Source organism: Ramlibacter sp. 2FC, from assembly GCF_005503345.1.
Lineage (GTDB): Bacteria > Pseudomonadota > Gammaproteobacteria > Burkholderiales > Burkholderiaceae_C > SCMQ01.
In genome coordinates this window covers 1-55,912 of record NZ_SCMM01000016.1, presented here as the reverse complement: position 1 = coordinate 55,912, position 55,912 = coordinate 1, and the positions used below count along the sequence as shown (strand labels likewise).

The 55,912-nt window shown below is 69.4% G+C and carries 52 protein-coding genes and 1 pseudogene; 23 read left to right on the top strand and 30 right to left on the bottom strand.

Annotation, left to right across the window (positions count from 1 at the left end):
• Positions 1 to 34: 34 nt before the first annotated feature.
• Both FFS10_RS09215 and FFS10_RS09210 read left to right on the top strand, forming a co-directional pair.
• On the top strand, positions 35 to 850 hold the full coding sequence (locus FFS10_RS09215; protein ID WP_137893801.1) for a ProQ/FINO family protein: 816 nt from the start codon (positions 35 to 37) through the stop codon (positions 848 to 850).
• 11 nt (positions 851 to 861) lie between these two features.
• On the top strand, positions 862 to 1,800 hold the full coding sequence (locus FFS10_RS09210) for a DMT family transporter (protein WP_137893865.1): 939 nt from the start codon (positions 862 to 864) through the stop codon (positions 1,798 to 1,800).
• A gap of 3 nt (positions 1,801 to 1,803) precedes the next feature.
• On the opposite strand, the gene FFS10_RS09205 is transcribed toward FFS10_RS09210, so the two are convergent.
• From FFS10_RS09205 to FFS10_RS09190, 4 genes are all read right to left on the bottom strand, one after another.
• Complete coding sequence (locus FFS10_RS09205; protein WP_137893799.1) at positions 1,804 to 2,295, bottom strand: glutathione peroxidase; 492 nt, start codon at positions 2,293 to 2,295, stop codon at positions 1,804 to 1,806.
• 11 nt (positions 2,296 to 2,306) lie between these two features.
• Positions 2,307 to 3,215 carry a DMT family transporter gene (locus FFS10_RS09200; protein WP_137893797.1) on the bottom strand — a complete coding sequence of 303 codons (909 nt, stop codon included), beginning with the start codon at positions 3,213 to 3,215 and terminating at the stop codon, positions 2,307 to 2,309.
• Positions 3,215 to 4,519: a lysophospholipid transporter LplT gene (lplT, locus tag FFS10_RS09195; protein WP_137893795.1), complete on the bottom strand. Its 1,305-nt coding sequence runs from the start codon at positions 4,517 to 4,519 to the stop codon at positions 3,215 to 3,217. Before lplT ends, FFS10_RS09200 begins: the two co-directional genes overlap by 1 nt.
• Positions 4,520 to 4,705: 186 nt before the next feature.
• Positions 4,706 to 6,154, bottom strand: a complete 1,449-nt coding sequence (locus FFS10_RS09190) for an aminotransferase-like domain-containing protein (RefSeq protein WP_171016118.1) — start codon at positions 6,152 to 6,154, stop codon at positions 4,706 to 4,708.
• 245 nt (positions 6,155 to 6,399) lie between these two features.
• On the opposite strand from FFS10_RS09190, the gene FFS10_RS09185 reads away from it, so the two are divergent.
• The 6 genes from FFS10_RS09185 (at position 6,400) to alr (ending at position 14,259) form a co-directional block, all read left to right on the top strand.
• The gene (locus FFS10_RS09185) at positions 6,400 to 8,031 is read left to right on the top strand and encodes an ABC transporter substrate-binding protein (protein WP_249931227.1); all 1,632 of its coding nucleotides are present in this window, start codon (positions 6,400 to 6,402) and stop codon (positions 8,029 to 8,031) included.
• 34 nt (positions 8,032 to 8,065) lie between these two features.
• The gene (locus FFS10_RS09180) at positions 8,066 to 9,007 is read left to right on the top strand and encodes an ABC transporter permease (RefSeq protein ID WP_137893790.1); all 942 of its coding nucleotides are present in this window, start codon (positions 8,066 to 8,068) and stop codon (positions 9,005 to 9,007) included.
• Between the two features lie 7 nt (positions 9,008 to 9,014).
• On the top strand, positions 9,015 to 9,887 hold the full coding sequence (locus FFS10_RS09175) for an ABC transporter permease (protein WP_137893788.1): 873 nt from the start codon (positions 9,015 to 9,017) through the stop codon (positions 9,885 to 9,887).
• Positions 9,888 to 9,895: 8 nt separating this feature from the next.
• Entirely contained in the window at positions 9,896 to 11,533 is a 1,638-nt protein-coding gene (locus FFS10_RS09170; protein ID WP_137893786.1) for an ABC transporter ATP-binding protein, read from the top strand.
• Positions 11,534 to 11,543: 10 nt separating this feature from the next.
• Positions 11,544 to 13,019 (top strand): amidase, encoded by a 1,476-nt coding sequence (locus tag FFS10_RS09165; protein ID WP_137893784.1) that lies wholly within the window; start codon positions 11,544 to 11,546, stop codon positions 13,017 to 13,019.
• 142 nt (positions 13,020 to 13,161) lie between these two features.
• Positions 13,162 to 14,259 carry an alanine racemase gene (gene alr, locus FFS10_RS09160; protein ID WP_137893782.1) on the top strand — a complete coding sequence of 366 codons (1,098 nt, stop codon included), beginning with the start codon at positions 13,162 to 13,164 and terminating at the stop codon, positions 14,257 to 14,259.
• 18 nt (positions 14,260 to 14,277) lie between these two features.
• Here the strand turns inward: alr and hutC are convergent, their stop codons facing one another.
• A complete protein-coding gene (hutC, locus tag FFS10_RS09155; protein WP_137893780.1) occupies positions 14,278 to 15,000 on the bottom strand; it encodes a histidine utilization transcriptional repressor HutC in 723 nt (240 codons plus the stop codon).
• Positions 15,001 to 15,119: 119 nt separating this feature from the next.
• Here hutC and hutH point away from each other — a divergent pair, with 119 nt between their 5' ends.
• The gene (gene hutH, locus FFS10_RS09150) at positions 15,120 to 16,664 is read left to right on the top strand and encodes a histidine ammonia-lyase (RefSeq protein WP_137893778.1); all 1,545 of its coding nucleotides are present in this window, start codon (positions 15,120 to 15,122) and stop codon (positions 16,662 to 16,664) included.
• A gap of 127 nt (positions 16,665 to 16,791) precedes the next feature.
• The gene (locus FFS10_RS09145) at positions 16,792 to 17,520 is read left to right on the top strand and encodes a transporter substrate-binding domain-containing protein (RefSeq protein ID WP_137893776.1); all 729 of its coding nucleotides are present in this window, start codon (positions 16,792 to 16,794) and stop codon (positions 17,518 to 17,520) included.
• Positions 17,521 to 17,548: 28 nt separating this feature from the next.
• On the opposite strand, the gene FFS10_RS09140 is transcribed toward FFS10_RS09145, so the two are convergent.
• From FFS10_RS09140 to FFS10_RS09130, 3 genes are read right to left on the bottom strand one after another with little or no spacing between them, the layout of a single operon-like run.
• Entirely contained in the window at positions 17,549 to 18,283 is a 735-nt protein-coding gene (locus FFS10_RS09140) for a zinc-binding dehydrogenase (RefSeq protein ID WP_137893775.1), read from the bottom strand.
• Positions 18,284 to 18,309: 26 nt separating this feature from the next.
• On the bottom strand, positions 18,310 to 19,086 hold the full coding sequence (locus FFS10_RS09135) for a 2-keto-4-pentenoate hydratase (protein ID WP_249931226.1): 777 nt from the start codon (positions 19,084 to 19,086) through the stop codon (positions 18,310 to 18,312).
• Positions 19,087 to 19,108: 22 nt separating this feature from the next.
• Positions 19,109 to 20,197, bottom strand: coding sequence for a TRAP transporter substrate-binding protein (locus tag FFS10_RS09130; RefSeq protein WP_137893770.1), 1,089 nt, complete (start codon positions 20,195 to 20,197; stop codon positions 19,109 to 19,111).
• 134 nt (positions 20,198 to 20,331) lie between these two features.
• Here FFS10_RS09130 and nanR point away from each other — a divergent pair, with 134 nt between their 5' ends.
• Genes nanR through ilvD form a run of 4 tightly spaced genes read left to right on the top strand, consistent with a single transcriptional unit; the run spans position 20,332 to position 24,585 of the window.
• Positions 20,332 to 21,075: a transcriptional regulator NanR gene (gene nanR / locus FFS10_RS09125; protein ID WP_249931225.1), complete on the top strand. Its 744-nt coding sequence runs from the start codon at positions 20,332 to 20,334 to the stop codon at positions 21,073 to 21,075.
• Entirely contained in the window at positions 21,072 to 21,968 is an 897-nt protein-coding gene (locus tag FFS10_RS09120) for a beta-keto acid cleavage family enzyme (RefSeq protein ID WP_137893765.1), read from the top strand. The genes nanR and FFS10_RS09120 overlap by 4 nt, the downstream gene beginning before the upstream one ends.
• A 2-nt stretch (positions 21,969 to 21,970) precedes the next feature.
• Entirely contained in the window at positions 21,971 to 22,873 is a 903-nt protein-coding gene (locus FFS10_RS09115) for an alpha/beta fold hydrolase (protein WP_171016119.1), read from the top strand.
• Positions 22,870 to 24,585 carry a dihydroxy-acid dehydratase gene (gene ilvD, locus FFS10_RS09110; RefSeq protein WP_137893763.1) on the top strand — a complete coding sequence of 572 codons (1,716 nt, stop codon included), beginning with the start codon at positions 22,870 to 22,872 and terminating at the stop codon, positions 24,583 to 24,585. The genes FFS10_RS09115 and ilvD overlap by 4 nt, the downstream gene beginning before the upstream one ends.
• Before the next feature lie 17 nt (positions 24,586 to 24,602).
• On the opposite strand, the gene FFS10_RS09105 is transcribed toward ilvD, so the two are convergent.
• Complete coding sequence (locus tag FFS10_RS09105) at positions 24,603 to 25,508, bottom strand: LysR substrate-binding domain-containing protein (protein WP_249931224.1); 906 nt, start codon at positions 25,506 to 25,508, stop codon at positions 24,603 to 24,605.
• Positions 25,509 to 25,640: 132 nt separating this feature from the next.
• Between FFS10_RS09105 and FFS10_RS09100 the strand changes: the two genes are divergently transcribed.
• From FFS10_RS09100 to FFS10_RS09070, 7 genes are read left to right on the top strand one after another with little or no spacing between them, the layout of a single operon-like run.
• Complete coding sequence (locus tag FFS10_RS09100) at positions 25,641 to 26,924, top strand: ribulose-bisphosphate carboxylase large subunit family protein (RefSeq protein WP_137893761.1); 1,284 nt, start codon at positions 25,641 to 25,643, stop codon at positions 26,922 to 26,924.
• Positions 26,921 to 28,300: a four-carbon acid sugar kinase family protein gene (locus FFS10_RS09095; RefSeq protein ID WP_137893760.1), complete on the top strand. Its 1,380-nt coding sequence runs from the start codon at positions 26,921 to 26,923 to the stop codon at positions 28,298 to 28,300. Before FFS10_RS09100 ends, FFS10_RS09095 begins: the two co-directional genes overlap by 4 nt.
• 37 nt (positions 28,301 to 28,337) lie before the next feature.
• On the top strand, positions 28,338 to 29,360 hold the full coding sequence (locus FFS10_RS09090; RefSeq protein WP_137893758.1) for a TRAP transporter substrate-binding protein: 1,023 nt from the start codon (positions 28,338 to 28,340) through the stop codon (positions 29,358 to 29,360).
• A 27-nt stretch (positions 29,361 to 29,387) separates the two neighbouring features.
• A complete protein-coding gene (locus FFS10_RS09085; protein WP_137893757.1) occupies positions 29,388 to 30,227 on the top strand; it encodes a phosphogluconate dehydrogenase C-terminal domain-containing protein in 840 nt (279 codons plus the stop codon).
• Between the two features lie 4 nt (positions 30,228 to 30,231).
• Positions 30,232 to 30,807, top strand: coding sequence for a TRAP transporter small permease (locus FFS10_RS09080; protein ID WP_137893755.1), 576 nt, complete (start codon positions 30,232 to 30,234; stop codon positions 30,805 to 30,807).
• Positions 30,808 to 30,818: 11 nt separating this feature from the next.
• Positions 30,819 to 32,099, top strand: a complete 1,281-nt coding sequence (locus FFS10_RS09075; RefSeq protein WP_137893753.1) for a TRAP transporter large permease subunit — start codon at positions 30,819 to 30,821, stop codon at positions 32,097 to 32,099.
• 43 nt (positions 32,100 to 32,142) lie between these two features.
• Positions 32,143 to 32,538 carry a hypothetical protein gene (locus FFS10_RS09070; protein ID WP_137893750.1) on the top strand — a complete coding sequence of 132 codons (396 nt, stop codon included), beginning with the start codon at positions 32,143 to 32,145 and terminating at the stop codon, positions 32,536 to 32,538.
• Positions 32,539 to 32,659: 121 nt separating this feature from the next.
• Here FFS10_RS09070 and FFS10_RS09065 read toward each other — a convergent pair whose 3' ends face one another.
• From FFS10_RS09065 to FFS10_RS22965, 3 genes are all read right to left on the bottom strand, one after another.
• On the bottom strand, positions 32,660 to 33,031 hold the full coding sequence (locus tag FFS10_RS09065) for an SPW repeat protein (protein WP_137893748.1): 372 nt from the start codon (positions 33,029 to 33,031) through the stop codon (positions 32,660 to 32,662).
• A 374-nt stretch (positions 33,032 to 33,405) separates the two neighbouring features.
• Positions 33,406 to 33,885, bottom strand: a complete 480-nt coding sequence (locus tag FFS10_RS09060; RefSeq protein ID WP_137893746.1) for a VOC family protein — start codon at positions 33,883 to 33,885, stop codon at positions 33,406 to 33,408.
• 379 nt (positions 33,886 to 34,264) lie between these two features.
• Positions 34,265 to 34,432 (bottom strand): hypothetical protein, encoded by a 168-nt coding sequence (locus tag FFS10_RS22965; protein WP_171016120.1) that lies wholly within the window; start codon positions 34,430 to 34,432, stop codon positions 34,265 to 34,267.
• Positions 34,433 to 34,660: 228 nt separating this feature from the next.
• On the opposite strand from FFS10_RS22965, the gene FFS10_RS09055 reads away from it, so the two are divergent.
• Complete coding sequence (locus FFS10_RS09055) at positions 34,661 to 36,361, top strand: flavin-containing monooxygenase (protein WP_137893744.1); 1,701 nt, start codon at positions 34,661 to 34,663, stop codon at positions 36,359 to 36,361.
• A gap of 75 nt (positions 36,362 to 36,436) precedes the next feature.
• On the opposite strand, the gene FFS10_RS09050 is transcribed toward FFS10_RS09055, so the two are convergent.
• The 10 genes from FFS10_RS09050 to FFS10_RS09005 form a co-directional block, all read right to left on the bottom strand.
• Positions 36,437 to 37,198, bottom strand: coding sequence for an SDR family NAD(P)-dependent oxidoreductase (locus FFS10_RS09050; RefSeq protein WP_137893742.1), 762 nt, complete (start codon positions 37,196 to 37,198; stop codon positions 36,437 to 36,439).
• Positions 37,199 to 37,220: 22 nt separating this feature from the next.
• Positions 37,221 to 38,219, bottom strand: coding sequence for a branched-chain amino acid ABC transporter permease (locus FFS10_RS09045; RefSeq protein WP_249931223.1), 999 nt, complete (start codon positions 38,217 to 38,219; stop codon positions 37,221 to 37,223).
• An 8-nt stretch (positions 38,220 to 38,227) separates the two neighbouring features.
• Positions 38,228 to 39,109, bottom strand: a complete 882-nt coding sequence (locus tag FFS10_RS09040) for a branched-chain amino acid ABC transporter permease (protein ID WP_137893740.1) — start codon at positions 39,107 to 39,109, stop codon at positions 38,228 to 38,230.
• A 40-nt stretch (positions 39,110 to 39,149) separates the two neighbouring features.
• On the bottom strand, positions 39,150 to 39,851 hold the full coding sequence (locus tag FFS10_RS09035; RefSeq protein ID WP_502702725.1) for an ABC transporter ATP-binding protein: 702 nt from the start codon (positions 39,849 to 39,851) through the stop codon (positions 39,150 to 39,152).
• A 70-nt stretch (positions 39,852 to 39,921) separates the two neighbouring features.
• Entirely contained in the window at positions 39,922 to 40,677 is a 756-nt protein-coding gene (locus FFS10_RS09030; protein ID WP_137893736.1) for an ABC transporter ATP-binding protein, read from the bottom strand.
• Between the two features lie 15 nt (positions 40,678 to 40,692).
• Positions 40,693 to 41,469 carry an SDR family NAD(P)-dependent oxidoreductase gene (locus FFS10_RS09025; RefSeq protein WP_249931222.1) on the bottom strand — a complete coding sequence of 259 codons (777 nt, stop codon included), beginning with the start codon at positions 41,467 to 41,469 and terminating at the stop codon, positions 40,693 to 40,695.
• 40 nt (positions 41,470 to 41,509) lie between these two features.
• Positions 41,510 to 42,409: an SMP-30/gluconolactonase/LRE family protein gene (locus FFS10_RS09020; RefSeq protein WP_171016121.1), complete on the bottom strand. Its 900-nt coding sequence runs from the start codon at positions 42,407 to 42,409 to the stop codon at positions 41,510 to 41,512.
• 40 nt (positions 42,410 to 42,449) lie between these two features.
• Positions 42,450 to 43,670, bottom strand: coding sequence for an ABC transporter substrate-binding protein (locus FFS10_RS09015; protein WP_137893734.1), 1,221 nt, complete (start codon positions 43,668 to 43,670; stop codon positions 42,450 to 42,452).
• A gap of 135 nt (positions 43,671 to 43,805) precedes the next feature.
• The gene (locus FFS10_RS09010; RefSeq protein WP_137893732.1) at positions 43,806 to 45,452 is read right to left on the bottom strand and encodes a long-chain fatty acid--CoA ligase; all 1,647 of its coding nucleotides are present in this window, start codon (positions 45,450 to 45,452) and stop codon (positions 43,806 to 43,808) included.
• Between the two features lie 98 nt (positions 45,453 to 45,550).
• Positions 45,551 to 46,333 (bottom strand): SDR family NAD(P)-dependent oxidoreductase, encoded by a 783-nt coding sequence (locus tag FFS10_RS09005; protein ID WP_137893730.1) that lies wholly within the window; start codon positions 46,331 to 46,333, stop codon positions 45,551 to 45,553.
• A gap of 213 nt (positions 46,334 to 46,546) precedes the next feature.
• Here FFS10_RS09005 and FFS10_RS09000 point away from each other — a divergent pair, with 213 nt between their 5' ends.
• Positions 46,547 to 47,287 (top strand): IclR family transcriptional regulator, encoded by a 741-nt coding sequence (locus FFS10_RS09000; protein ID WP_137893727.1) that lies wholly within the window; start codon positions 46,547 to 46,549, stop codon positions 47,285 to 47,287.
• Here the strand turns inward: FFS10_RS09000 and FFS10_RS08995 are convergent.
• The 8 genes and pseudogenes from FFS10_RS08995 to FFS10_RS23450 form a co-directional block, all read right to left on the bottom strand.
• Positions 47,277 to 47,828: a nuclear transport factor 2 family protein gene (locus FFS10_RS08995; protein ID WP_137893725.1), complete on the bottom strand. Its 552-nt coding sequence runs from the start codon at positions 47,826 to 47,828 to the stop codon at positions 47,277 to 47,279. The two genes, FFS10_RS09000 and FFS10_RS08995, sit on opposite strands and share 11 nt — an antisense overlap.
• Entirely contained in the window at positions 47,812 to 49,950 is a 2,139-nt protein-coding gene (locus tag FFS10_RS08990; protein ID WP_249931221.1) for an acetate--CoA ligase family protein, read from the bottom strand. Before FFS10_RS08990 ends, FFS10_RS08995 begins: the two co-directional genes overlap by 17 nt.
• A gap of 5 nt (positions 49,951 to 49,955) precedes the next feature.
• Positions 49,956 to 51,077 (bottom strand): acyl-CoA dehydrogenase family protein, encoded by a 1,122-nt coding sequence (locus FFS10_RS08985; protein WP_137893723.1) that lies wholly within the window; start codon positions 51,075 to 51,077, stop codon positions 49,956 to 49,958.
• Between the two features lie 2 nt (positions 51,078 to 51,079).
• Positions 51,080 to 52,309, bottom strand: coding sequence for an acyl-CoA dehydrogenase family protein (locus FFS10_RS08980; RefSeq protein WP_137893721.1), 1,230 nt, complete (start codon positions 52,307 to 52,309; stop codon positions 51,080 to 51,082).
• Positions 52,310 to 52,318: 9 nt separating this feature from the next.
• Positions 52,319 to 53,302: a Bug family tripartite tricarboxylate transporter substrate binding protein gene (locus tag FFS10_RS08975; protein ID WP_171016122.1), complete on the bottom strand. Its 984-nt coding sequence runs from the start codon at positions 53,300 to 53,302 to the stop codon at positions 52,319 to 52,321.
• A 91-nt stretch (positions 53,303 to 53,393) separates the two neighbouring features.
• Positions 53,394 to 54,035 (bottom strand): TetR/AcrR family transcriptional regulator, encoded by a 642-nt coding sequence (locus tag FFS10_RS08970; RefSeq protein ID WP_171016123.1) that lies wholly within the window; start codon positions 54,033 to 54,035, stop codon positions 53,394 to 53,396.
• Positions 54,036 to 54,114: 79 nt separating this feature from the next.
• Positions 54,115 to 54,888, bottom strand: coding sequence for an enoyl-CoA hydratase/isomerase family protein (locus FFS10_RS08965; protein WP_137893715.1), 774 nt, complete (start codon positions 54,886 to 54,888; stop codon positions 54,115 to 54,117).
• Between the two features lie 477 nt (positions 54,889 to 55,365).
• Positions 55,366 to 55,533: pseudogene (locus tag FFS10_RS23450) on the bottom strand (phage integrase N-terminal SAM-like domain-containing protein); the annotation flags it as partial.
• Between the last annotated feature and the right edge of the window lie 379 nt (positions 55,534 to 55,912).

The window sequence follows — 55,912 nt, the reverse complement described above, 5'->3', positions numbered from 1 at the left end:
GATGGCGGGTTTTGACCCGCCGCTTCGTCACGCCATGACCGACACCCTGCCCGACCAGGCCCCCCTTTCCGCTGTGGCCGCCGAGCCTGCCGCCACGCCTGCCGAGGTGAAAGCCGCCGAAGTTGCCGCCCCGGCCAGACCTGCCGCCCCCCGCGGCGCGCGGCGCGGCCGCCGGGGCGCTGGCCGCGGGGGGCGCCCGTCCCCCCAGGCGGCCGCGCCCGCGGCGCCCCGGCCGGACCGTCCCGCCGCGCCGCGCCGCAGCCACCCCCTGCTCGAGCGGCTGGCCGGCCTCTACCCGCGCCTGTTCGGCGAGGCGCCGGCGCCGCTCAAGCGCGGCATCTTCGAAGACCTGCTGGCCGCCCATGGCGCGGACCTCGAGCCCGAGGCGCTGAAGGCCGCGCTGGCCCTGCACACCCGCTCCACGCGCTACCTCTCGGCCATGGCCTCGGGCCAGCCGCGCCGCGACCTGCAGGGCCAGGCCGTGGAGGCCGTGGCGCCCGAACATCAGCACCATGCCCTGCTCGAGGTGTTCCGCCGGCGCAAGCCGCGCGAGGGCGAGGACCCGCGCGCCAAGCTGCGCGAGCGCCTGCTCCAGGCCTTCGAGGCCTCGGGCCTGACGCGCGAGGCCTATGCCGAGCGGGTGCGCGGACGCGACGAGTCGGCCAACGCCCTGCTCGACGAGGCCCTGGCCGAGGCCGCCGCGCGCGCCGCCAAGGACGAGGCCCTGCTGCGCGCCTTCGAGGCCAGCGGCCAGGCCGTGCCGGCCTTCGCCGAGCTTTACGGGCTGGACCCGCGCGCCGCCGAGCGCACCCTGGCGCGCGCGCAACGCCGCCGCGAGATCGTCGCGTGAGCCCCAGGGACCTGTTCGCCGGCGTGGCCTACGCGCTGGCGGCGGGCCTGATGTGGGGGCTGGTGTTCGTCGCGCCGGCCCTGCTGCCCGATTACCCGCCGCCGGCCCTGGCCTTCGGCCGCTACCTGGCCTTCGGCCTGGTGGCCCTGCTGCTGGCCCTGCCCGACCGCGCGCGCCTGGCCGCGCTCACGCGCGCCGACTGGGCCGAGGCCTTCAAGCTGTCCCTGGTGGGCAACATCCTTTATTACCTGTTCCTGTCGGCCGGCATCCAGGCCGCGGGCGTGCCGCTGGCCAGCGTGATCATCGGCGCGCTGCCGGTGGTGATCGCGGTCTGCGCCAACTGGCACGAGCGGGCCCTGCCCTGGGCCAGGCTGGCGCCCTCGCTGGGCCTGATCGCCGCCGGCATCGCCCTGGTCAACCGCTCGGAAATGGCGCGGGTCGAGGCCGGCGGAGCCGGGGCCTACTCGCTGGGCGCCGCGCTGACCGGGGTGGCCGTCGCGGCCTGGACCTGGTACCCGATACGCAACGCGCGCTGGCTGCAGCGCCACCCGGCCCTGTCGGCCACCGCCTGGACCACGGCCCAGGGCCTGGCCACGCTGCCGCTGGCGGCCTTGGGCTGGATAGGCTACCTGCTGTGGCCGGGCGAGGGCGCGTTCGCCGCCAGCGGCTGGGCCGGCCTGGGCCCCCGGCCCGGCCTGTTCCTGCTGCTGATGTTGGCCATGGGCCTGTTCGCCTCCTGGCTGGGCACCCTGGCCTGGAGCCGCGCCAGCCAGCGCCTGCCCACCTCGCTGAGCGGCCAGCTCATCGTGTTCGAGACCCTGGCGGCCCTGGCCTACGGCTTCTGGCACCGCGGCCAGGGGCCCGACCTCGGCACGGGTGCGGGCATCGCCCTGCTGGTGGCCGGCGTGGTGCTGGGCGTGCGCGCCTTTCAGCGCCAGACCACCGCCTGAGGTTCAGGCCTTTACCGCCAGCGCCGCCTCGATGTCGCCGGCCAGCTGCGCGGGCGGGGTGCGCGGGGCGTAGCGGCGCAGCACCCGGCCGTCGCGGCCGACCAGGAACTTGGTGAAGTTCCACTTGATGGCCCGGGTGCCGAGCAGGCCGGGGGCCTGGTCCTTGAGCCAGCGGTACAGCGGGTGGACGCCGGGGCCGTTGACCTCGAGCTTGGCCATCATCGGAAAGTCCACGCCGTAGTTGCTTGCGCAGAAGGCCGCGATCTCGTGCTCGGGGCCAGGCTCCTGGCGGCCGAACTGGTTGCAGGGGAAGCCCAGCACCACCAGGCCGCGCGGTCCGTAAGCCTTGTGCAACTGCTCCAGGCCTGCGTACTGCGGCGTGAAGCCGCAGGCGCTGGCGGTGTTGACGATCAGCAGCACCTGGCCGCGCCAGGCGGCCAGCGGCTGGGGCCGGCCGTCGATGCGGGGCGCGTCGAAGTCGTAAGCCGTGGTCATGGTTCCTCCGTTCAGGAGCCGGCCAGCGCGCTGCGCTCGACGCGCGTCGGCCAGGCCGAGAGCGCGGCCGCCAGGATCACCAGCGCGCCGCCCGCCAGGGTGCGCGCCGACAGCTCGGCCGCGCCCAGCAGCACCGAGGACAGGCTGGCGAACACCACCTCGGACAGCATGATCAGCGCCGTGGCATGGGCGCGCAAGCGCGCCGCGCCGTACTGCAGGGCCAGGTTGCCGGCCAGGAATGCGAGGCTCAGCAGCCCGCCCAGCACCAGCCAGTCGGCGGAGGGGGCCGGCAGCGGCGTGACGCCGCCCCTGCCCAGGGTCAGGCCCAGCAGCGCGACCGCGCTCGCCATCCCCGCGCCGCCGCCGAACATGGCCAGGGCGCGCGAGGCCTCGGGCGTGCGGTGCAGCCGGCGCAGCAGCACATTGGTCAGCGCGAAGCTGAAGCCGCCCAGCAGGGCCAGGAAGTCGGCCGCGGTCTCGGGCCAGGGCCAGGCCGAGTCCGGCGCCTTGAGCACGATCAGCACCCCGCTCAGGGCCAGCGCCAGCCGGCCCAGCGCGGCGCGCGTGGGCCGCTCGCCGAGCAGCCACCAGGCCAGCAGGATGGACCAGGCCGGCATCAGGTAGAACAGCAGCACCACGCGCACCACGTCGCCCACGGTCACGGCCCAGTTGAAGCCCACGTTGGACAGGCCCGTGGCCAGCATCAGCAGCCACAGCAGGGGCTGGCGGCTCCAGCCGCGCCAGGCGCCGGGCCGCCAGGCCAGCAGGCAGGCCAGCGAGAGCAGGTAGACCATGGCCGTGGCCCACAGCGGGTGCAGGCCCAGCCGCTCGAGCTGGCGGAACGGCCACCAGGACAGCCCCCAGACCAGGGCGTTGAGCAGCAGCGCGAGGGTGGGAAGCAGGGGCGCGTGGCCGGGCATCAATGGTGCGTGTCGCTACGGGCGATGGCCAGCAGGTGCTCGACCTCCGCGCGGTAGCGCACGAGGTTGGTCTTGTGCCAGCGCTGGATCAGCCACATCACGCCGGCCACCACCACGCCGAAGGCCGTGATCGCGCCGAAGGCCGACAGGCCCATGCCAGTGGACAGGCTGTAGAACGCGCCCAGGCCCAGGATGCAGGCCTGCTCGTTGAAGTTCTGCACCGCGATCGAGCGCCCGGCGCCCATCAGGTTGTGGCCGCGGTGCTGCAGCAGCGCGTTCATCGGCACCACCAGGAAGCCGCCCAGGCCGCCCAGCAGCACCAGGAAGGGCGCCGCCACCCAGACGTTGCCGATGAAGTTCATGCCTATCACCAGCAGGCCCATGGCGACGCCCAGCGGGATCACCGAGGTCGCCATGTCCAGCCGCATGCGCACCGAGGCCACCACCGCGCCCACGGCGGTGCCTATCGCCACCACGCCGACCAGGGATGAGGCCTCGGTGGTGCTGTAGCCCAGCGCGGCGGCGCTCCAGGCCAGCACGATGTAGCGCAGGTTGCCGCTCACGCCCCAGAACAGCGTGGTGGTGGACAGCGAGATCTGGCCCAGCTTGTCCTGCCAGAGCCGGTAGTTGCAGTGCCAGAAGTCGGGCAGCAGGCGCAGCGCGTTGCGCAGCGTGCCCAGGCGCGGGTCGCTGCGCATGGGCCGCATCTCCACGCCAGTGTGCGGAATGCGGGTGTTGAACCAGGCCGCCACGGCGTAGACGAAGATCAGCACGAAGATCGCCGCCTCGGGCGCCGTGTCCACGCCGGTGGTGAGCACCGGGAAGTCGAAGGACAGCATGGTGGGCGCGAGCATGGGGCCGACCAGCTGGCCGCCCAGCAGCACGCCCAGGATGATGGAGGCGATGGTCAGGCCCTCGATCCAGCCGTTGGCCTTGACCAGCTGGGAGGCCGGCAGCAGCTCGGTCAGGATGCCGTACTTGGCCGGCGAGTAGGCCGCCGCGCCCAGGCCCACGATGGCATAGGCCGCCAGCGGGTGCAGCCCGACCAGCATCAGCAGGCAGCCCACCACCTTGATCGCGTTGCTGATGAACATCACCTTGCCCTTGGGCAGGGCGTCGGCGAAGGCGCCTACGAAGGGCGCGAGGATCACGTAGAACAGCGCGAACATCGGCACCAGGGCGGCGCGCTGCCACTCGGCGGCCCCACCGCTGCGCAGCAGTTCGACGGCGGCCACGAACAGCGCGTTGTCGGCCAGCGAGCTGAAGAACTGCGCCGACATGATGGTGTAGAAACCGCGCTTCATCGAATGGCTGTCATGGGCAATGGCCGGGGGATGCCGGGGTCAGAAAAAAGTGTGTCTCCAAGTGACAGCGGGTTATATCACGCCGCCCGTGACGGTCCGGCGGCCTGTATCCGTGCACCATTGTGCGGCAGGGCCGCTGTTTTGCAGGCGCGCTGGGCGAAGCCAGGCGCCGGCCCGGCGGACTGCTCAGTCCCTGGTGCTGGCCTGGGGCGACTTGGCCGGGCCGGCGCCGAACGCCCGGACCTGCGCGGCCAGAAAGCGGTACAGGCGCGGGTCGTTCGAGTAGCCGACGTTGAAGCGCAGCCAGGGCGAGGGCTGCTGGTCGGGCCGGAACAGGTAGCCCGGCGCGAGCATGATGCCCTCGGCCACCGCGCGCTGCGCCACCTCGCGCACGTCCACCATGTCTGGCGCAAAGCCGGCCCACACGAACAGGCCGCCCGTGGGCCGGGTGAACAGCCGCATGCCCGCGGCGGCCAGCCCGTCGCACACGGCCCGCTGCTCGACTGCCAGGTTCTCGGCCAGCCGCGCCAGGTGCGCTCGGTGGTGGCCTTCCACCAGCACCGCGTGCACCAGCTTCTCGCTGAGCTCGGACGTGGTGAGGCCGCTGGCCATCTTCAGGTAAACCAGCCTCTCGGCCATGTCCTCGTTGCAGGCGACAAAGCCGACGCGCAGGGTGGGCGAGATGGTCTTGGAAAAACTGCCTATGTGCACCACGCGCTGCAGCTGGTCCAGGCTGGCGATGCTGTGGGCGGCCGCCGGCTGCAGGCCCGCGAAGATGTCGTCCTCCACGATGCGGAAGTCGTACTGCTCGGCCAGGCGCAGGATCTGGTGCGAGGCTGCAGGCGTGCAGCAGCCGCCCGTGGGGTTGTGCAGGTTGGTGTTGGTGAAGAACGCCTTGGGCCGGTAGCGCTGCGCGAGCGCCTGCAGCGCCTCGACGTCGGGCCCCTCGGGTGTACGCTCCACGCCGATCAGCCGCACATCGAGCGCGCGCAGCGTAGGGAAGAGGTTGCAGTAGCCCGGGTCGTCCACCAGCACCGTGTCGCGCGACTGAAGCAGGCAGCGCGCCACCAGGTCCAGCGCCTGCGACGCACCATGGGTGAGCACGATCTGGTGCGGCGCGGCGTCGATGCTGCGCGCCGCCAGCTGCGTCTGCACCTGCTGGCGCAGCGGCAGGTAGCCGTAGGGCGTGCCGTAGCTCGCGAAACTCGCGGCCTGCTTGCGCGCCAGTCCCGCGAGGGCATGGCGCAGGCCGTCGATGTAGAGATGGTCGGGCGGCAGCCAGCCGCAGCCCGCGTTGAGCAGGGTGGCGTCGTCCTCGTACACGCGCTGCAGCAGCCACAGCGAATCCACCGAGGTATTGCCCACGAAGGGCTTGCGCCGCTGCACCGTGGTGCGGCTGATGGCGGCGGTGACGAAGTAGCCGCTGGCCGGGCGCGCCTCGATATAGCCTTCGGCGACCAGCCGGTTGTAGGCGTTGGTCACCGTCATGGTGCTGATGCCGCAGTGCCGCGCCAGACTGCGTACCGATTCGAGCTTCGTGCCCGCGCGCAGAGCGCCCTTGTTGATCTTGTCGACCAGCGCATCGTAGACTTGGCGCACCAAGGGCGTGGGCAGCTTGCTGTTGATAGTGATCACGTGGTCCTGGTTCCCGCAGGGCGTTGCGACGGGCGATGCACTGTCTATGTACATCTGCCCGACCCATGCGGGAAATCCTGCATGCATCGGTGCAACTGTTATAGCGCACAGCGCCGCAACTGTATATATCCAACAGGGGAGGCGGCCCCTACATTTCCTTCATGCCTCTTTGCTTGCGTGCAGGGGGTGCTGGCGGCGGGCCCCGGCCTGTCATGGAAGGCTTCTCTCCCGGAATGGACATGCAAATGCAGAAGATCGATGTCATGAGCGCCGTCGCACCAGCCATCCGGCGCGGGCTCTCGCGCCGCCAGCTCGCCTGCGGCATGGCGGCCGGGCTGGTGCTCGCGGCCGCGCTGCCGGCGCAGGCCCAGGCGCCGGCTTCCACCCTCAAGATCATCGCCCAGTCCAACATCACCATCCTCGATCCGATCTGGACCACGGCCTACGTGACGCGCAACTTCGGCTACATGGTTTACGACACGCTGTTCGGCACCGACGCCCAGGGCGGGATCAAGCCGCAGATGGTCGACAAGTGGGCTGTTTCCAAGGACAAGAAGTCCTGGACCTTCACGCTGCGCGACGGCTTGGAGTTCCACGACGGCAAGCCCGTCACCAGCGAGGACGTGGTGGCTTCACTCAAGCGCTGGTCCAGCCGCGATACGCTGGGCGGCCTGCTCGCCAAGTCCATCGACAGGTACGAGACGCCGGACGCGAAGACCTTCATCATCGTGCTCAAGGAGCCCTTCGGACTGGTGCTCGAGGCCCTGGGCAAGCCCTCGTCGAACGTGCCCTTCATCATGCCCAAGCGCGTGGCGGACACGCCGGGCGACCAGCAAATCAAGGAAACCATCGGCTCCGGCCCCTTCATCTTCAGGGCCGATGAGTTCAAGCCCGGCGAACGCGTGGTGTTCGCCAAGAACCCGAAATACAAGCCGCGCGCCGAGGCGCCCTCGGGCACCACCGGCGGCAAGCAGGTCTACGTGGACCGCGTCGAGTGGCTGATCATCCGGGATCCGCAGACGCAGATGAATGCGCTGATCGCCGGCGAGGCCGACATCCTTGAGCAGCCGGCGTTCGAGCAGTACGCCACGCTGCGCGTCAATCCGAACATCCAGCTGGTCGATGCGCAGCCTTCGGGCCTGCAGTACATCTTCCGCTTCAATCACCTGCAGCCGCCGTTCAACAACGAGAAGATCCGCCATGCGGCGATGATTGCCATGGGCCAGGAGCAGTTCCTCAAGACCCAGGTGGGCACGCCCGGCCTGTACAAGTTCTGCAAGAGCATGTTCCCCTGCGGCACGGCCTTCGAGTCGCAGGCCACAGGCGACTACACCGGCGTCGCCAACCCGCAGAAGGCCCGGCAGCTGCTGCAGGAAGCCGGCTACAAGGGCGAGCCCATCGTCCTGATGCGGCCGACCGACCAGGCGCCCATCAGCAAGCTGCCGCTGGTGGCCAAGCAGCAGCTCGAACAGGCCGGCTTCAAGGTCGACCTGCAGACCATGGACTGGCAGACCCTGGTGTCGCGCCGCGCCAAGAAGGACGCGCCCTCGGCCGGCGGCTGGAACGCCTTCCTGACCGCCTGGGTGGCCGAGGACATCCAGAACCCGTTGACCATGGCCATGATGAACGCGCGCGGCGACAAGGGCTGGTTCGGCTGGCAGGACGACGCCAAGCTCGAGGGGATCAAGGCCCAGTTCGCCCGCGCCGGCACCGACGCCGAGAAGAAGAAGCTCGCGGAAGCCGCCCAGCTGCGCGCCTTCGAGACCGTCAGCCACGTGCCGCTGGGCCAGTACAGCGTGCCCGCGGCGGTGCGCAAGGGCGTCACCGGCATCGTGCCGGCCGGCGCGCAGGTCTACTGGAACATCAAGAAGCAGTGATCCGCCGCGGGCGGATCCCGACAGGGAATCCGGCATGTTGACATTTCTCGGCAAACGCCTGCTGGCCACGCTGCCCGTGCTGCTGGTGGTAGCCATCGCGGTGTTCATGATCGTGCGCCTCACGCCGGGCGATCCGGCGGCCGTCATCGGCGGCAACGGCGCCACCAGCGAGGACATCGCCCGCATCCGCGAGCAGCTCGGCCTCGCCAAGCCGCTGTGGACGCAGTTCGTCATCTGGAGCGAGGGCGTGCTGCGGGGCGATCTGGGCTATTCGTTCTTCCTCAACAAGCCCGTGCTGGAACTGATCGCCCAGCGCATGGAGCCCACGCTCTCGCTGGCCGGCGGCACGCTGCTGCTGGCGATCGCCATCGCGCTGCCACTGGGCACGCTGGCGGCCTGGCGCATGGGCGGCTGGCTGGACCGCGCGGTCATGGCCTTTTGCGTCGCCGGCTTTTCGGTGCCGGTGTTCGTTATCGGCTACGTGCTGATCTACGTCTTCGCGCTGCAGCTGAAGTGGTTCCCGGTGCAGGGCTACCAGCGCCTCGCGGCGGGCCTCGGCCCCTGGTTCATGCAGCTCGCGCTGCCCTGTCTCACGCTGGCCGTGACCTACGTGGCGCTGCTGGCGCGCGTGACCCGTGCCTCCGTGAGCGAGGCGCTGACCGAGGACTACATCCGCACCGCGCGCGCCAAGGGCATCAAAGAGAGGGCGGTGCTCACGCACCACGCGCTGCGCAATGCGGCCGTGCCGGTGATGACGGTGATCGGTGTCAGCGCCGCTCTGCTGCTGAGCGGCGTGGTGGTGACCGAGACCGTGTTCGCCATTCCCGGCCTGGGCCAGCTGACGGTGGATGCGGTGCTTAACCGCGACTTTCCGGTGCTGCAGGGCGTGGTGCTGTTCTTCGCGCTGACCTACGTGCTGATCAACCTGCTGGTCGACGTGAGCTACCTTTTCCTCGACCCGCGCATCCGCTACTGAACCCGACATGAACACCTGGAAAAGACTCTGGCGTAACGGTGCGGTGCGCGGCGCCGCCGCGGTGTTGGCCGTTCTGGCACTGCTGGCGTTGCTCGCGCCCTGGCTCGGCACGCTGGACCCTTCCGCGATGGATGCCTCCTTCGTTTCGGCGCCCGCCGGCACCGCCGGCCAGGTGACGCTGCTCGATGGCAGGCAGGTCGCCCACACGTTCTGGATGGGCAGCGACAGCTTCGGGCGCGACGTCTGGAGCCGGGTGCTCTACGGCACCCGCATCTCGCTCACGGTGGGTCTCTTCACCGCCGCGGTGGCGGTGCTGCTCGGCTGCCTGCTGGGCATGCTGGCCGGCTACTTCCGCGCGGTCGATGCCGTGCTCATGCGCGTCATGGACGGCCTCATGGCCATCCCTGCGGTGCTGCTGGCCATCACGCTGGTGGCCGTGCTGGGCGCCAGCCTGTCCACCGTGATCCTCGCCATTGCCGTGCCTGAAGTGCCGCGCGTCACGCGGCTGGTGCGCGCGCTGGTCATGGGTCTGCGCGACGAACCCTTCGTCGAGGCGGCGCGTGCGCTGGCCACGCCCAACGCCGTGATCCTGTGGCGCGATATCCTGCCCAACGCGCTGGCGCCGCTGATCGTGCAGGGCACCTTCATCGCCGCCTCGGCCGTGCTGACCGAGGCCATCCTGAGCTTCCTCGGCCTGGGCCTGCCGGCCGACGTGCCGACCTGGGGCAGCATCATGGCCGAAGGCCGCGTGCAGTTCTCGCAGAGCCCCGGCAACGTGATGTTCCCGGCCCTGTTCCTGGTGCCCACGGTGCTGGCCATCAACCTGCTCGGCGACGGCCTGCGCGACGTGCTCGACCCCAAATTCTCCCAACGCGTGTGAGCCCAGCCATGACCGACCAGACCATCCTCCACGTCGAAGGCCTGCAGGTGGCCCTGCCCGCCGACGCCGACCGGCCGTTTGCGATCGAGAACCTCTCGCTGCGCATCCGCGCCGGCCGCACGCTGTGCATCGTCGGCGAATCGGGCTCCGGCAAGTCGGTGCTGGCCACCACCGTGATGGGTCTGCTCGCCAAGGGGCTGGAGATCCGCGCCGGCCGCATCGCGCTGGCGGGCGAGACCCTGCTGGCCGACGGCCGCTACCTGCCGCAGCCGCGCCTGCGCGCCCTGCGCGGCACCGGCATGGCCATGGTGTTCCAGGAGCCCATGACCGCGCTTAACCCGGTGCATACTTGCGGCGAGCAGGTCGACGAGCTGCTGCGCACCCACACCGGCTGGCCGGCGGCCAAGCGGCGCGCGCACATCCTCGCCATCTTCGAGCGCGTGCGCCTGCCCGAGCCCGCGCGCATCTATGCGAGCTACCCGCACCAGCTCTCGGGCGGGCAGCGCCAGCGCATCGTGATCGCGATGGCCATCGTCCTCAAGCCCAGGTTGCTGATCTGCGACGAGCCGACCACCGCGCTGGACGTGACCACGCAGGCCGAAATCCTCAAGCTGATCGCCGAGCTGCAGGCCGAGCAGGGCAGCGCCGTGCTGTTCATCACGCACGACATGGGCGTGGTCGCCGAGATCGCCGACGAGGTGATGGTGATGCACCGCGGCCAGGTGGTGGAGCAGGGGCCGTGCGAGCAGGTGCTGCTGCAGCCGCGCGAGGCCTACACCCGCATGCTGCTCGACGCCGTACCCGGCATGACGCCGCCCGCGCCGCGCGCGCCGGCCGGCGGCCCGCCGATGCTGGCGGGCCGGGGCGTGAGCAAGACCTACGTGCGGCGCGACTGGCTGGGCCGCGCGCGCCACAACACCGCGCTGCACGATGCGGCCGTGGCCGTGCACCGCGGCGAGACCGTGGGCATCGTCGGCGAATCGGGTTCGGGCAAGTCCACGCTGGCGCGCTGCATGATCCGCCTGATTGACCCAAGCGCGGGCATCATCCAGTGGGGCGACACCGAGGTGCAGGACCTGTCCGAAGGCCGGCTGCGCCCGCTGCGCTCGCGCGTGCAGGTGGTGTTCCAGGACCCGAACCGCTCGCTCAACCCGCGCCGCCGCGTCGGCTCCTCCATGGTCGAGGGCGCGATCAATTTCGGCATGGACGCGCGCCAGGCGAGCCAGACGGCCGAGCAGCTGATGGACCGCATCCAGCTGCCGCGCCAGGCGCTCGAGCGCTACCCGCACCAATTTTCCGGCGGCCAGCGCCAGCGCCTGGCGATCGCGCGCGCCATCGCTTGCCAGCCACAGGTGCTGGTGGCCGACGAGGCCGTGTCCGCGCTCGACGTGTCGGTGCAGGCGCAGATCCTCGACCTGCTGCGCAGCATCCAGGCTGAGCTGGGCCTGGGGCTCTTGTTCATCACGCACGACCTGCGCGTGGCCGCCCAGCTGTGCGACCGCGTGATCGTGATGCACCAGGGGCGGATCGTGGAAGAGGGCTTGACCTCGGAGGTTTTCGCCCGCCCCGCGCACCCGTACACACGCAAGCTGCTGGCGGCAGCGCCGAGCGCCGAGCTGGGGCATCGGCACGCCATCTCTCAATAGGACAGACAACATGACATTGGCAATGAGCTGGGACGAGTGGGCCGCGCACGACGCCGTGGGCCTGGCCGAACGGGTGCGCAAGGGCGAAGTGACGCCCGCCGAGCTGGCGCGGCAGGCCGCCGCCGGCGTGGAGAAGGTCAACCCCGCGGTGAGCGCCGTGGTCGAGGTGTTCGAGGACGTGGTGGCCGATCCGCGCAAGGACGGCATGAACCCCGACGGCCCCTTCGCCGGCGTGCCCTTCCTCATGAAGGACCTGGGCCCCACGCTCAAGGGCCGGCTGCAGGAGCAGGGCTCGCTCTTCATGCGCGGCAACCGTCCCACGGCCGACACCTGGCTCACCAGCCGCATGCGCAACGCTGGCCTGAACCTGATGGGCCGCACCACCACGCCGGAATTCGGCGTCTGCAGCTCGGCCGAGAACCCGGCGGTCTACGTCACGCGCAATCCCTGGAACACCGACTACACCACCTGCGGGTCCTCCGCCGGCACCTCCGCCATCGTGGCGGCGGGCGTGGTGCCCATGTCGCATGCGACGGACGGCGGTGGCTCCATCCGCATCCCGGCTGGCTTCAACGGCAACATCGGCCTGAAGCCCTCGCGCGGCGTGTTCTCCATAGCCCCCCACCTGTCGGACATCACCGGCTACGTGTCGATCCAGGGCTGCCACAGCCGCACGGTGCGCGACACCGCCACCTTCGTCGACGTCTGCCGCGGCGGCGCGCCGGGCGAGTTCATGCCCTACTGGATGCCGCCCGAGCCCTATGCCGAGCTGATCCGCAAGGACCCGGGCCGCCTGCGCATCGCGCTCTCGCACGAGTGGGGCGACTACCGCGCCACGCCGCACATCGTGGCCGAGCTGGAGCGCGCCGGCCGCTTCCTGGAAGGCCTGGGTCACCACGTGGAGTGGGCGCTGCCCCAGGCGGACCTGCGCGCCGCCTTCGCCGCACAGACCACCTGCTACATCAGCAACTTCGCGCAGGTCATCAACGGCATGCTGGCCGGGCGCGGCCTCGCGCGCCCGCCGGCTGAGCTGATCGAGCCGATCAACATCCGCATCTGGGAGGCGGGCAAGGACATGTCGTACGCCGAGCGCTACCAGATGCAGGGCGTGTTCAACAGCACGGCGCGCGCGTTCGGCAGCTTCTTCGAGGACTGGGACATCATCCTCACGCCCATTACCGCGCTGCCCACGCCGCGCGTGGGCACCATGGAGTACCTGACGATCAGCGACAACCCGGATGTGCTGGACTGGTTCGCCAACCTGTGGAAGTTCTTCGCCTACACGCCGCTGTCGAACCTGTGCGGCATCCCGGCCATCTCGCTGCCGATGGCGCGGCAGGAGAACGGGCTGCCCTTCGGCATCCAGGCGCAGGCCAGACAGGCCAACGATGGCCTGCTGCTGCAGCTCGCGGCGCAGATCGAGCGCGCCCTGGGCGGCCGCTGGAACGACGGCCGCCAGCCCGGCGTGCACGTGCGCAGCGCCTGAACCTTGCGAAGGCGGTTCCCGGCACGGCTGTGCTGCCGGCATGGCGCCTGACGCTGGGGTGGTGGTGCCCGCCCTGACCGCGGGGCGCTGCGGCGCCGATGCCAGAATACGCTGGTACCGCCAGCCCCTTCCCTGACGCTCCATGCCCCGTCCCATCCACGCCACCATCCACACCGAAGCCCTGCGTCACAACCTCGCGCGCCTGCGTGCCGCCGCGCCCGACGCCCGGGTCTGGGCCGTGGTCAAGGCCAACGCCTACGGCCACGGCCTGGAGCGGGCCTTCGAAGGCCTGCGCGGCGCCGACGGCTTTGCCCTGCTGGACCTGGCCGAGGCCGAGCGCCTGCGCCAGCTCGGCTGGCGCGGCCCCATCCTGCTGCTCGAGGGCGTGTTCGAGGCGCGCGACCTCGAGCTGTGCTCGCGCCTGAACCTCTGGCACACGGTGCACTGCGACGCCCAGATCGACATGCTGGCCAGCCACAAGACGCACCAGCCGCACCGGGTCTTCCTCAAGCTCAACTCGGGCATGAACCGCCTGGGCTTCACGCCGGCGCGCTTTCGCTCGGCCTGGACGCGGCTGAACGCCCTGCCGCAGGTCGACGAGATCTCGCTGATGACGCATTTCGCCGACGCCGACCTGGCCGGCGGCATCGACGCCCCGCTGGCCCGCTTCACCGAGGCCACCCAGGACCTGCCCGGCGAGCGCAGCCTGGCCAACAGCGCGGCCACGCTGCGCCACGGCCTGGAGCCGGCCGTGCGCGCCGACTGGGTGCGCCCCGGCATCGCGGCCTACGGCGGCGTGCCGGACTATCCCGAGCATGACGCCGCCCACTGGGGCCTGCAGCCCGCCATGAGCCTGAACTCCCGCCTGATCGGCGTGCAGCAGCTGCAGGCCGGCGACGCCGTGGGCTATGGCTCGAGCTTCCGCGCCAGCGGCCCCCTGCGCGTCGGGGTCGTGGCCTGCGGCTATGCCGACGGCTACCCGCGCCACTGCGCCACCGGCACGCCGGTGCTGGTCGACGGCGTTCGCACGCGCACCCTGGGCCGGGTCAGCATGGACATGATCGCGGTGGACCTCGGCGTCTTGCCCGAGGCGGGCCTGGGCAGCGAGGTCACGCTCTGGGGCCGCGCCGGCAACGGCGCCCTGCTGCCCATAGACGAGGTGGCCCAGGCCGCCGGCACCGTGGGCTACGAGCTCATGTGTGCGCTGGCGCCGCGCGTGCCGGTGACGGTGGCGCCTTAGCCTCCCAGGCACTGAGCCTCAGCCCTGCGTCGGCGAGAAGCGGGCCACCAGCTCCCGGCCCTCGCCGGGGTAGCTCAGGCGCACCTGGGTCACCGGGTGCTCGCTGCTCCAGGTGCGCCGCTCTATCACCAGGCAGGGCGTGCCCTTGCGCAGCTTGAGCGCGCGCGCGGTCTCGGCGTCGGCGCCCTCGGCGCGTATGCGGTGCTCGGCCGAGGTCCAGGGCACGCGGCCGAACAGCCAGGCGCCCGGCGCCAGCTCGGCGAACGCCTCCTCGGCCGCCTCGGGCACCACGGCCAGGTTGATCAGCCGGTCCTCCAGGCAGAACGGGCGCTCGCCCGCGTAATGCAGGCAGGCCAGGGCCAGCACCGGGCCGGTCTGCGCCATCACCAGGCGCTCGCGGTCGGCGCGCCCGCTGCGCCGCTGCTCGCGCTGCAGGATCTGGTAGTGGTAGGGCAGGCCCAGCTCTGCCACCTCGGCGCGTATGTCCTGGATCTGCAGCACGGCCGAGCGCGACTGCGAGCGCATCACGAAGCTGCCGGCCTTGCGCCGCCGCTCGATCAGGCCGGTGCGCGCCAGCTGGGTCAGCGCCTTGTTCGCCGTCATGCGCGAGCAGCCGTAGCTCTCGGCCAGCTCCAGCTCGGACGGCAGGTGAAAGCCCGGCGGCCAGCGCCCCGAGAGGATCAGCTCCTCGATCTCGGACAGGATGCGCTGGTGCAGCGAGGTGGGGGGCAGTGGTTCCATGTCGCGCACGATTATCCAGACGGTGGGGATGGGAACCGGCCGTGGCACACATGCCAAAACGGTCGGCTCTGCTATTATGTATATACATTATGACCCGCTTCGCATCCCAGGAGACCCCCATGAGCACCCCCCTCACCCTGCATCCCGGCGCCGCGCCGCTGGCCGACTGGCGCGCCATCTACTTCGGCGCCGCCGCGCGGCTCGACCCGGCCTGCGCGGCCGCCGTGCAGGCCAGCGCCGACACCGTGGCGCGCATCGTCGCGCGCGGCGAGCCGGTCTACGGCGTCAACACCGGCTTCGGCAAGCTGGCCAGCGTGCGCATCGAGCCTTCCGACCTCGAGCGCCTGCAGCGCAACATCGTGCTCTCGCACGCCGCCGGCGTGGGCGAGCCCATGCCCGCCAGCGTGACCCGGCTCATGATGGCGCTCAAGCTGGCCAGCCTGGCCCAGGGCGCCTCCGGCATCCGCCCCGCCACCCTGGCCCTGCTGGAGGCCATGCTGGCCAAGGACCTGATTCCCGTCGTGCCCTCGCAGGGCTCGGTCGGCGCCTCGGGCGACCTGGCGCCGCTGGCCCACATGACGGCCGTGATGATCGGCGTGGGCGAGGCCCAGACGCCGGCCGGCCGCCTGCCCGCGCGCGAGGCCCTGGCCCAGGCCGGCCTGGAGCCCGTGACCCTGGGCCCCAAGGAAGGCCTGGCCCTGCTCAACGGCACGCAGTTCTCCACCGCCAATGCCCTGGCCGGCCTGTTCGAGGCCGAGCGCCTGTTCCAGGCGGCCCTGGTGACCGGCGCCCTGGCCACCGATGCCGCGCGCGGCTCGGACGCGCCCTTCGACGCGCGCATCCACCGCCTGCGCAAGCACCGCGGCCAGATCGAGACCGCCGAGGCCCTGCGCACCCTGCTGGCCGGCAGCGCCATCCGCGCCTCGCATGCCCAGGGCGACGAGCGCGTGCAGGACCCCTATTGCCTGCGCTGCCAGCCCCAGGTCATGGGCGCCTGCCTGGACCTGCTGCGCCAGGCCGCCGGCCTGCTGGAGACCGAGGCCAACGGCGTGTCGGACAACCCGCTGATCTTCACTGCCGAGGGCGAGGCCTTGTCGGGCGGCAACTTCCACGCCGAGCCCGTGGCCTTCGCGGCCGACATGATCGCCATGGCGGTCTGCGAGATCGGCTCGCTGGCCGAGCGCCGCGTCGCCATGCTGGTGGATCCGGCGCTGTCGGGCCTGCCGGCCTTCCTCACCGCCCACCCGGGCCTGAACTCGGGCTTCATGATCCCGCAGGTCACGGCCGCGGCCCTGGTGTCGGAGAACAAGCAGCGCGCCTACCCGGCCAGCGTGGATTCGATCCCCACCTCGGCCAACCAGGAGGACCATGTGTCCATGGCCGCGCATGGCGCGCGCCGCCTCATGCCCATGGTCGAGAACGCCACCGCCGTGATCGGCATCGAGCTGCTGGCCGCGGCCCAGGGCTGCGACTTCCAGGCCCCGCTGCACAGCAGCGCCGCGCTGGAGGCCGTGCGCCGCACCCTGCGCGAGCGCGTGCCGCGCCTGGAGGAAGACCGCCACATCCAGCCCGACATGCAGGCCGCCATCGCCCTGGTGCGCTGCGGCGCGCTGGCGCAGGCGGTGGGGCTGGCGCTGCCGCAGGTGGCGGCGCACTCGGCCTGAGCGGCACGCCGCTCAAGCTGCCGCCTGACCTCCCTCTCCCTGTGGGAGAGGGCCGGGGTGAGGGCAGGGCGGCCGGGTTACAGTGAATGCTCCGGGCCGCCCGGCGCGGCCCCGCCCAAGGAGCCCCATGAACCTGCCCGCCACCCTCATTCAAGCCTTCGCGCCCACCGGCGCGCTGCGCGCCTCGATCAACCTTGGCAACCCCCTGCTCGCGCGGCGCGACGCGGCCACCGGCCAGGCCGTCGGCGTCTCGGTGGACCTGGCGCGCGGCCTGGCCGAGCGCCTGGGCGTGGCACTCGAACTGGTGGTGTTCGAGAAGGCCATTGAATCCGTGCAGGCCGTGGCCGAGGACCGGGCCGACATCGGCTTCTTCGCCATCGACCCGCTGCGCGGCCAGGAGATCGCCTTCACCGCGCCCTACCTGCTGATCGAGGGAAGCTACCTGGTGCGCGCGGACTCGCCCCTGCAGTCCAACGACGAGGTGGACCGCCCCGGCCAGCGCGTCGTGGTCGGCCAGGGCAGCGCCTACGACCTGTACCTCACGCGCACCCTGCACCAGGCCGAGATCGTGCGCGCGCCCAACTCGCAGGCCGTGGTCCAGCAGTTCCTGGCCCAGGGCCAGGAGGTCGCGGCCGGCGTGCGCCAGCAGCTCGAGGCCGACGCCGCCGGCCGCCCCGGCCTGCGCCTGCTGCCCGGCCGCTTCATGGTGATAGCCCAGGCCATGGGCCTGGCCAAGGCGCGCGGCCCCGAGGCCACTGCCGCGCTGGCAGCTTATGTGGAGGACATGAAGGCCAGCGGCTTCGTGGCCGGGGCGCTGCTGCATCATGGGGTGGAGGGGGCTTCGGTGGCGCCTTGACGGCCTCTGAAGATTCTCGGCGCGGCGTTCAGACCCTCAGCACAATCGGCTGCGCGGCCGTCCTCGACTCCAGGTGCGCATGCGCCGCCGCGGCCTGCGCCAGCGAGGCGAGCGACCCCGCGAAGCTGTCCCGGCCCACGCCGTCGTAGACCAGGTCCACGCCTTGCCCGCCGGTGATCGCCGCCACGCGGGCCGCCACGTCCTCCTCGCGGTACAGGATCACCTCGCGGCAGCCCGCGGCGCGCGCAGCCTGCACCTTGGCCGGCGAGCCGACGGTGCCTATGACCTGGGCGCCGAGCCGGCTCGCCCATTGCACGAGCAGCCGGCCGACGCCGCCGGCCGCGGCCTGCACCAGCACCCATTCGCCCGCGCGCAGGGGGTGCACGCGGTTCACGAGCATGTCCACGGTCAGGCCCTTGAGCAGCAGCGCGGCCGCCTGGCGGTCGTCGAGCGCGTCGGGCAGCTTGAGCGCGAGTGCCGCCGGCAGCAGGCGTTCGCTCGCATAGCAGCCGTAGCGCCCCGTGACGTAGCCTATGCGGTCGCCCGGGCGCAGGTCGTGCACGCCCGCGCCCTCGATGCCCGGGATGCCGGGCAGGGCCAGCGTGTCGTACAGCCCCGAGCGCACGTACACGTCGTGGAAGTTCACGCCGACGAAGGTCTGGCGCAGGCGCAGCTCGCCGGGTCCCGGCTCGCCGACCACGACCTCGCGTGGCTGCAGGACCTCGGGCCCCCCGTGTTGCTCGATGACGATGGCAAGCGCCATGGTGCTGGTTTCCTTGTCGGTTCTGCTCAGGCGAAGCTGGCGCGGATGCGTCCGATCCAGCCGAAGTCGGCCTCCAGGTCCTGGCCAGGCAGCACGGGAATCGGCGGCACGCAGGCGCCGGTGGTGACGAACTGGCCGGGCTCTATCGTCTGACCGGCCGAGCTGAGCTCGTTGACCAGCCACACCAGGGCTTCCACCGGATCGCCCAGCACGTTGCTGCCCAGGCCCTGCGGCTTGCGGCCGTCGCTGACCTGCGCCTGGACCTGCAGCGTGGGCAGCGTGCCCAGGCGCCCGTCGGCCGGCAGGGCGGCGCCCAGCACCATGTCGTTGCTGCAGGCGCAGTCGGCGATCAGCTGGGCCTCGCCGGCGCGCTCGAACTGCAGGAAGCGCGAGTCCGGCACCTCGATGCCCGGGTGCACCGAAGCCACCGCGGCCAGCACCTCGTCGCGGCCGTAGCGCTGCGCGCGCGGCGCCAGCGCGCGGCCGAGGCTGAACACGATCTCGCACTCGGCCACCCGCATGCGGTTGGCCGCGAGCGAGACCCGGGCGCCGTCGGCATGCACGCGGTGCGCGAACACCGGGCCGGCCAGCGGCCCGCTCACCGCGATGTGCTGCTGGCCTGCCAGGCTGGTGGCGGCGATCTTCCAGCCGGCGACCGGCCGGCCTGTCTCGGCCGGCCACAGGGCCTGGACGGCATAGCCGTCCGCCCGCGTCGCCGGGCGGCAGTCCGGCGGCAGATCCTCCCTGTGGCTGCCCTGGGTCCAGCAGCCGGCCAGCAGCCGGGCGGCCCTGCGGGCTTCCATGTCCTGCATCGTGGCTGCTCCCTTATGTCTTGGCGCTGGGGTTGCGCATGGACAGCATCAGGTTCTCGAAGCTGCCTTCGGCGAAGCGCGACCAGAGGATCTGGTCGTCGCGGTACTTGATGAAGCTGTCGAAGATCTTCTTCCACTTCGCGTTCTTGGCCGAGAGCTCGGCGAACAGCTCATTGGTCACCTTCCACGCGGTCGTGCCGACCTCGCGCGGGAAGGGTTTGACCTGCACGCCGTTGCCCACCAGCCGGCGCAGCGCGTTCGGGTTCAGCGAGTCGTACTTGGCCTGCATGTCAACATGCGCATCGCTGCACGCGAGCGCGAAGATCTGCTGGTAGTCCTTGGGCAGCGCCTCCCAGGTCTTGGCGTTGACGTACATCGTGATCTGGCCGCAGGGGTCCCAGTAGCTCGGGTAGTGGTAGACCTTGGCGATCTTGTAGAAACCGAGCTTCTCGTCGTCGTAGGGGCCGACGAATTCGGCCCCGTCTATCGTGCCCTTCTCGAGCGAGGAGTAGATGTCACCGCCGGGAATGCTCTGCGGCACCACGCCCAGTCGCTGCAGCACCAGCCCGCCGAAGCCGCCGATGCGGAACTTCATGCCCTTGAGGTCGGCCAGCGTCTTGATCTCCTTGCGGAACCAGCCGCCCATCTGGGTGCCGGTGTTGCCGCAGGGAAAGTTGACGATGTCGTAGTCGCGGTAGAACTCGCGCAGCAGCTGCAGGCCGCCGCCGGCGTACATCCAGCCCGTCATCTGGCGCGAGGTCATGCCGAACGGGATCTGGCCGTCGAGCGCGAAGGTGGGGTCCTTGCCGAAGAAGAACACCGAGGCGGTGTGCGCGCATTCGACCGCGCCCTGCTGCACGGCGTCGGCCACCTGCAGGGCGGGCACGATCTCGCCGGGGCCATGCACGCTGATCTCGAACTTGCCGTTGGTGGCCGCCGCCACGCGCTTGGACACGACCTCGGCGCCGCCGTAGATGGTGTCCAGGCTCTTGGGCCAGCTGGAGGCCAGCCGCCAGCGGATCTGCGGCTGGGCGCGCACGATCGCGGGCGCGGCGAGGGCGGTACCGCCGGCGGCGGCTTGCAGGAAAGAGCGTCGTTCCACTTGAATGTCTCCTCGGGTTGAAGGTGGATGCCGTGTTGCACGGCGGACTGGTCTACTGGTATGATCACTGCATGAGTGACGATTATGCAGATAGCCGTCCTGGCCGTCAACGAGAAACCTCAGCCGGGCGGGCGGTGGAGCGCATTTCGCGCCGCAAGCTCTCGCACGAGGTACTGGACCGCCTGCTGGCGCGCATACGCGCGGGCGAATTCCCGGTCGGCGCCTGGCTGCCTTCCGAGCGCGACCTGATGCACGGTTTCGGGGTGGGCCGCCCCGCGGTGCGCGAGGCGCTGCAGTCGCTGGAGCGCATGGGCCTGGTCGCCATCGTGCACGGCGAGGGCGCGCGCGTGCTGCCGCTGTCGGCCGAGAAGGTGATCGCACAGATTTCCGACGCCGCCATGCACCTGCTGTCGGGCTCGAGCGACCTGCTCGAGCACCTGAAGGAGGCGCGGCTGCAGTTCGAGGTCAGCATGGCGCGCCTGGCGGCCGAGCGCGCGACGCCCGAGCAGCTGGTGCAGCTGCGCGCGCTGCTCGAGCAGCACAAGGCCAGCCTCGACGACCCCGAGCGCTTCCTCGCCACCGACCTGGCTTTCCACCGCGGCATCGCCGCGCTCTCGGGCAATCCGATCTACATGGCGGTCTCGCAGGCCGTGCTCGAGTGGCTGGAGCAGTTCCACCACGAGGCCGTGCGCGCCCCGGGCGTCGAGCGCACCACGCTGGCCGAGCATGTGAAGCTGTTCGACTGCATCGCCACCCACGACCCCGATGGCGCCGCCGAGGTGCTGACCGCCCACCTGAAGCGGGCCAACAAGCACTACGGCCCCAAACCGCAACCCCAGCCGCCCCAGCCGGCGGCTTCCCGCAGGAGAACCGCTTGAAAGACCCCACCTGGCTCGAAGTCGCGCTCAACGGACCCTGGTCCCGGCAGCGCCAGCCCCATATCCCCGTGCAAGCCGACGAGATCGTCGAGGCCGCGCTGGCCTGCGCCGGCGAAGGCGCGTCCATCATCCATTTCCACGCCTACGACCCCGCCACCGGCCGGCAGCGCGACGATTACGAGATCTACGCGCCCATCATCGAGCGCATACGCTCGCGCGCCGACGTCATCTGCTACGGCACGCTGCCGTTCGCCGGCAGCGTCGACGCGCCGAGTCCGCTGACCCCGGCGCAGCGCTTCTCCGCGGTCGACAAGCTGGTGCGCGCCGGCTTGATCGAATGGTCGGTGGTCGACCCCGGCTCGACCAACATCAGCCATTACGCCGACATCGCGGCCGGCAAGGAAGGCTTCGTCTACGCCAACCCGGAGAACCACATCCGCTACGGCCTGGCGCTGGCGCAGCAGCACCGCATCACCCCCTCCTACGCGATCTACGAGCCCGGCTTCATGCGCCTGGGCGCGGCCCTGCACCGCGCCTACCCGGGTGCGCCGGTGCCGATTTACCGGCTGATGTTCTCGCAGCAGATCGCCTTCGGCTTCCCGCCCACGGACTGGGCGCTCGACGCCTACCTGCGGCTGCTGGAACTCGAGCAGCCGGGTGCGCCCTGGATGGTGGCCGGCCTCGGCGTCGAACTCGGTGAGCTGATGGCGCAGGCGGTGGCGCGCGGCGGCCATGTCCGCGTGGGCCTGGAGGACGCGCCCATGGGCTGCCCCATCGACAACCGCAGCCTGGCGCAGCAGGCGCGCCTGCGCATCGAGCAGGCCGGCGGCCGGTTGGCCCATGCCGCGCAGGTGCGCGAGCGGCTGCAGCGTGGCGCCAAGACGGAGGTGTGACCATGAACCTGTTTCCCGGATTCGAGCGCCAGCGCTTTGAGGCCAGCGGCGCGCAGATCAACTACCTGCGCGCCGGCGCCGGCGAGCCCGTGCTGCTGCTGCACGGCTACCCGCAGACCCATGCCTGCTGGCACCGCATCGCGCCGCAGCTCGCGCGCCACTACACCGTGGTCTGCGCCGACCTGCGCGGCTACGGCGACTCCTCCAAGCCGGCGGGCCTGCCCGACCACGCCAACTATGCCAAGCGCGCGATGGCGCAGGACATGGTGGAGCTGATGGCCTCGCTCGGCTTCGAGCGCTTCCACCTGGTCGGCCACGACCGCGGCGGCCGCGTGGCCCACCGCCTAGCCGCCGACCATCCGCAGCGCGTGCACACGCTCGCGGTGCTCGACATCTCGCCCACGCTCAAGATGTTCGAGCGCACCGACATGGCGTTCGCGCGCGCCTACTACCACTGGTTCCTGATGCTGCAGCCGCCGCCGCTGCCCGAGCAGATGCTGGCGGGCCGCGTGCCCTTCAACATCCTCGGCCGCGTCGGCCGCGAGGAGCCGGACCTCAGCAAGTTCTCCGCGGAAGCGGTCAACGAATACGTGCGCTGCTTCGCCGACCCCGCGGCGATCCACGCGAGCTGCGAGGACTACCGTGCCGCCGGCACCATAGACCTGGAGCACGACCGGGCGGACCGGCAGGCGGGCCGCAAGCTGCCCATGCCGATGCTGGCCCTGTGGGGCAGCGAAGGCGTGGTCGGCAACATGTTCGACTGCCTGGCCGACTGGCGCGAGGTGGCCGAGGATGTGAGCGGCCGGGCCCTGCCCTGCGGCCATTTCGTGCCCGAGGAGGCGCCCGAGGAAACCCTGGCCGAGATAGCGCAATTCCTGCGCCGGCATCCGCTGGAGGCATCATGAGCGAGTCCTCCTTCGACCCGCGCCACAAGAGCCGCGCCCTGCTCGACGGCCCCGACCGCGCCGTCGCGCGCGGCATGATGAAGGCCGTCGGCTTCAGCGACGAGGATCTGAAGCGGCCGCAGATCGGCGTGGCCCATTGCTGGATCGGCACCATGCCCTGCAACTGGAACCACCGCGAACTGGCGGCCCAGGTGATGGCCGGCATACGCGCCGCCGGCGGCACGCCGCTGGAGATCAACACCGTCTCGATCAACGACGGCATCACCACCGGCTCCGAGGGCATGAAGACCTCGCTGGTCAGCCGCGAGGTCATCGCCGATTCGGTGGAGCTGGTCGCGCGCGGCCACATGCTCGACGCGCTGGTGGTGATCGCCGGCTGCGACAAGACCATCCCCGCCATGGCCATGGCGCTGGGGCGCCTGAACCTGCCCGGCCTGCTGCTCTACAGCGGCTCCATCCACGCGGGCGCCTGCCATGCCAAGGACGGCCTGTTCGCCGGGCGCAAGCTCACCATCCAGGACATCTACGAGGCGATAGGCGCCTTCAACGCCGGCCGCATCAGCGAGCGCGAGTTCAAGGATGTCGAGGATCACGCCTGTCCCGGCGCCGGCGCCTGCGGCGGCCAGTTCACCGCCAACACCATGGCCACGGCCTGCGAGATGCTGGGCCTGGCGCCCATGGGCGTGGGCGGCATCCCGGCGGTGGACGCGGGCAAGGCCGAGGCCGCCCGCGACTGCGGCCGGCTCGTCATGGAGCTGCTGCGCCAGGGTGTCGCGCCGCGTTCGCTGGCCACGCGGCGCAGCTTCGAGAATGCCATCGCCGGCGTGATGGCGACCGGCGGCTCGACGAACGCCGTGCTGCACCTGCTGGCGATCGCGCGCGAGTTCGGCGTCGAGCTCGCGATCGACGACTTCGACACGATCTCGCGCCGCACCCCGGTGCTGGCCGACCTGCGCCCCTGGGGTCGCTACACCGCGCCCGAGATGCACGAGGCCGGCGGCATGGCCGTGGTCGGCAAGCGGCTGGTGCAGGCCGGCCTGCTGCACCTGGACGAGCGCACCGTCACCGGCCGCACGATAGGCGAGGAGATCGCGCGCGCCCCCGAGCCCGCGGGCCAGCAGGTGATACGCCCGCTCTCGGACCCGCTCAAGCCTCAGGGCGGCCTCGGCATCCTGCGCGGCAACCTGGCGCCGGGCGGCTGCGTGATCAAGCTTTCGGGACAGTCCAAGACCGTGCACCGCGGCCCCGCGCGCGTGTTCGAGCGCGAGGAGGACGCGTTCCAGGCGATCAAGAACGGGGGGGTGCAGCCGGGCGACGTGCTGGTGCTGCGCAACGAGGGGCCCAAGGGCGGCCCCGGCATGCGCGAAATGCAGCTCGTGACCGGCGCACTGCAGGGCGCCGGGCTGGGTGAGACCGTGGCCCTGGTCACCGATGGGCGCTTCTCCGGCGCCACGCGCGGCTTCGTCATCGGCCATGTCGTGCCCGAGGCCGCGGAAGGCGGTGCTATCGCGCTGGTGCAGGACGGCGACACCGTGGTGATCGACGTCGCGCAGCGGCGCCTGGACCTGGAGATCCCGCCCGAGATGCTGCAGGCGCGGCTGGCCGGCTGGACCCCGCCACCGCCGCCCGCCGCCGCGACCGGGGTGCTGGGCAAGTACGCGCGCCTGGTGTCCGACGCCTCGCAGGGCGCCGTGACCTCGGCGCTCGGCTGATCGAAAAGCGCTCAGGCTCAGCCCCGGGCGCCGTCCCCACGGCCGGCGGTTTCCTTGAGCTCCTCGGTCAGCCACTGCGCCAGCGCCTGGGTCTCGGCGCGCGCCCGCAGGTGCGGCGCGATCCACAGCGCCAGCTTGTGCGGCCCGGGCACGAAGCCGAACGGCGCCACCAGCTTGCCGGACTGCAGGTCGTCCAGCACCAGCATGCGCGGCACCGGCGCGATGCCCAGCCCGCAGGCCGCCGCCTGGATCAGGACGTAGAAATGCTCGAAGCGCTCGCGCACCTGCAGCTCCAGGCCTTCGACGCCGGCTGCGCCGGCCCATTCGGTCCAGGCGTCGGGCCGCGTCTTGGTCATCAGCAGCCTGGCGTCGGCAAGGTCGGCCGGCCTGCGGATGCGGGCGCTGCGCATGTAGTCGGGCGAGCAGACCGGCCCCACCCATTCGGTCACCAGCTCGCGCACCACCACGTCCTCGGGCGGCCTGATCATGGTGTTGCGGATCGCGACGCCGATGTTCTCGCGCACCACGTCGACGGGTCCGTAGTTGACGTTGAACTGCAGCTCGATCCCCGGGTGCTGGTCGTGGAAGCGCGCCAGGCGCGGGATCAGCCAGTGGGTCAAGATGGAGGCCGAGCAGGACAGCGTCAGTGGCCCCGGCTTGAGCTGCTCCAGCGCGGCCTGCATCAGGTTCAGCGCCGCGGCCACGCCCTCGGCCAGGCGCGCGCCTTCCGGCGTGGGATCGGTGGACTGCGAACCGCGCGTGAGCAGCATGACGCCCAGGCTCTCCTCGAGCGCGCGCACATGGCGGCTGATCGCGCCATGCGTGACCGAGAGCTCCTGCGCCGCCGCCGTCATGCTGCGCAGCCGGGCCGTGGCCTCGAAGGCGCGCAGGGCGTTGAAGGAAGGTCGGGGCAGGTTCGACACGGTGTGACTTTTTATCACAGGCGAAAAAGTTTAAATCGTTTGTCCGGCGCCGGGCGAGCCTCCATCATTCCCTCACAGCGAACCGCGGGCATGGTGCCGCGCGGCGTGACTAAGGAAGCAAGGGCAGTGGTCATGTTAGGCAACGACGGCGGCGGGCGCGCGGAATTCAGGGCGCGCTACTTCGTGGAGAGCCCCGAGCCGCTGCAGAAGGCGGCCGAGATCATCGCGGGCGAACAGTCCTCGGGCACCTTCCTGGAGCTGCCCGGTGAAACCGCGGAGCTCAAGCAGCGGGCCCGCGCCCGTGTCACCCGCATCGACCCGCAAGCCCCGGCGCTCGAGCCCATGCTGCACAGCGCCCTGGTCGAGCGGCGCGGCCCCGCCGGCCTGTTCCACCGCGGCGAGATCGAGATCGCCTTCCCGGTGGCCAACGTCGGCGCCAACCTGCCGACCCTGCTGGCCACGGTGGCCGGCAACCTGTTCGAGCTGGGCGAGCTGACCGGCGTGCGCCTGCTCGACCTGGAGCTGCCGCGCGAGTACGCGCAGTGCTTCCCCGGCCCGCGCTTCGGCGTGGCGGGCACGCGCGCCAAGGCGGGCGTGCAGGGCCGCCCGCTGATCGGCACCATCATCAAGCCCAGCATAGGCCTGAGCGCCGAGCAGACCGCGGCCCTGGTCGACACGCTGCTGGCCGGCGGCATCGACTTCATCAAGGACGACGAGCTCACGGCGGACCCGGCGCACGCGCCGTTCGAGCAGCGCCTGGCCGCCGTGATGCCGGTGCTGCACCGCCATGCCGACCGCCTGGGCCGCATGCCGATGTACGCGATCAACATCAGCGGCGGCATAGACGAGATGCGCCGGCGGCACGACCAGGTGCTGCGCGCCGGCGGCAGCTGCGTGATGGTCAGCATGCAGTGGGTCGGCTTCTCCGCGCTCGAGCACCTACGCGGCTACTGCGAGCTGCCTATCCACGGCCACCGCAACGGCTGGGGCGCGCTGACGCGGCATCCCGGCCTCGGCATCTCGTTCGCCGCCTGGCAGAAGCTGTGGCGCCTGGCCGGCGTCGACCAGCTGCACGTGGGCGGCCTGCGCAGCAAGTTCTGGGAGCCCGACGCCTCGGTCACCGAGGCCGCGCGCGGCTGCCTGCAGCCCTTCGGCGGCCTCGCGCCCGTGATGCCGGTGTTCTCCTCCGGCCAATGGGCCGGCCACGCGCCCGACCTGTACGCGGCGCTGGGCAGCACCGACCTGATGCACCTGGCCGGCGGCGGCATCGTCAGCCACCCGGCCGGCGTGGCCGCGGGCGTGGCCAGCATGCGCGAGGCCTGGGAGGCCGCGACCGCCGGCGTGCCGCTGGAAACCTATGCCGCCGAGCGCCCCGCGCTGCGCGCGGCGCTGGCCAAGTTCGGGAGCCTGGCATGAGCCTCAAGCTCGCGTTCTACGGCGACGACTTCACCGGCTCGACCGACGCGCTCGAAGTGCTGGCCTTCGCCGGCCTGCGCACCGCGCTGTTCCTCGCACCGCCCTCGGCCGTGGCGCTGGCCCAGGCCGGTCCGCTGGACGCCTTCGGCGTCGCCGGCGACAGCCGCGCGATGACGCCGCAGGAGATGGACGAGGCCCTGCCCCCGGTGTTCGATGCGCTCGCCGCCAGCGGCGCGCCCATCGTGCACTACAAGGTCTGCTCGACCTTCGACAGCGCACCCGGCATAGGCAGCATAGGCCGCGCGATGGAGATCGGCCGCCGCAGCTGCGGCGCCCCCTTCATCCCGGTGGTCGCCGCCACGCCCTCGCTGCGCCGCTACTGCGCCTTCGGCCATCTGTTCGCGCGTTCGGCCACCGACGACCAGGTGCACCGCATCGACCGCCACCCGATCATGCGCGTGCACCCGGTGACGCCCATGGACGAAAGCGACCTGCGCCTGCACCTCGGGCGCCAGACCGCGCTGAAGCTCGCCGGCCTGGCCTTCCCCGAGCTCGATGCCGGCCCCGACCGCGCCCAGGCCCAGCTGCAGTCGCTGCTCGCGCAGGGCGCCGACGCCGTGGTCTTCGACGGCCTGACGGCGGCGCACCTGACCGAGGTCGGCCAGCTGCTGGCGCGCCACGCGGTCCAGTCCGCGCCGCTGTTCGTGGTCGGCGGCTCGGGCGTCGAATACGCGCTCACGCAGTGGTGGCGCCAGGTACAGGTGCTCAGCGGCCCGTTGCCCGAGTACCGGCAGTTCAGCGCCGCCGACCGCGTGCTCGCGATCTCGGCCAGCGCCTCGCGCCTGAGCGCGCAGCAGGTCGACGCCGCCGTCGCGGCCGGCTTCGCCGAGCTCGCGGTCGACGCCGCCGCGCTGCAGGGCGAGCGGCGCGCGCCCGCCCTGCTCGACGAGCTCGTGAGCGCCGCGGTGCAGCGCCTGCGCCAGGGCCGCAGCGTGATCCTGCACACGGCGCGCGGCCCGCATGACCCGCGCATCGCCGCGGCCTGCGCGGCGCTCGAGGCCGAGGGTCTCACGCCTGAGCGCGCCCGCCACGAGGCCGGGCGCCGGCTCGGCCGCCGGCTCGGCCAGCTCGCCCAGGCCATCCTGCGCAGCGAGCCGCTGCAGCGGCTGCTGCTGTCCGGTGGCGACACCTCGAGCCAGATCGTCAAGACCCTGGCGCCCGACGCGCTCGTGGTCGCGGCGCGCCTCGCGCCCGGCGCGCCGCTGTGCCGCATGGTCTCGGCCCAGCCCTGGCTCGAGGGACTCGAGGTCGCCCTGAAGGGCGGCCAGATGGGCGACACCGACTTTTTCGAAACTGCCCGGCTCGGCCGGAGCTGAACCCGCCGACCCCGGCGCCATACCTGAAGGAGACGACATGAAGACCTGGAAGACCCTCATCATCGCGGCCGCCGCGACCCTGCCGCTGGCCGCCCTGGCCCAGCAGGCCGGCGCCGATTTCAAGGAGCGCACCATCCGCGTAAGCCACGTGGTGCCCAAGGACCACCCGTTCCAGGTCGGCATCGACAAGTTCGCCGAGATCGTGGCGCAGAAGACCGGCGGCAAGATGAAGATGCGCGGCTACCCCGACGGCCAGCTCGGCGCCGAGCTGCAGTCGATCTCCTCGGCCCAGGGCGGCGTGCTCGAGATGACCCTGGTGTCCACCGCGGCCACGGCATCGGTGGTCAAGGAGTTCGGCGTGTACGACCTGCCCTTCCTGTTCAGCGACTTCAAGGAGGCGGACCTGGTGCTCGACGGCCCGATCGGCCGCAAGCTGCTGGACAAGCTGCCGGAGAAGAACCTGGTCGGCCTGTGCTACTTCGAGAACGGCTTTCGCCATGTGACCAACAGCCGCCGCCCGATCAGCAAGGCCGAGGACCTCAAGGGCCTGAAGATCCGCACCATCCAGAACCCGGTGTTCATCGACATCTTCAACACCCTGGGCGCCAACGCCCTGCCCATGCCCTTCACCGAGGTCTTCACCGCGCTCGAATCCAAGGCGATCGACGGCCAGGAAACCCCGTACAGCAACATCTGGGGCAACAGGTTCTACGAGGTGCAGAAGTACGTGAGCAACACCGGCCACATCTACGGCGCCGCCGTGGTGCTGGTGGGCAAGAAGTTCTGGGACCAGCTCAGCGGCGCCGAGCAGAAGCTGCTGCAGGAATCCTGCAACACCGCGCGCGACCACGAGCGCAGCTTCAACCGCGCAGAGGACCCCAAGCTGCTGGCGCAGATCAAGGCCAAGGGCGCCGTCTACACCGAGATCGCACCGGCCGAGCGCGCCCGCATGCGCGAGCTGCTCAAGCCGGTGTACGAGAAATACGCACGCAACCTGGGCGAGGACCTGGTCAAGCAGACCCTGGCCGAGCTCGACAAGCACCGCGTCGCCGCCAAGTGAGCGCCCATTGATCCGAGGAGACCAGCAATGAAGAAAGTCGTCGTGCTCGGCGCGGGTGGCAAGATGGGTTACCGCTGCTCGGCCAACCTGCGGGGTGCCCCCTACGAGGTGTCGCATGTGGAAGTCAGCGAGGCGGGCCGCGTTCGGCTCAAGGAACTGGGCATCCGCTGCGCGCCCGCCGATGCGGTGCTCCCGCAGGCCGACGTGGTGATCCTGGCCATCCCGGACAACGTGATCGGCAGGGCCACGCGGCTGCTGGCCAAGCAGTTCAAACCCGGCGCGATCCTGATCGCGCTGGACGCGGCGGCGCCGTTCGCGGGCGAATTGCCCGAGCGCGAGGATCTGACGATCTTCGTCGCCCACCCCTGCCACCCGCCGATCTTCAACGACGAGACCGATCCCGAGGCCAAGCGCGACCATTTCGGCGGCGTCAAGGCCAAGCAGGCCATCGTCTGCGCCCTGCTGCGCGGCCCGCAGGCGCATTTCGACCTGGCCGAGGACGTGGCCAAGCGCATGTACGCGCCGGTGATGCGCTCGCACCGCGCCACGGTCGAGCAGATGGCGATCCTCGAGCCGGTGCTGTCCGAGACCGTCTGCGCGACCTGCCTCACGGTGATCCGCGAGGCCACCGACGAGGCGGTGCGCCGCGGCGTGCCCAAGGAGGTGGCGCACGACTTCATCCTCGGCCACCTCAACGTCGAGCTCGCGATCCTGTTCGACCAGCTGCCCGGCGTGCGCATGTCGGACGCGGCCAACCGCGCCGTCGAGCGCGCCAAGCAGCAGATCTTCGCGCCCGACTGGAAGAAGGTGTTCGAGCCGGAGGCGATCCGCGAGAGCATCCTGCAGATCACGAACGTCGAGGCCTGAGGTCATGGCCAAGCTCGTCGACGGCTACTTCCGCCTGCTCAAGGCGCTGATCGCCCTGTGCCTGGTGCTGATGGTGGCACTGGTGTTCGGCAACGTGGTGCTGCGCTACGCGTTCAACACCGGCCTGACGCTCAGCGAGGAGCTCTCGCGCTGGCTGTTCGTCTACCTGGTGTTCCTGGGCGCGGTGGTCGCGATGCGCGAGCATGGCCACCTGGGCATGGACGGCCTGGTCAAGCGGCTGCCTGCGGCCGGCAAGAAGGCCTGCCTGGTCGCCAGCCATCTGCTGATGCTGTGGGCCACCTGGCTGCTGCTCCAGGGCAGCTGGGTGCAGACCCAGATCAACCTCGGCACGACCGCGCCCTCGTCCGGGCTGCCGGTCGCCGTCGTCTACGCCGTGGGCCTGGTCTACGGCGTCTCGGTCGGCGCCATCCTGCTCGCCGACCTGTGGCGCGTGCTCAGCGGCGCGGTCGCCGACGACGAGCTGGTGATGGTCAGGGAGTCCGAGGAACTCGAGGAGCTGGAGCAGCTCGAGGCCAGCTTCCATCCCGCCGCGGCCGCGCCGCGCGAGAAGACCGCCTGAGGGAGGCCGCCATGCCCGTTGCCATCTTTCTCCTCTCGCTGCTGGGCGCGATGGCGCTCGGCATGCCGATCGCCTACGCGCTGATCGTCTCGGGCATCGCGCTGATGGCGCACCTGGACATGTTCGACGCGCAGATCATCGCGCAGAACCTGATCAACGGCGCCGACAGCTTCGCGCTGATGGCCGTGCCCTTCTTCATGCTGGCCGGCGAGATCATGAACGTCGGCGGCCTGTCGCGCCGCATCGTCAACGTCGCGATGGCCGCCGTCGGCCATGTGCGCGGCGGGCTCGGCTACGTGACGGTGGTGGCGGCCTGCGTGCTGGCGGCCCTGTCCGGCTCGGCGCTGGCCGACGCGGCAGCCCTGGCCAGCCTGCTGGTGCCGATGATGGTGCGCGCCGGGCACGACAGGGCGCGCGCCGCGGGCCTGGTGGCCTCGGCCGGCATCATCGGCCCCATCATCCCGCCCTCGATCGGCTTCGTGATCTTCGGCGTCGCCGCCAACCTGTCGATCACCAAGCTGTTCCTCGCCGGCATCATGCCCGGCATCTACCTCGGCCTCGGCCTGATGGCCGCCTGGTGGTGGCAGGTGCGCAAGGAGGACGTGGCGCCGGCGCCCAGGCGCGCGCCCGGCGAGCTGCGCCAGGCGCTGATCGAGGGCGTCTGGGCCCTGGTGCTGCCGCTGATCATCATCTTCGGCCTCAAGCTCGGCGTCTTCACGCCCACCGAGGCCGGCGTGGTCGCGGCGGTCTACTCCTTCCTCGTCGCGGTCTTCGTCTACCGCGAGCTGCAGCTCAAGGACATCTACCCGCTGCTGGTCAGCGCCGCCAAGACCACGGCCGTCGTCATGTTCCTGGTGGCCGCCGCCCTGGTCTCGGCCTGGCTGATCACCGTGGCCGACCTGCCGGCCAAGCTGGTCGCCATCCTCGAGCCGCTGATCGCCAGCCCCACGTTGCTGCTGTTCACGCTGATGGCCCTGGTGCTGGTGGTCGGCACGGCGATGGACATGACGCCGACCATACTGATCCTCACACCGGTGCTGATGCCCATCGTCAAGGCCGCCGGCATCGACCCGATCTACTTCGGCGTGCTGTTCATGATCAACAACGCGATCGGCCTGATCACGCCGCCGGTGGGCACCGTGCTGAACGTGGTGGCCGGGGTCGCGAAGATAAGCATCAGCGAGGTGACACGCGGCGTCTGGCCCTTCGTGCTGGCGCAGACCACGGTGCTGCTGCTGCTGATCCTGTTCCCCTCGCTGGTGACCGGGCCGGCGCGCTGGTTCGCGGGCTGAGCGCCGGTGGACGCAATCCATTCATTTGCCAAGGAGACCTCAGATGCTGAAGAAGGAAGTGGCCGGCGGCCCCGGTGGCCGCGTGCTCATCATGGACTCGATCACCAAAGTCACGCCGGAGGACGCCGGCTGCTTCGTGGTGTCGGCCTCGCACGGCGGCGCGAGCTCGGGCGAGTTCGCGCTCGAGGTGCCGCTGGGCGCCGCGTTCTTCAACGACGCCGGCGTGGGCAAGGACGAGGCCGGCATCGCGGCCCTGGCCATGCTGCAGGCGCGCGGCGTGGCGGGCGGCACGGTCTCGCACACCAGCGCGCGCATCGGCGACGCGCAGGACATGTGGGAACACGGCGTGATCTCGCACCTCAACGAACGCGCCCAGGCACTCGGCCTCACCGTGGGCGAGCGCCTGGGCGATGCGCTGACGCGGCTGACCAAGGGCTGAGGCCCGGGCGGGCGAGCCAGGGCCGGTCGGCGGCGGGGTGTCTCGATGACATCCTGCTGCGGCGTCCGGGCGCCGTGGCCAACCGCTTCAACAGCGAGCCGCCGGGCCCGTCACGCGTCATTCAATGCACACCCGAGTCGCTGCCCCGGGGGCGGTATTCCTTGTCCACCAGCATGGTCCAAGTCGCGATCAGGACGATCACCGCCCCGAGCGCCACCATGACCAGCCGGTTCCCGCGTTCAAGCGCGTACTGCAGCACCCAGGGGGACATGATCAGCCAGATGCCGAGCCCGGCCTCGGTCCATTCCTCCCAGGGGCGCGGCACGAGGATCGCCCCCACGGCGGTGGCGATCAGCGCCAGGCCGATCACGACGGCGTTCGCGCTTGCCGCCATTGAGTCGGTGTAACCCAGCCACCAAGGCGACAGCATGACCACCAGGCCCACCAAGGCATTGACCACGTCCTGCCAATGCCGGAGTTTCAGTTGCTTCATGGGACACCTCCTGCCGCCAGGGTCGATCCCCCGGCAACCTTGATTGGAATCCGCCACGAAGCACTTGGTTCCTGGCCCCGGACGCCGCGGATATCCGCGACTTCTGCATGGGAAAACCGAACGCATCAAAGCCCCGCGGATACGGAAAAGCTGAGCCCCCGCGCAGGGCCCCGGCCTGAACGAAAGACACAGGACGCCCGGCTTGTCCGGGCGTTTGACTTCGGTGCTCATGCGATTGCTTGGGTGGGTGCGATGGGTGCCGAGCACGTCGATACCGGATCGTCAAAGGGCGAGACCGACCCGAAGCAGCCGTTCCCGACCAACACAAGCGTACGCTCAGTCGCGGCGACGGGGCTGAGCCGGCATCGGGAGCGTCAGCCGCGCCGAGCCGCTTCGATCGCAGCGATGTCGATCTTTCCCATTCCCATCATGGCTTCGAACGCGCGCTTGGCCGCCGCTCGATCAGGATCGGCGATCGCGGCCGTCAGGGCGCGTGGCGTGATCTGCCACGACAGTCCCCACTTGTCCTTGCACCAGCCGCATGCGCTTTCCTGGCCGCCGTTTCCGACAATCGCGTTCCACAAGCGGTCCGTTTCGGCCTGGTTGTCGGTCGCGACCTGGAACGAGAAAGCCTCGTTGTGCTTGAACGCCGGGCCTCCGTTCAAGCCGAGACAAGGGATGCCCATCACCGTGAACTCGACCGTCAAGACATCGCCCTGCTTGCCTGCGGGATAGTCGCCAGGCGCGCGATGGACAGCTCCCACCATGCTGTCCGGGAACGTCTCGGCGTAGAACTTCGCGGCGTCCAACGCGGTGCCGTCGTACCAGAGACAAATCGTGTTCTTGCTGACCATCTTGGTTCTCCTGAATTGGGACAGATACGTGCACTCACGCCGCGCATGCGTGATCGTACGCCACGGCGCCGATCGAGTGAAATCGCATTCGCAAACAGGATCAAGCTCATGGCGCGACGCGCGCTTTCACGGTACCAATGACGGCGACCCATTGCCGACGTTCTCCATTAGCGAGACCGGACATTCGCAGCCCGCGGCGGACGGCCACTTCCCGACGTTCGCGCAATTCCCCATAGCAGCCTTTGGATGAGTTGGCGGACAAAGCCCCCCGGTCCTGCGGTGTCCAGCGCCGGCTTGACCCGGGCCGCTTAGGGCGCCAGTGCGCCCTGGCAGGTGTGGTAGGGGATCGCGCCCATCGCAGCCGTGACGGCCCTCACCGTCAGCGCGTAATGTTCACCCGGGCGCCGATGGTGTGGATGGGTTCGCTTGCGGTGATGACGCACTTCTTCGCCGAGCGCGAATCGTGGCTGTCCTCCTCGTGCATCGCAACTTCGATGACCCACAACTGTCCGCTCACACCAATCGTTTCAACATTGGATGGCCGCATGCATCCAGTGGTTCGGCAGTTCGCGGACGCAGACAGGGGTCGATTCAAAAAAATATGGATGTGATGTTGAGCATCATTAATGAATATTCTATTGATTACTGGCCGTACGGTAGGCATCATCGATCTGCATGAAACCCCGCCTGTTGCAGGCGACCCGTGGCGCGGTCAACGGCCGGGGTTGCGTCAGTAATCGGGCGTCGCCGACGCCAGAAACCTTAGGAGACAAAGATGAAACCTGGACTTTTCCATGAACGACAAGCCCTCCGTCCTGATGCCCCGGGCGCCGACGTGAACCGCAAGGGCGGTGATTCGTGTGTCAAGCGACTCGACGTGGTCGTGGTCGGTGCCGGCTTCGGCGGCCTGTATGCCGCGTACCGTTTCCGCGAGATGGGCCTGCGTATCCAGGGCTTCGAGGCGGGCGGCGACGTCGGCGGCGTGTGGTACTGGAACCGTTACCCGGGCGCTCGCGTCGACCTGCCCAGCATCGATTACAGCTATTCCTTTTCGCCCGAGATCGAGCAGGAATGGACCTGGTCGGAGCAGTTTGCCGCGCAGCCAGAACTGCTGGCCTATTTCAACTTCGTGGCCACCCGGCTCGATCTGCGCAAGCACTTCCAGTTCAACACGCGCGTGACGAGCGCGGTGTGGGATGAGGCGCGCGCGCTGTGGACGGTGCGGACGGACCGCGGCGAACTCTTGGAGGCCACTTACTGCGTCATGGCGACGGGTCCCCTGTCGATTCCGAAGGACCCGGACATTCCTGGCCTGGACCGCTACGAGGGGCGACTGCTGCGCGCCGCCAAATGGCCGCACGAGCCGGTCAGCTTCGCGGGCAAGCGCGTGGGCGTGATCGGCACCGGATCGACAGGGATCCAGATCGTGCAGGAGGTGGGCAAGCAGGCGGGCGAGTTGTATGTCTTCCAGCGCACGCCCAGTTTCACGATGCCGATGCGCAACGCGCCCCTTGAGTCGGATTACTTGGCCGAGGTCAAGCGCAACTACCCCGCGATGCGCGAGATTGCCCGCAGCAGCGCGGTCGGCGGCTTGCGTCCTCAGTCCACCCGTGCCTTCTTCAGCGTGACGCCGGCGCAGCGCCAGCAGCTCCTGGAAGACGCCTGGAAGAACGGCGGCCTGGCCATGCTGGGCACCTTCGCGGATCTGATGTCCAACGAGGAGGCCAACGAGCATGTCGCCGAGTTCGTGCGCAGCAAGATCGACGAAGTGGTGAAGGATCCGGTGACCGCCGAGCGGCTCAAACCGAGGGGCTACCCCATCTTTGCGCGCCGCCCCTGTCTCGACAGCAGCTATTACGAGACCTACAACCAGCCGAACGTGCACCTCGTGGATCTGTTCGCCGATCCGATCGTGGAGATCACCGAAAAGGGTGTGCGTACGCAATCGGGTGAAGTCGAACTGGACATGCTCATCCTGGCCACCGGCTACGACGGGCTCACCGGTGCGTTGCTGGCCTTTGACGTGGTCGGTCGGGATGGGCGCACGGTGAACGACCACTGGAAGCAAGGCGCGCGCTCGTACCTTGGCCTCATGATGGACGGGTTCCCCAACCTGTTCATGACCACCGGGCCGAACGGTCCCGCCGCGCTTGCCAATATCGTCCGGATCAGCGAGCACGATGTGGACCTGATCGCAGGTGTCATCACGCACATGGACAAGCAAGGTCTGGCGACCATCGAGCCGACGCCAGAGGCCGAAAAGGAATGGATGGACCTTGTCTACACGCTCTCGCAACGTACGCTGCTGACCAAGGCCAAGACCTGGTACGTGGGTGCCAACGTCAAGGACAAGCCCCAGGGGCTGACGCTCTTCACGGGCGGTTTCCACAAGTACCGGGAGCTGTGTGCGGCTGCTGTGAAGGACGGCTATCGAGGTTTTGCGTTTCAGCGCAAGAAGCAAGCCGTCGCGGTCTGACGGCCATGCCCGTGGGGGATGGTCTGCGTGCCATCCCCAAGGTCTGGCTGCGGTTCACAGCCATGTCCGATTCCGTCAGACCGCGAGCACACCGCCATCCACTGGCAAGGTGACGCCGTTGACGTAGCTTGCCAGCGAAGAGGCAAGAAACACGGCCGGACCCGCCAGCTCCGAGGGTTGGCCGAGGCGCCCGCTGGGGATGCGGGCCAGGAAGCGCTCCAGCCGTTCGGGGCTGGCACGGGTGGCCTCGGTCATGGGCGTGACGATCACGCCCGGCGCCAGCGCGTTCACGCGTATGCCGTCGGGCCCAAGGTCGGCCGCCATCGATTGCGTGAGCATCTTCACCGCGCCCTTGGAGGCCGAGTAGCCCACACAGCCGGCCTGCGCGATGAAGGCCGCGCCCGAGGCGATGTTGATGATGCAGCCGCGCGTGCGACGCAGCGCCGGCAGCCAGGCGTGGATGGTGTTGAAGGTGCCGAACAGGTTGACGTCGACCACCTTGCGCATGTGTGCGTGTGCCCTGGGGCTGTCTATGCCCTCGCGTATCAGCACGCCGGCGTTGTTGACCAGGATGTCGAGCGCACCGATCTCGGCACGAACACGCTGAGCGAGCGCGACCGCGGCTTCGGTATCGCTCACGTCCAGCGCAAAGGCCCAGCCTTCGGCGCCCGCGGCATGCACGGCATCCAGCGTGGCCTGGCAGGCTTCGGCGCTGAGGTCGGTGACGATCACGCGCGCGCCTTCGGCCGCGTAGGCCACCGCGATGGCTTGGCCGATGCCGCTGGCGGCGCCGGTGACCAGGGCCAGTTTGTTCGCGAGCAGAGCTTGGTTTGGCATGGTGTGTGTTCCTGGTGCGGTTTCAGGTGGCTTTGCGCAGGGGTGCCACGGTGCGGCGCTGCTGGCGCTCGCGCCACCAGGCCTGCAACTGGCCGACGATGCCCTTGCGGAACAGCATCACCACCACCACGAACACGGCGCCCTGGATGATCAGCACCCACTCGGCGAAGCCGGCCAGGTAATGCTCCATGGAGCCGATGACGATGGAGCCGACGATGGGGCCCAGCATGGTGTTTAGGCCGCCGACGATGCAGATCAGGAGGGCCTCGCCCGAGGTCGTCCAGCTCACGTCGGTGAGGGTGGCCAGCTGGAAGGCCAGCACCTTCATCGCGCCGGCCAGACCCGCCAGCGTCGCGGACAGCACGAAGGCCAGCAGCTTGTAGCGGTTGACTGGGTAGCCCAGGGACTTGGCGCGCGGCTCGTTGTCCCGGATGGCGCGCAGTACCTGGCCGAAGGGCGAATGCACTGCGCGGTAGATCAGCCAGAAGCCCAGCCCGATCGCCAGCAAGCAGGCGTAGTAGAAGCTCATGGTGCTACTGGTATCGTAAAAGCCTAACAGCATGGGCCGGGGCACGCTTTGCAGGCCATCCTCGCCGCCGGTGAAAGGCATGCGCAGCGCCAGGAAGTACACCAGCTGCGCGAAAGCCAGCGTGATCATTGAGAAGTAGATGCCCTGGCGGCGGATCGCGAGGAAGCCGGTGAGCAGGCCGAAGCTGGCGGCCACCGCCACTCCGGCCAAGATGCCGGCGGCGCCATCCCAGCCCCAGACCTTGACCGCATGGCCGGTGACATAGGCCGCCGCACCGAAGAACATGGCATGACCGAAGGACAGCAGCCCGGCATAGCCGATCAGGAAGTTCACCGATGCCGCCAGCAGGGCAAAGCACATCAGCTTGATCAGGAACATCGGATAGACCAGCCAGGGCGCCAGGCAGGCCAACCCGATGCCGACGAGGATCCACCATCGGGTGGCGGTTGGCAGAACGGGCGCGGGGGTGTCAGCAGGAGACAGCATGTTCATGACGGGACTCATTCGGAACGGCCGAACAGGCCGCTGGGACGGAAAGCCAAGGTGAGGATCATCACAATGAAGATGGCAACGCCCGCATAGTCGGGCGCGAACAGCTTGGTCATGCCCTCCAGCAGCCCCAGGCCGAAGCCGGTGACGATGGAGCCCAAGATGGAGCCCATGCCGCCGATCACCACGACCGCGAAAACCACGATGATCAGGTTGGCGCCCATGTGCGGGCTGACCTGGTAGATAGGGGCGGCCATCACGCCAGCGAAGCCGGCCAAGGCGACGCCGAAGCCGTAGGTGAGCATCAGCATGCGCGGCACGTTGATGCCGAAGGTGCGCACCAAGTTGGGGTTCTCATTGGCCGCACGCAGGTAGGAGCCGATCTTGGTGCGGTCAATGAACCACCAGGTTCCCAGGCTCACCGCTAGAGCCACCGCGATCACCCAAAGGCGGTACCAGGGGATGAAGCTCACACCCAAGTCCAATCCGCCCGACAGGGGGTTGGGATAGGGCTGGCCACTGATGCCAAACTTCAGACGGAAGGCGCCCTCCAGCAACAGCGCCACGCCGAAGGTGAGCAGCAGCGCGTAGACATGGTCCGCGGCATAGAGGTGCCGCAGGAAGATCCGCTCCATCAGCAGGCCCAGTAGGCCCATGACCACGGGCGCGACCACCAGCGCCCACCAGTATCCCAGGCCGAAGTACTCCAGGATGCCCCAGGCCACGAAGGCGCCCATCATGTACTGGGCGCCGTGGGCGAAGTTCACCACGTGCAGCATGCCGAAGATGATGGCCAAGCCCAGGCTCATCAGCGAATAGAACGCTCCGTTGATCAGGCCGATCACGACCTGGCCTGTCAGGGCCGAGGTCGGAACGCCGAAGATGCTGTCCATCAGTCAGTACTCCAGGTCTGGTGCATATGCTGGCGGCGCCTCACAGGCCCAGCAGCTTTTCGATTTCGTCGCGGCGGCCAGCGATTTCCTCGCGGCTGAACTGTTCGACGACGGCGCCCTCTTCGATCACGTAGAAGCGATCGGCCAGGGAGGAGGCGAAGCGGAAGTTCTGTTCCACCATCAGCACGGTGAAGCCGCGCGAGCGCAGGGTGCGGATCACTTCACCGATCTTATGCACGATGACCGGGGCCAGGCCCTCGGTGCACTCGTCCAGCAGCAGCAGCTTGGCGCCGGTGCGCAAGATGCGGGCAATCGCCAGCATCTGCTGCTCGCCGCCGGAGAGCTTGGTGCCCTGGCTCTTGCGACGCTGCGCGAGGTTGGGAAACAGGGTGTAGATCTCGTCCACGCTGAGGCCGCCCTCTTTGAGCACCGGCGGCAGCAGCAGGTTCTCCTCGGTGGAGAGGCTGGCGAAGATGCCGCGCTCCTCCGGGCAGTAGGCCACGCCCAGGTGGGCGATCGCCTCGGGCGGTAGGCCCTCGGTAGATTGGCCATACACCTCGATCAGGCCCTGCCGGCGGGCCAGCAGGCCCACGATGGCCCTCAGCGTCGTCGTCTTGCCGGCGCCGTTGCGCCCTAGCAGACAGACGATCTCGCCCTCGTCGACCTGGATGTTGATGTCGTGCAAGGCCTGGGTCTCACCGTAGTGTCCCACCAGGTGCGAGATGCGCAGGCAGGGGCGCAGCTGTCGGGCGGCGCCCTCGGGCTGCGGGGCCTGCTGCGGAGGCAGGGACCGCGCACTGGCGGTCAGGGTATCAGACATGGGCTCCTCCCACGTAGGCGTCGATGACGCGTGGGTCGCTTGAGACTTGGGCATAGTCGCCCTCGGCCAGCACCTCGCCGGACTGCAGCACGGTGACCTGGTCGCACAGCTTGGCGATCACCTTCATATTGTGTTCCACCATCAGCACGGTGCGCCCCTTGGCGAACTGCGCGATCAGGTTCATCACCGGGTCGATGTCCTCATGGCCCAGGCCCGCCATCGGCTCGTCCAGCAGGATCAGCTCTGGCTCCATGGCGATGGTCGTGACCAGCTCCAAGGCACGCTTGCGACCATAGGACAGGTCGGCGGCCGGCGCATGCAACCAGCGCTCTAGGCCGACGCTTCGAATCAGCTCCAAGGCCCGGGCATTGAGTTCGTCCAGCATCGACTCGTTGCGCCAAAAGGCGAAGTTGCCGCCGCGCTTGCGCTGCAGGGACACCCGCACGTTTTCCAGCACGCTCATTTGCCCGAACACCGCCGAGATCTGGAAGGAGCGCACCAGGCCCATTCGGGCCACGGTGGCCGGGTCACTGGCCTCGATGCGGCGGCCGTTGTAGGTGATAGTGCCCGCGGTGGGCCGCAGGAAGGTGGTGAGCAGGTTGAAGCAGGTCGTCTTGCCGGCGCCGTTGGGGCCGATCAGGGCGTGGATCGAGTGGCGGCGCACCCGCAGGTCCACGTCCTTGACGGCGTAGAAGCCGCGGAACTGCTTGGAGAGGCCCTTCGCTTCGAGGATGTAGTCGTCGCTCATGTGTCTAGGGAGTGTTCAAAGGTGGGCGAAGGTCGCGCCGCCGTCGACCTTGATGTACTCGCCGGAGACGAAGCCGCTGGCGTCGGAGGCCAGGAAGCCAGCCACGCGGGCCACGTCTTCCGGCACGCCCACGCGGTTCATGGGCGTGCGGGCCAGGCGCTTCTGCACCATCTCGGGGGTGACGTTGACCATCACGCCTTCGGTGGCGGTGAAGCCCGGACAGATGGCGTTGACGCGGATGCCGCGCGGGCCGAGGTCGACCGCGGCGGCGCGCGTGAGGCCCAGCACGCCAGCCTTGACGCCGGCGTAGGTCAGGCCCCTGGGCAGGCCCAGGAAGGCGGCGGCCGAGGCGATGTTGATCACGCTGCCGCCCTCGCCCATGTGGGCCTCGGCGGCCTGGATGCCCCAGATCACCGACTCGAAGCCGGTGCCCACCATGCGGCGCACCATCTCGGGCGTGAGCTCGGCGATGGGGCCGTAGCGCACCCACATGGCGTTGCTCACGAGGATGTCGAAGCGGCCGAAGGCCTTCTTGAGGGCGGCGGTCGCGTCCATGAGGGTGTCGCGCTCGGCCACGTTGCCGCCGAAGGCCATGCCTTTCTGGCCCTTGGACGCCAGTTCGGCCACGGCCTCCTCGGCCAGCTCCTTCTTCAGGTCCAGCACGCCGACGGCGGCGCCCAGGTCGGCCAGGTGCAGCCCGATGGCGCGGCCGATGCCGCGCGCGCCGCCGGTGACCAGGGCCACGCGGCCTTCCAGGGCCCTGGGCGCCGCGTTCATGTTCGATGTGTTCATGTGCTTTCTTCCCTCGTCTGTCTCGAATTGTGCCGGCCGCTCAGGCCCGGTCGGCGAAGCGCGCCTCGGGCAGGCCGCGCGCGCCGGTGCCCCGCACCGCCAGCAGCCGGCCCGCGCGCGGGTCGTCGGTCTTGATGGCGTTGCCGGTGTCGCTCAGGCTGGTCACGTACAGCGTGTCCAGCCCGGGCCCGCCGAAGCAGGGGCAGCTCGGATGCGGCGTGGGCAGGTCCACCAGCCGCTCCAGCGAGCCGTCCGGGCGGAAACGCGCCAGCTGGCCCTTCATCACCAGGGCCACCCACAGGTGGCCCTCGGCGTCGACCGCCGCGCCGTCGGGGCCGGAGCCCAGCGCGGTGGTGTCGGCAAACAGTTGCATGCCCGAGGCCTCGCCGGTGGCTGGGTCGTAGTCATAACAGCGAATCTGATGCGACAGGCTGTCGGCGAAGTACAGCGTGCGCCCGTCGGGACTGAAGCCCAGGCTGTTGGAGACGCGGATGCCGCGCTCCAGCGTGCGAAGCTGCCCCGAGGGCAGCAGCTGATAGAGCTCGCCCACCGGCGTGGCCGGCGCGAGCTTGAGGGAGCCCACCAGGAAGCGGCCCGCGCGGTCGGCGCGGCCGTCGTTCAGGCGCATGCGCTCCTCGGGATGGCGAACCTGGGCCAGGCGGGTGAAGGCGCCATCGGCAGCGCAGCCTCCCCCCGCCTCGACGTCCAGGAAGCCGATCTCGTGCTCCAGCGCCACCAGTAGGCGGCCGCTCTCGCACAGGGCCAGCGAGCCGATCTCCTGCGGCAGCGTCCACTGCCGGCGCTCGCCGGTGGCGGGCGCCAGGCGGTGGACCAGGCAGCGCTTGGAGTCGATCCAGTACAGCGCTTGGCGGCGCTCGTCCCACAGGGGGCACTCCCCCAGCCGGTCTCGCTGTTCGCCGAGGAATTCGATCTGCAGCATGGACGCGGCTGGCGCGAGGCCTTGTTCGGGCAACGCCTGCTTACTTCTTGACGAAGTCACAGCCACCCTCGGCCAAGGGCCGGAAGACCTGCTCGCCCGGGATCTCGCCCTTGAGGGTGTAGTAATCGTACTTGCCCTTGGACTCGGCCGGGGTCTTGACCAGCGCGGCGTAGACCGGACGCATGGTCTGGCCATCTTCGCGGATGCGGACGTTCTTCATGGAGAAGTCGTTGATCGGGGTGGCCTTCATCTTGGCCATCACCGCGCCGCCCTCGTCGGTGCCGGCGGCCTGCACCGCCTTCAGGTAGTGCAGGGTGGCGCTGTAGGCGCTGGCCATGATGTAGGTAGGCGCCACACCGTTGTTGCGGTCCATGAAGCGCTTGGACCAGGCGCGGGTCTCGTTGTTGTGGTCCCAGTACATCGGGTCGGTGAATTGCAGGCCCTGGGCGACGTCCAGGCCCATGGCGTGCACCGCGTTGATGGTCATGCCGAAGACGGAGACGGCCTGGCCGCCGCGGGCGATGCGGAATTCGGCCGCCTGCTTGAGCGCGTTGGTCTGGTCGAGGCCGGCGTTGAGGATCACGATGGCCTGGGCCTTGCTGGCCTGGGCCTGCATCAGGTAGGAGGAGAAGTCGGTGGTGCCCAGCGGGTGCTTGACCGAGCCGACCACCTTGCCGCCGGCGGCTTCGATGAACTTGGTGGCCTCGGCCTGGAAGGCGGCGCCGAAGGCGTAGTCGACGGAGACGAAGAAGAAGGACTTGATGCCCTGGTTCATCAGGCTCTGCACGCCAGCCTTGGGCATGGAGTAGGTGTCGACCGCGAACTGGATGTTCATCGGCGAACAGGCTTTGCCGGTCAGGTCGGAGGCCACGGTGCCGGCGATCAGGTAGGGCTTCTTGGCCGCCTTCATCATGCCGCTGACGGACAGGGCGATGGAGGAGGCGGAGCCGCCGATGATGCTGTCGACCTTGTTCTGCTCCAGCCACTGGCGCGCGATGTTGGTGCCGACGTCGGGCTTGTTCTGGTCGTCGGCGACCAGCACCTCGACGGGCTTGCCCAACACCTTGCCGCCGAAGTCTTCCACCGCCATGCGCACGGCCAGCGTGGAACCGGGGCCGCCGTTGCCGGAATAGGGGCCGGTCTGGTCGGCCATCACGCCGATGCGGACGGCGTCGTCCGAGACTTGCGCCTGCGCGCCGGTGGCGGCCAGCAGGACCAGCAGGCTGGCGGTGGTCAGGGTGTTGAGCTTGCGGTTCTTCATGGTCTGTCTCCAATGGTTGGGGCGGATGGTCTGGCTCGGCGGCGCTCCCGCCGCTGGCCGGTGGTTTCTTCTCGCGGACTCTCTTCGCTTCTACAGGCTGTGTCACGCCACGTGTGGCGCGCCACAGGTGTCGGTTTACGCCGGGTCGGTGACCAGGCGGTAGCCCCGGAACTGCTCGCGCAGCTTGGTCTTGAGCAGCTTGCCGGTGGCGGTGTGGGGCAGCTCATCGACGAAGACGACCTCGTCGGGCAGCCACCAGCGCGCCACGCGTTCCTTCATGAACTCCAACAGCTCGGTGGCGTCGACCTGCTCGCCGCTCTTGGGCACGACGATCAGCAGCGGGCGCTCCTGCCACTTGCTGTGGGGCAGGCCGATCACGGCGGCCTCACGCACCTTGGGATGGCCCACGGCCAGGTTTTCCAAGTCGATGGAGCTTATCCACTCGCCCCCCGACTTGATGACGTCCTTGCTGCGGTCGGTGATCTGAACGTAACCGTCGGGGTCGATCAGGGCCACGTCGCCGGTGCTGAACCAGCCCTGCGCGTCCAGCGCCGAACCGGCGGCGCTGCCGTAGTAGGCCGACAGCACCCAGGGGCCGCGCACGCGCAGCTCGCCCATCTGCTGGCCGTCGTGGGGCAAGGCCTGGCCTTCGGCGCCGAAGATCTCGACCTCGACGCCATAGATCGGCCGGCCCTGGCGGCACTGCACGTCGAAGCGTTCGTCCAACGGCAGGCCTCCGTGCTTGGGAAGCAGGTTGCCGATGGTGGCCAACGGGCTGGTTTCGGTCATGCCCCAGGCCTGGATCACGTAGACGCCAAGCAGTTGCTCGAAGCGTTCGATGATGGCGCGTGGTGCGGCCGAGCCGCCCACGACCACCCGCTTGAGCCGCAGTTCGGACAGGTCCAGGCTGGCGCGGTGCTGCTCGATGTACTGGAAAAAGCCCAGCCACACCGTGGGCACACCGAGCGAGAAGGTGCAGCCTTCGTCGCGCATGGTGGCGTAGAGCTTGTCGCCGCTCAGGTTCGAGCCCGGCAGCACCAGCTTGGCGCCACACATGGCCGAGGCGTAGGGCACGCCCCAGGCATTGACGTGGAACATGGGCACGGCCAGCAGCACGGCGTCGCGGGCGTTGAGGCCCAGGCCATCGGTGGCGCAGGCGGTGAAGGAGTGCAGCACCGTGGAGCGGTGGCTGTAGAGCACGCCCTTGGGGTGGCCGGTGGTGCCGCTGGTGTAGCACATCGAGGAGGCGGTGTTCTCGTCGAGCAGCGGCCACTGAAAGCCTGGGTCGCCCTGCTCCAGCAGGTCTTCGTAGCAGCACAGGCCGGGCAGCTCGAGCGCGGGCAGCTGGTCGGGGCGGCACAGCGCGACGAAGCGCTTCACCGTGGTCAGCTGCGGCGCGATCTGCGTCATGAGGCCGGCGAAGTCGAGGTCGAAGCAGACGATGCCGTCCTCGGCGTGGTTGAGGATGTAGGCGATCTGCTCGGGGAACAGGCGCGGGTTGACGGTGTGCAGCACTGCGCCCATGCCGGCCACGGCGTAGTACAGCTCGAGGTGGCGGTCGGTGTTCCAGGCCAGCGTGGCCACGCGGTCGCCCTGGGCCACGCCCAGCCCACCCAGTGCGCTGGCCAGGCGGCGGGCCCGCTGGTGCACGGTGCGCCAGTTGCTGCGGCGCTGCTCGCCGCCGTGCAAGGTGGAGACCACCTCCACGTCACCGTGGTTGGCGGCTGCGTGTTCGATGAGCCCGGAAATCAACAGGGGCTTTGACTGCATCAGTCCCAGCATGGTCGTGGTCCTTTTTGTCTCGTGTTCTGTTTATTTACAGGCCGGCAGGTAAATGAAAGTCGTCGCATCACCGGCCGGGTCCGTCGCGCATCAGCGCCTCAATCTTTTTGCCAACCCTTCATGTTCACGGCCCCCATCACGGTGTGTTGCAGGCCGCCGTCCACCATCAGGTCAACGCCGGTGATGTAGGCCGCGTCAGGCCCCATCAGGAACGCCACCGCGCCCGCCATGTCCTGCGGCAGTCCGATGCGGCGCAGCGGTACACGCGCCTCGCGCTGTGCGCGTGCCTCAGGCTCGCGGTAGGCCGGCGCCGTGCCCGGGGTCACCGTCATGCCGGGCGACACGCTGTTGACGCGTATGCCGTCCGGCCCCCATTCCACGGCCAGTTGGCGCGCCAGCATGATGGCGGCGGCCTTGCTGGGGCTGTAGGCGCCCAGGGGGGCGGTGGCGTGGCTGCCAGAGATCGAGGCCGTGATGACGAAGCTGCCGCCACTGGCTTTCAGGGCTGGGTGGCATGCGCGCGCCAACAGCCAGGGTGCCCGCACATGCAGGGCAAAGACCTTGTCCCAGTCTTCCACGCGGTAGTCGAGCAGGGCGCCGGGGATGGCGGCGCCGGCGTTGCTGGCCACGGCGTCCAGCCCGCCGAAGGCTTGCGCCGCCGCGGCGAGTGCGGCCGGGTAGTCGGGCTGCGACAAGTCGCCCGCCAGCACCACCGCCTCGCTGCCCTGGGCGCGTACCTCGTCGGCGAGTGCCTGCAGTTCATCGGCGTGCAGGTCGGCCAGCACCAGCCGGGCCCCGCCGCGCTGGGCGGCATCGGCCGCCAACCGAAGGGTGATGGCTCGCCCGATGCCGCGTGCCGCGCCTGTGACGATGGCTCGCATGGCGCTCAGCCGACCCGCTGTTGTTGGTCATCGCCCGTTTTGCACGAGCGAGCGGGTGGGTGTCCGTGGAACGGGGCGCCTTGCATCCTTGTCTCCTTGTAGTGGGCTCGTTGGCCCTTGAGACAAAGAATACCTGCCGGCTGGCAGGTAATCAAGTTAATATTCAACCATGCGATGCAATATCACGTATGAGTTTTCCTGGAGAATTTGGGCATGATCTCTCCCGTCAAATCGGCCGTGCGCGTGCTGGAAATCCTGGAGTATTTCAAGCGCGAGCAGGCCCCCCGCTCGCTGAAGGACCTCTGCACGGCGCTCAACTATCCGCAGTCGAGCTCGACTGTGCTGCTCAAGAACCTCACCGAGCTCGGATACCTGAGCTATGACCGGGCGACGCGCCTGTATTTTCCGACGCTGCGCGTCGGCGCCCTGGGCGACTGGATCAGCCATGCGCTGTTCGGCCAGGGCGAGATCTTCGAAATCATGCGCGATGCCCACAGCGCCACCGGCGAGACGGTGTCGATCGCGCTGCAGAACGATGTCTACATCCAGTACATACGGGTGGTCCAGTCGACCCACGCACTGCGCTTTCACACCGAGGAAGGCAGCATGCGGCCGCTCACGCTGTCGGCCACTGGCTGGCTGCTGATGTCCACCAAGGACGACAAGCATGTGGAAAAGCTGGTGCGGCGCGCCAACATCGCCACACCGCGCAAGGAAGACCGCCAGCCGCTGGAGCTGATGATGCAGCGCGTGGCGCAGGCGCGCGAGGAGGGCGCCGCCTACGCCGAGAACATTCCGCTGCTGGGGGGCGGCACGGTGTGTGTGCTGTTGCCGGTGACGGTGCAGGGCCGTCCGGTGGTGCTGGGCATGGGCGGCGCGGTCGAGCGCATAAGGCCCAACCGCGAGCGCTACACGGCACTGCTCAAGTCGCTGGCGGCCACCCTCAAGCCCTGAAGGGCTTCTGCGCCAGCAGATCGTAGATGGGGTCGGCCGGCATGCGGCCCCCGGTGGGCTGGCGCACTCCGAAGCGTTCGGCATCGCTGCCCGCCGGCAGCGGCAGCTGCCTGATCCAGTCGTAGGTGACGGTGCGCTGGGCAACGCGCCACTCGCCGTTGCGGCGCTCGAAGCGGTCAATGTAGCGGCCCGCCAGAAAGGTCTCCAGCGGCCTGCCCTGCGCGTCAACATCGCCTTGCAAGGCCTGGAAATAGCTCTCCACGGCCGCCACGTCGCCGCGCAGTTCGATCAGGATGTTGCCCAGCGTGTGCACCAGCCGGCCGCTGCCCTTGAGCTTGTCCAGGGCCCAGTCGATGAAGCCGCTGGCCGTGCCCTGGTAGGGGCCGTGGCGGTCTGTGGCGTCGGGCCAGTAGGCCGAGCGCAAGGCGGCTTCGTCGAGGCGGTCGATGCCACGGCAGTAGCGGTACAGGCACTCGCGTATGGCCTCACGGTCCAGCAGCGACTGGAGTTGGCGCAGGGCGTCTTCAGGCAATGTGTTCATGGGCGGGCTCCTGTTGCAGGGTGGTGGCGGGCGGGCGGGTGACGATGACGGCGTCCAGGCAGACCGCGCCCTGGGCGCGCACCACCAGCGGGTTGATGTCGACGCTGACCAGTTCCTCGCGGTGGGCCAGAGCAAACTCGGACAGCCGACACAGCGCGTCCACCAGCGCGGCTTCGTCGCATGGCGGGGCGCCGCGCCAGCCGCGCAGCAGCGCCGAGGAGCGCACGCGGTCGACCAGCGCCTGCGCGCGGGCGGGGTTCAGCGGTGCCGAGGCAAAGGCCACGTCCTTGAACAGCTCCACCGCGGTGCCGCCCGACCCGTACATCACCATGGGGCCGAAGGTCGGGTCCATGTGCACGCCCAGGATCACCTCGACCCCGCCCTTGAGCATGGGCGCGACCAGCACGCCTTCGATTCGGGCCTGCGGCACGGCCGCGCGCGCACGCGAGACCAGGGTGTCGAAGGCGGCGCGCACGGCGGCGGCGTCGGGCAGGTTGAGCAGCACGCCACCGACCTCGGTCTTGTGCGGGATATCGGGCGAGGAGATCTTGGCCACTACAGGAAAGCCCACGCCCTCGGCGGCGCGGACGGCCTCGTCGGCGTTGGCGCACAGACACTCGGGCAACATGGGCAACCCGGCCAGGGCCAGTGCCTTCTTGGCCGTGGCCTCGGTGTCCACCTGGCCCAAGGCCCGGCCCTGGCCCGTGTGGGTGACCGCCTGGTAGAGCATGCGGCGGCGCTCGGCCATGCGGGCCGCGGCGGCCACCGCCAGCACGGCGCGGCTGGGGTCCGCGAACACCGGCATGCGCATGGCCTCCAACCGTGCATTCACCTCGGGCGCCGAGAGCATCACCATCACGATGTCCTTGTCGGGGTGGCGCAGGCGCAGCGCCCCCAGCTCATCGAGGCTGGACGCGAAACGCTGCGGCGACAGGCCCACATGCGCGAGGTAGGCGAACACGGTGCCGTAGGGGCCGTGCGTGAGCATCGCGTCGAGCGTGCGCGGCACGCCGCCCTTGACCGAGGTCACCTGGGCGGTCATGTCCAGCGGGTTGGCGGCCACCGCAAAGGGCAGCAGCTCCAGCGTGGCCGCCACGGCTGCAGGGGGCAGCGGCGACATGCTCAGCCCGCTGTCGCCCGCGTGGTCGGCCATCAGCACGCCGATGCCGCCCGAGCCGGTGACGACGCCGATGTCGGCGTTGGGCGGCATGCGGCCGGTGGTGGCGCACAGGTAGGCGATGTCGAGCATCTCCTCGATCGAGGACGGCCGGTAGGCGCCGCATTCGGCGAACACGGCGTCGAACACGGCGTCGTCACCGGCCAGCGAGCCGGTGTGCGTGCTGGCCGCCGCCGCGCCCAGTTCGGTCCGGCCGACCTTCATCACCAGCACCGGCTTGCCCGCGACGGCTGCCTTGAGCAGGGCGGCACGCAGGCGATTGCCATCGCGGCAGGATTCGATGGCGGCGCAGATGACCTGGGTCTGCGGATCGTCGGCGAGGTAGGCAATGCATTCGGCCACGTCGACATCGGCCTCGTTGCCGGTGGCGATGATCTTGCTGAAGCCCAGTCCGCGCAGCGTGGCCATGCCGTAGGCGCAGGAGCCGAAGGCGCCGCTCTGCGTGGCCAGCGAGATCACCCCGGGGCGCGGCTGCAGGCCATTGAGGGCGGTGGAAAAGGTGGCGAAGAAGCGGGTATCTACGTTGAGCAGGCCCAGCGAGTTGGGGCCCACCATGCGCACGCCGGCCGCGCGGCACATCGCGAGCAGGCGGTCCTGCAGCGCCCGGCCTTCGGAACCCAGCTCGGCAAAGCCGGCGGTCAGCACCTGCACGCAGCGCACGCCCTTGCGGATGCAGTCACCGAGTGCGGCCTCGACGCCGGCGACCGGCACGGCGATGATGGCCTGGTCCACCGGGCCCGGGATGTCGAGCACGCTGCTGAAGGATGCCAGGCCCTGGATCTGCGCGCCGCTCTTGTTGACCGGGTAGATCGGTGCCGCGAAGCCCGACTCGATGAGGAAGCGCAGCGGGCGACCGCCGATGCGCTCGGGGTCGGACGAGGCGCCGATGATGGCGACCGACTGGGGAAAGAACAGGGGATGGAGGCTGTGCATGGTGGATGCCATGAGGTTCACGCCTGCACGGCCTCGGCCGCGCTGCGCTCGGCCAGCCAGTCCAGACACTGGGTCTTGTCACCGAACTGCAGGCTGTTCATAAGCACATGCGTGGCCAGGCGGGCCACCAGCGTTTCCTGCGACATGCCCATGCCGCCGTGCAGCTGGATGGCGGACTCGGCCATGGCCCGGCTCACGCCGATCAGGTAGAGCTTGGTCAGCGCCACGTCGCGCGAGTAGCCCTCGGGCGCGAGCAAGGTCTGCTCGATCAGCTGGCGCACCAGGCCGTGCGCGCTTTCGTAGGCCACGTACATGTCCACCACCCGGTGGCGCAGCGCCTGGAAGGTGGCCAGCAGCACGCCGAACTGCATGCGGGTGTTGAGGTATTCGATGGTCTGCTCGATCATGGCCCCGACCGCGCCCACGGACTGCACGCAGCTCAGCAAGGCGCCTGCCTGCTGGGCCAGCTCGACCGCGCCCGACACCGGCGCACCACGCTGCAGCACCTGCCCGTCGCCAGGCTTGAAGCCCTGGAATTCGACGTCGACGGTGACGCGGCCATCGACCCCTCGGTACAGGCGCGCCAGGGGCAGCACGTCGGCCATGGGCAGCAGTAGCAGGGCTGGCGTGGCGTCGGCGCCTTCGCGCACATTGAACAGCAGGTGGGTGGCCGGCTCGCTGAGGTCGGCGCCCGACAGGCGGCCCTGCAGGGTGCCGTCGGCGCGCAGCGCCAGCGCGCTGGCGGCACCGGGCACCAGGTGGCCGGTGTCCACCACCGGGCACACCGAGGCGTCGCCCGCGGCCATGGCTTCCAGCAAGGTGGCCACCACCGGCTGGTCAACCAGGCCGGACAGCAGCAGCGGCGCCACGGCGCAGCGGGCGATCACCGGCGCCACGATGGCCTGGCGGCCGAGCGCCTCGACGATGGCCGCGAGGTCGGCCAGCGTGCCACCCACGCCGCCGGCGTTTTCGTCGATGAGCACGCCCTGCCAGCCGAGGTCCAGCATCTGGCGCCACTCGGGGCTGCTTTGTGTGCCGCCCAGCGGTGCTTCGGTGGATCGGGGGCCGACGCTTTCGGCCAGCCGCAGGCTGGTGTCGTAGAGATCGCCCGGGAACATGGGGACAGAAGTAAAGGGCATGGTCAGGCTCCGAAAATGTCGCGGGCAATCACGTTCTTCTGCACCTCGCTGGTTCCGCCGGCGATGGTACGGGAACGGTAGAACAGGTAGGTGTGGATGAGCTGGCGTTCGATCTCCAGATCGTCGGCCCCGTTAGGGGCCGGCACCGCGGGCAGCAGGCGCGGTCCGAACTCGGGCGCGGAGAGGTCGTAGGCCAGGCTGGAGATCTGCTGCGACAGCTCGGAGCAGAACAGCTTGAGCGCCGAGGCCTTGGACGCCGCCAGCGTGCCGTTCATTTCCTCGCGGATGGCACTCAGCAGCATCTCGCGGGCGCCCTGCACCGCCGCTTGGGCGTAGTAGAGGCGCTCCAGCGCGCCATGCAGGCTGGCCGATGGGCCCGAGCGCTGCAGGCGAACCTGCAGCAGCTCGTTGACCTGGTCGAGCTGGCGCGCCAGGCGCGGTACCGTGGCCGGCGACAGGCGCTCGCGGTCGAGCAGGAACTTGGCGCATTTCCAGCCACCGCCTTCCTCGCCGATGCGGTTGGCCACCGGCACCCGCACGTTGTCGAGGAACACCTCGTTGACGTGGTGCCACTGGTCGATGGTGTGGATGGGTCGGATCTTGATGCCCGGGGTGTCCAGCGGCACCACCAGCAGCGTGATGCCGGACTGCTTGCGCGCGTCGACCGAGGTGCGCACCAGCGTGTACATCACGTCGGCCTCGTGGGCGTGCGAGGTCCAGATCTTCTGGCCGTTGATGACGTAGTCGTCGCCATCGCGCACCGCGCTGGTCTTGAGCGAGGCCAGGTCGGAGCCGGCCCCGGGCTCCGAGTAGCCCTGGCACCACCACTCGCTGCCGTCGAGAATGCGCGGCAGGTAGCGGGCCTTTTGCTCGGGCGTGCCGAAATGGATGATCACCGGTCCGATGTGGCCCAGGCCGTGGTGGTAAAGCGGCGGGCAGTCGAGCTCGGCGCTGACCTCCTCGAACAGGTAGCGCTGGCGCAGGTCCCAGCCAGTGCCGCCGTTCTCGCGTGTCCAGCCGGGCGCGCCCCAGCCCTGGGCATGCAGGCGGCGCTGCCATTCGGCGAATTCGGCGCGGCCCAGTTTCTGGTTGGAGCGCACCTTGTCGCGCAACTCGCGCGGGCAGTTGGCCTCCATGAAGCTGACCAGGTCCCGGCGGAAGATGTCGTAGAACTGCGGGCTGCGCACGGTCTCTGTCTGGCCGGCCTCGAGGATCGATGTGTGGGTGTTCATGGTGTGGCTTCAGTCGATGCGGATGTTGCGTTCGCGGATGATGGGACCCCAGTACGCCAGGTCGTGCTGGAGGTAGGCGACGAATTCGGGCTGCGTCATGACACGCGGGTCCACCCCGGCCTTGGACAGGCCCTCGCGCACCTCGCGGGTTTCGAGCACGGCGCGCACGTCGGCCTGCAGCTTCTGCTGCAGCGCCTGCGGCGTGGCGGTGGGCAAGAACATGCCGAACCAGCCACCGGCGGAGAACTTGGCCAGCGCCGGGATGCCTTGCTGGCTGATGGGCACCACGCCGGGCGCGCGCGCGTTGGGTGTCTGGCTGCCGATGCCCAGGGCCTTGAGCTTGCCGCTGGCCACATGGACCATGGTGGCAGGCGAGTCGAACAGCGCATCCACCTGCCCGCCCACCAGGTCGGTGATAGCCGGGCCGTTGCCGCGGTAGGGCACGTGCACGATCTGCAGGCCGACTTGGCCGGCGAACATCTCGGCCGCGATGTGCGGGCTGGAGGCATTGCCCGAGGACGCAAAGCTCAGCTTGCCGGGGTTGGCCTTGCCGTAGGCGATCAGCTCGGCCACGCTGTTGACCGGCAGGCGCGCGGACACATACAGGATGCTGGGCGACTCGGCCACCATGGCCAGGGGCGTCAATGCCTTGGGGTCGTAAGGCAGGTTCTTCACCATCAACTGGTTGCCTGTGTAGCCGAAGGCGGTCATCAGCAGCGTGTGGCCATCGCCCGGCGCGCGGGCTGCGGCCGCGGTGCCGATGACGGTACCCGCACCGGAGCGGTTGTCCACCAGCACGTTCTGGCCCCATTTCTCGGCCAGCGCCGGGGCCACGACGCGGGCCAGCACATCGGTCAGGCCGCCCGCCGCGTAGGGCACGATCAGGGTGACGGGTTTGGTGGGGAATGCGGACTGGGACTGCGCCAGGCTGGAGGCGCCGGCCGCCCACGCCAGCGTGCCCAGCAGGATGTTGCGGCGGCTTTGCAGGTGCATACGGGTCTCCTTCATGGGGAAAATGTGAGATTACTTTCCGACAGGTAAGTAATCGGGTGCGGCAGCTCGAGCCCGGCCTTCCGCAGGCGAATCAGCGTTTGGAGGCGGGGGCCTGCAGGCCGGGCAGCACGATGTCCAGGTACTGCTCGATCACCTGGCGTGGCGACAGCGGTCCCTTGGGCGAGTGCCAACGGCTCAGCTGGTTGATGGTCGACAACAGCAGGCGACCGGCGATGGCCGGATCGACCGGACGGAAGTCGCCGCTTTGGATGCCTTCGGCGATACAGGCGCGCAACAGCTTCTCGTACTCGTCGCGCTGGCCCACCGCGGCGGAGCGCGGCCCCGTGCCCTCAGCGTCCCAGAAAGCGTTGGAGCCGGCCACCCAGGCGTCGCGGGTGTGTTCAAACACGTCGGCCGAGGTCAGCATGAAGGCCCTGACCTTTTCCACCGGCCCAGCCGCCCGTGCCACCGACTCGCGCACAGCATCCACCAGCGCACGTGTCGATTCGAGAACGATCTGCTGGTAGAGGGCTTCCTTGTTGGGGAAGTGGTAGTAGAGCGCAGCCTTGGTGATCTGCGCCTCGTCGGCGATGTCGCGTAGCGAGGTGCCTTTGTAGCCCTGGCGGGCGAAAAGCCGGCAGGCGATTTCCAGCAGTTGCCCCTGACGGTCGTCCACCCGGATGCCGGGACTGCCGTTCTTGATGGACTTTTTGATCACTTCGGAGGTGGCCATGGTCGTCTCGCCTGTGCGTTGCGGCGCCGGCGCTAGCCTGCTGCGCCGCCCGTCCGGCGTTATATCAAAGTCCGTTGGATCAGCGGCCGACGTAGACCGGGGCGCGCTTTTCGAGGAAGGCCATCTGGGCTTCCAGCGCGTCCTGGGTCTTGGACAGCGCCACGGTGTTGCCCTGCTCGTACCGGTAGGCATCGCGCGTGGGCATCACCTCGGTCATGCGGGCGGCCTCCTTGGCCAGGCGCAGGGCGATAGGGCTCTTGGACGCCATTTCACGCGCGATCTCCATGGCGAAAGGCATCAGCTGGTCGGCAGGCAGGCAGGCCTCGACCAAGCCCAGGCGGTACAACTCCTGCGCACTGACCTTCATGCCGGTATAGAACATGCGCCGTGCGCGCGAACGGCCGAACACCTTTTGCAGGAAGGTCACGCCGCCCGCGAGGCCGACGTTGATCTCGGGCATCGACACGAAGGCCTCTTCGGATGCGACCCAGATGTCGGCGGCCATCACCAGGCCAAAGCCTGCACCCATGGCCGGGCCGTTGATGGCGGCGATCACTGGCTTGCTGCATTCCACCACTGCGTAGTAGCTCTCGCGCACCAGCCGATTGTGGCGGCCGTAGGCGCCGGGCGTGGCGCCCAGGTTTGGCCGCTCGCGGATGTCGGCGCCGGCCGAGAACACCTTGCCCGAACCGGTCAGCACCACCACCGAGACGTCGTCGCGGTCGGACAACATGTCGAACACGGCGGTGATGTCGGCGCGCAGCTCGGCGTTCTGGGCATTGACCGGGGGGCGGTTGAGGGTGACTGTAGCAATGCGCTGGTCGATTTCCAGCAGCAGGGTCTTGTATTCCATGTGGTCTCCTGGTTACCTGTTTGTCTGTCGTGGCCCGTGCCTGTGTCTGGCAGTGACCATACGGTTCCTGGCATGTGGCATGCCCCCTATCTTGTCATGGCGTGGGCTGGCATTCCCTTGACACATAGAATACTTGCCGGCTGGCAGGTAATCAACGGTTTATTTGACTGTGTGATGCAATATCACGTATGAGTTTTTCGAGTTCTTCCGGGGCTGGTAGATGCGGGCGTCGTGACGCCGGCGAAGGTCCGAGCATCGGCAGCACAGCGATGTTGACGATCACCCCAATCTGACCCGACCTGATTCAGCCCAACATCGCTGCACAAGCGCGCCGTGGTGGAGGCGTTCGACCAGTGTGTGCCCTATTCCGGCGCACGCGCCTTCATGGCCGAACCGTCCAGGGTCCTGTGCGTCATGAACCGCCCCGGGTTTCGTGGAGGCCCGTTGGTTTAAGTCAGGCCACCACCGTGGCGGCTTGACTGGCGAGATGCCCTGATCGACCAGATGGAGTTGAAAGTTGCGCAGGTCCTCCCCGCTGGAGGTGTCCGGCGGACGGCCAAGGTAGGCGGCGAGCCGGCGCACGGCTCGGATGTAGGCAGTATGCGTTTTGGGCGAGAGCCTACGCATTCGCATATCTTCGATCATGCGTTGGCGCAACGGCGAGACCGTCTGATGGGGGCGTTCATGACTGCGCTCCTGTCGTGAACGAGGCCGATTGCTTCGGTTCACAACATCGGCACGCGCGCCAGTGCTGTCAACCAAGCACCCAGGCTCGGAGACTATCGCGCTTTAGTCCGATGGCCGATGCGGCGCATCGGCGGACGTCCGCTCTGAAGCAGCGCGAGTGACCGGTGGGGGGCGGTCGCGACTTCGAAGGTCCAGTTATCGGACGGACGGCCGAACGTCTCTTGATGGCCGTTATGTCGAGCTCTCCATAACGGCCATTATGAGAAGGCCCCAGTTATGAGAAGTTGGGAGTTGGCGAGCGCGCAGACTGCCTCGTACACAGGCCGTCCGACGCGCT

Coding starts and splice junctions, on each gene's coding strand:
- FFS10_RS09215 (WP_137893801.1), top strand. CDS start 35: ATGACCGACACCCTGCCCGACCAGGCCCCCCTTTCCGCTGTGGCCGCC.
- FFS10_RS09205 (WP_137893799.1), bottom strand. CDS start 2,295: ATGACCACGGCTTACGACTTCGACGCGCCCCGCATCGACGGCCGGCCC.
- FFS10_RS09200 (WP_137893797.1), bottom strand. CDS start 3,215: ATGCCCGGCCACGCGCCCCTGCTTCCCACCCTCGCGCTGCTGCTCAAC.
- lplT (WP_137893795.1), bottom strand. CDS start 4,519: ATGAAGCGCGGTTTCTACACCATCATGTCGGCGCAGTTCTTCAGCTCG.
- FFS10_RS09185 (WP_249931227.1), top strand. CDS start 6,400: ATGCAGAAGATCGATGTCATGAGCGCCGTCGCACCAGCCATCCGGCGC.
- FFS10_RS09180 (WP_137893790.1), top strand. CDS start 8,066: ATGTTGACATTTCTCGGCAAACGCCTGCTGGCCACGCTGCCCGTGCTG.
- FFS10_RS09175 (WP_137893788.1), top strand. CDS start 9,015: ATGAACACCTGGAAAAGACTCTGGCGTAACGGTGCGGTGCGCGGCGCC.
- FFS10_RS09170 (WP_137893786.1), top strand. CDS start 9,896: ATGACCGACCAGACCATCCTCCACGTCGAAGGCCTGCAGGTGGCCCTG.
- FFS10_RS09165 (WP_137893784.1), top strand. CDS start 11,544: ATGACATTGGCAATGAGCTGGGACGAGTGGGCCGCGCACGACGCCGTG.
- alr (WP_137893782.1), top strand. CDS start 13,162: ATGCCCCGTCCCATCCACGCCACCATCCACACCGAAGCCCTGCGTCAC.
- hutC (WP_137893780.1), bottom strand. CDS start 15,000: ATGGAACCACTGCCCCCCACCTCGCTGCACCAGCGCATCCTGTCCGAG.
- hutH (WP_137893778.1), top strand. CDS start 15,120: ATGAGCACCCCCCTCACCCTGCATCCCGGCGCCGCGCCGCTGGCCGAC.
- FFS10_RS09145 (WP_137893776.1), top strand. CDS start 16,792: ATGAACCTGCCCGCCACCCTCATTCAAGCCTTCGCGCCCACCGGCGCG.
- FFS10_RS09140 (WP_137893775.1), bottom strand. CDS start 18,283: ATGGCGCTTGCCATCGTCATCGAGCAACACGGGGGGCCCGAGGTCCTG.
- FFS10_RS09135 (WP_249931226.1), bottom strand. CDS start 19,086: ATGGAAGCCCGCAGGGCCGCCCGGCTGCTGGCCGGCTGCTGGACCCAG.
- FFS10_RS09115 (WP_171016119.1), top strand. CDS start 21,971: ATGAACCTGTTTCCCGGATTCGAGCGCCAGCGCTTTGAGGCCAGCGGC.
- ilvD (WP_137893763.1), top strand. CDS start 22,870: ATGAGCGAGTCCTCCTTCGACCCGCGCCACAAGAGCCGCGCCCTGCTC.
- FFS10_RS09100 (WP_137893761.1), top strand. CDS start 25,641: ATGTTAGGCAACGACGGCGGCGGGCGCGCGGAATTCAGGGCGCGCTAC.
- FFS10_RS09095 (WP_137893760.1), top strand. CDS start 26,921: ATGAGCCTCAAGCTCGCGTTCTACGGCGACGACTTCACCGGCTCGACC.
- FFS10_RS09090 (WP_137893758.1), top strand. CDS start 28,338: ATGAAGACCTGGAAGACCCTCATCATCGCGGCCGCCGCGACCCTGCCG.
- FFS10_RS09085 (WP_137893757.1), top strand. CDS start 29,388: ATGAAGAAAGTCGTCGTGCTCGGCGCGGGTGGCAAGATGGGTTACCGC.
- FFS10_RS09080 (WP_137893755.1), top strand. CDS start 30,232: ATGGCCAAGCTCGTCGACGGCTACTTCCGCCTGCTCAAGGCGCTGATC.
- FFS10_RS09075 (WP_137893753.1), top strand. CDS start 30,819: ATGCCCGTTGCCATCTTTCTCCTCTCGCTGCTGGGCGCGATGGCGCTC.
- FFS10_RS09070 (WP_137893750.1), top strand. CDS start 32,143: ATGCTGAAGAAGGAAGTGGCCGGCGGCCCCGGTGGCCGCGTGCTCATC.
- FFS10_RS09065 (WP_137893748.1), bottom strand. CDS start 33,031: ATGAAGCAACTGAAACTCCGGCATTGGCAGGACGTGGTCAATGCCTTG.
- FFS10_RS09060 (WP_137893746.1), bottom strand. CDS start 33,885: ATGGTCAGCAAGAACACGATTTGTCTCTGGTACGACGGCACCGCGTTG.
- FFS10_RS22965 (WP_171016120.1), bottom strand. CDS start 34,432: ATGCGGCCATCCAATGTTGAAACGATTGGTGTGAGCGGACAGTTGTGG.
- FFS10_RS09055 (WP_137893744.1), top strand. CDS start 34,661: ATGAAACCTGGACTTTTCCATGAACGACAAGCCCTCCGTCCTGATGCC.
- FFS10_RS09050 (WP_137893742.1), bottom strand. CDS start 37,198: ATGCCAAACCAAGCTCTGCTCGCGAACAAACTGGCCCTGGTCACCGGC.
- FFS10_RS09045 (WP_249931223.1), bottom strand. CDS start 38,219: ATGAACATGCTGTCTCCTGCTGACACCCCCGCGCCCGTTCTGCCAACC.
- FFS10_RS09040 (WP_137893740.1), bottom strand. CDS start 39,109: ATGGACAGCATCTTCGGCGTTCCGACCTCGGCCCTGACAGGCCAGGTC.
- FFS10_RS09030 (WP_137893736.1), bottom strand. CDS start 40,677: ATGAGCGACGACTACATCCTCGAAGCGAAGGGCCTCTCCAAGCAGTTC.
- FFS10_RS09025 (WP_249931222.1), bottom strand. CDS start 41,469: ATGAACACATCGAACATGAACGCGGCGCCCAGGGCCCTGGAAGGCCGC.
- FFS10_RS09020 (WP_171016121.1), bottom strand. CDS start 42,409: ATGCTGCAGATCGAATTCCTCGGCGAACAGCGAGACCGGCTGGGGGAG.
- FFS10_RS09015 (WP_137893734.1), bottom strand. CDS start 43,670: ATGAAGAACCGCAAGCTCAACACCCTGACCACCGCCAGCCTGCTGGTC.
- FFS10_RS09010 (WP_137893732.1), bottom strand. CDS start 45,452: ATGCTGGGACTGATGCAGTCAAAGCCCCTGTTGATTTCCGGGCTCATC.
- FFS10_RS09005 (WP_137893730.1), bottom strand. CDS start 46,333: ATGCGAGCCATCGTCACAGGCGCGGCACGCGGCATCGGGCGAGCCATC.
- FFS10_RS09000 (WP_137893727.1), top strand. CDS start 46,547: ATGATCTCTCCCGTCAAATCGGCCGTGCGCGTGCTGGAAATCCTGGAG.
- FFS10_RS08995 (WP_137893725.1), bottom strand. CDS start 47,828: ATGAACACATTGCCTGAAGACGCCCTGCGCCAACTCCAGTCGCTGCTG.
- FFS10_RS08990 (WP_249931221.1), bottom strand. CDS start 49,950: ATGGCATCCACCATGCACAGCCTCCATCCCCTGTTCTTTCCCCAGTCG.
- FFS10_RS08985 (WP_137893723.1), bottom strand. CDS start 51,077: ATGCCCTTTACTTCTGTCCCCATGTTCCCGGGCGATCTCTACGACACC.
- FFS10_RS08980 (WP_137893721.1), bottom strand. CDS start 52,309: ATGAACACCCACACATCGATCCTCGAGGCCGGCCAGACAGAGACCGTG.
- FFS10_RS08975 (WP_171016122.1), bottom strand. CDS start 53,302: ATGCACCTGCAAAGCCGCCGCAACATCCTGCTGGGCACGCTGGCGTGG.
- FFS10_RS08970 (WP_171016123.1), bottom strand. CDS start 54,035: ATGGCCACCTCCGAAGTGATCAAAAAGTCCATCAAGAACGGCAGTCCC.
- FFS10_RS08965 (WP_137893715.1), bottom strand. CDS start 54,888: ATGGAATACAAGACCCTGCTGCTGGAAATCGACCAGCGCATTGCTACA.